We start from the raw sequence: 57,671 nt of genomic DNA, 5'->3' as shown, positions 1-57,671 counted from the left end.
CTCCCAGGAGTGGCCGTCGAGGGGGAAGCCGTGGATGAGGACGACCGGCTGCCCGGTGCCGTGGTCCTCGTAGTAGAGCTCGACGGCGGTGCTGTTCTCCTGGCCAACGGTGATGTACGGCATGGCTGTTCTTCCTCGCTTCGGGTGGGCTGGTCCGCGCGTCGTGGTGCCGCGCGATGCCGTCACGCTATGGCGGGGCAGGTGCCGCCGGTTGTCACGCGACGCCCCGGGCCTTGCCCGTGGGCGCAGGGTCCGGTGACCGGGGCGGGCCGGCCGCGTCGGTCCCGGCCTGCGCCAGGACCAGCCGGGTCAGGCGGACCCGGGAGTTCACCGAGAGCTTGCGGAAGATCGACGTCAGATGGGTGTTGACCGTGTGCGCGGACACGACGAGGGCGGCGGCGGCCGACCGGTTGGTGTGCCCGGCGGCGACGAGTCGGGCGACCTTGCGTTCGGTGGCCGTGAGCGCGTCCCACCCCTGGACGGGGCGGGGACGGGCCGGGCGTCGGCCGGAGCCCGTCATGGCGCGGTCCAGTTCCGCCCGGACCCGGTCGGCCTCGGAGCCGGCGCCCGCCCGGGCGTACGCCTCGTAGGCGCTCGTCAGCGCGGGGACCGCGGCGGGGTCTCCCGCGCTCGACAGTGCGCGGCCGAGGTCGGCGCGGGCCGCCGCGAGGGGCAGGGGCCGGGGCCCGGCGAGGAGGATCCGGACGGACCGCTCCAGGAGGCCGTGGTCGGCGTTCACCAGGGCCGCCGTGTGGGCCGCGGTCCCCTGCGCGGTCGGCACGGCGGGGTTGTCGGAGGCGTAGTCGGCCGCCTGGGTCGCGAGGTCCACGGCCAGTGCCCGGTCGCGGGCGCGCAGGGCGATCCGCACGGCCTCGACGAAGTGGGAGCGCAGGAGCCGCCAGCGGACGAAGGGGTGGTCCCGCTGGGCGGACCGCACCCGTTCGGCCGCCGTCGTGTGGTCGCCGTCGGCGTCGGCGAGGAGGGCCTCCAGGTACTGGTGAGCGGCGTGGTTGCCGGTGTTCGGCCGGCCGGCCACCGCCGCCCGGACCACCTCGGCGTGCTCCTCCGCGGCTTCGCGGTCGCCGCGCAGCAGGGCCAGCCGGCCCCGGTTCACCCGCACGTTGACCAGGTTGGCGGGCACCTGGATGTCCGCTTCCAGCCGCTCGACGGTGACGAGGTCGGCCTCCGCGTCGTCGAGCCGCCCGAGCCCCAGGTTCAGGCTCGCCTGGGCCCACATCAGCATCGCCGGCCGCACGGGGTCGGCGCCCGCCGTCCGCAGCAGGTGCCGGGCGGTGTCGAAATCGTCCAGGTGGACGCGTGCGACCACCTCCTCGGGCAGGAACGCCGCGTCGAACGCGCTGAGCGCCGTGTGGTGGTCGACGGCGGACGCGCACTCGCCCGCGTTGAGGGCGATCTCGCCGAGGCCCCACAGGGCGATGACGCGGGCCTCCCGGTCCTGCGCGCACTCCGCCTCGGCGACCGCCCGCTCCCCGGTCCTGCGGGCGGTGCCGAGGTCGCGGCCGCGGGACTGCGCGAGCGCGAGGCGCGCGGTCAGCCGGGCGCGGACCGCCGGGTCGGTGACGACGCCCAGGGCCGCCGTCGAGCGGCGGGTCAGCTCGTGGATCTCGTCGAGGTGCCACAGGGTGTCCCCGAGGACCGACTGCAGACGGGCGAAGACGTCGAAGGGGGGCTGCCGGGCCAGGAGGACGTCGCCGATCCCGCGGGCCCGGGTGTACCGGCCCGCGCGGGTGAGGGCGGTGATGGCCCGTTCGCCCGCGCCGAACACCGCGGGGTCGTGCGGCGGCACCAGTTCCATGGCGCGCACCGACAGGTCGGCGGCGAGGTCGGGCATGACGGTGGCCACGTCCGAGGCGGCCCGGCCGAGCAGTCGGACCGCCTCCTCGTCGCCGGGTTCCGCGCTCTTGAGCAGGTGCGGGACGGCGTCGGTCGAGGTCCGGCCCGCCGCGACGAGCCGACTCGCCGCCTCCCGGTGCAGTGCTCGCCGCGCGGAGGGCGCGAGGTCGGCGTAGACCGCCTGACGGAGCAGGTCGTGGCGGAACACGAGGCGCTCGCCGTCGTCCTCGACGAGCCCGGCGGCGATCGCCTCCCGCAGTTCACCGAGGAGGCCCGCGGCGGGCCTGCCGCACAGGGCCGCGGCGTCGGCGAGGTGGAAGGCGCGTCCCAGGACCGAGCCGATCCGCAGGAACTGCAGGGTGCCCGGCCGGAGCGCGGACAGCTTGCCGCGGACCCCGAGCACCAGCCGCTCCGGCAGGCCGGCCCCGTCCGCGCCCGACGCGGCGACGCCCGCCAGCAGCTCCGCCGCGAGGAACGGATTGCCGCCGGCCCCGTCGAGCAGCTCGGTGACGTGCTCGGGCGCGGTCCCACCGAGTGCGTCGCGCGCCAGCTCGGCGAGGGCGGCACCGGACAGTGGCCGCAGCGGAAGCGTCGTCGTCCGGGGTACGTCCCCGCGCAGGTCCGGGTTCTCCCGGCCCGCGAGCAGCCACAGGACCGGGGAGGCCAGCAGCCGGGCCGGCATGACGTTCAGCGCGAACCGGCTCAGCGGATCGGTCCACTGGACGTCGTCGATCGCGATCAGGGTGGGCGCGCCCGCGGAGCGCTCCTCGATCAGCTGGGCCAGCCGTTCGACCAGCCAGATGCGCTGGTCGTGGTGGCCGGCCAGGTGCGCGAAGTCCTCCGCGGCCAGCAGCGGCGGGTCGCCGTGCAGCAGGCCCGAGGCCAGTGAGGCCAGCGGTGCCAGCTCGTGGAGCTCCTCGGCGCGGCCCCGGCTGACGACGAACCCGCGGGCCCGTGCGATCGAGACGGTCTCCTCCAGCAGGACGGTCTTCCCGATCCCCGGCTCACCCAGGAGCAGGGCCGTCCCGCCGCCCTCGCCGTCGCGCACCGCCTCGACCATGGCACGGAGCCGCTCCAGCTCGGCCTCCCGGCCGCGCAGGCCCGGCCGGCTCAGCCGCGCGCCCGCGGCCTCCTCCTTCTCCGTCATCCCTTGACGGACCCCGCGAGCAGCCCCCGGGCGAAGTGCCGCTGGAGGCAGAGGAACACCAGCAACGGGAGGAACGCCGACACGAACGCCCCGGCGGTGAGCCGCTGCCACTCGTTGCCGCGCGTTCCGGCCATGGCCGCCAGCGTGACCGTCACCGGAGCGGTCCCGGCCGCCCCGCCGGACAGCGTCATCGCGACCAGCAGGTCGTTCCACACCCGGACGAACTGGACCACCGCGAAGGTCACCAGGGCGGGGCGGCTCAGCGGCAGGACGATCCGGAGCAGCAGCGTGGCGTGCGACGCGCCGTCGACCCGGGCCGCTTCGACCAGGTCCCGGGGCAGCCCCGCCATGGAGTTGTGGAGGAGGAACACGGCGAACGGCAGCGCGAAGACGGTGTGGGCGAACCAGAGGTGGTCGAACCGGGCCGTTCCGGCGGCGTTCCAGGCGGGCAGGAACAGCCATCCCCGGGAGAAGAGCCGCAGCAGGGGGACGAGCGCCATCTGGAGGGGCACGATCTGCAGCGCGAAGACGCCGACGAGCAGCGCGTCGCGGCCCCTGAAGTCGATCCACGCCAGGGCGTACGCGGCGAGGAACGCCAGGACGAGCGGGAACAGCACCGAGGGCAGCGTGATGACGAGAGAGTTGACCAGGTGGCCGGCGAGCTGCCCCGACGCGTTGCCGGTGCCGAACAGCACCTCGCGGTAGTTGTCGAGGGTGACGTGGGGCGAGCCGAGCAGCGTCCACCAGCCGGTCGTCTTGATCTCGTCCTCCGGTCGGAACGAGGACAGGAACAGGCCGAGCGTCGGCGTGGTCCACAGGACCGCGATCACCACGGCGGTCAGTGAGAGCAGGCGGGAGGAGAGCCGCTCCCGGACGCCCCTCACCCCGCCCTCCGCCGCGCGCGGACCTGGTGCGCCACGACGGGGGCGACGAGGAGGAAGAGCAGCACCGCGAGAGCCGCGCCGCGGCCGGTCCGGCCGTAGCGGAAGGACTGCTCGACCATCTCGTGGGCGATGACACCCGTGCCGAACTGCCCGGCGGTCATGGTCTTGACGATGTCGAACGCCTTGAAGGTACCGACCACCTCGGTGAGGACGACGACGAGCAGCGCGGGCCTGATCGACGGCACGGTGACGTGCCGGAAGACCTGCCACGACGACGCGCCGTCCAGCCGCGCCGCCTCGACGATCTCGCCGGGCACCGCCGTGATCGCTCCCGCCAGCAGGACGGCCGCGAAGCCCGCCTGCGTCCAGACCATCGCCACGACGAGGAACAGGACGTTCCAGGGGGAGTCCACGAGCCACTGCCTCGGCGCGCCGCCGAACGCCACGACGAGTTCGTTCAGGAGCCCGATCTGCTCCGCCCCCGCCGGCCGGTAGGCGTAGACGAACCGCCAGACCAGTCCCGCGCCGACGAACGAGACCGCCGTCGGCAGCAGGACCAGGGACAGGGCGAGCGCCCGCAGCCGCGAGCGCACGACGGCCGCGGCGTAGAGCAGCCCGGTCCCCGTCACCAGCAGCGGCACGAGCACCACCCACACCAGGGTGTTGCGGAGCGCGGTCAGCGCCTCGGGGTCGGTGAACATCCACACGTAGTTGTCGAGCCCGACCCAGGTGTCCCCTTCGTCGTCCATGAACGACAGGCCCAGGGTGCGCAGTCCGGGCAGCAGGAGGCCGACGGTGAGCAGCGTCAGCGCGGGGGCCAGCAGCAGGCAGGCGGCGCCGCGCCCGCGCACCGGTCCCCGGTGCAGTGCCAGCAGGAGCAGGCCGACCACGGCCGAGAACGCGCCGACGCCCTGGAGGAGGTGGAGCAGCTTGGGCTGCTGGGCGGCGACGTCGAACGGCATCAACGGTCCGGCCAGGACCGTTCGACGGCCGCCGCCACCGATTCGGTGTCCTTGCCGGTGATCCAGTCCACGGCTCCCTTCCAGAAGGTGCCCGCACCGACCGCCGCGGGCATCAGGTCGGAACCGTCGAACCTGAACTGGGTCCGGGGGTCCTGCAGCAGCTGGATCGAGAGCCTGTCGATCGGTCCGGCGGCGTCGGCCGGGTCCACGCCCTTGTTCGCCGAGACGAAGGGGCCCTTCTTCATCCGGGTGTCGGCGAAGTCGGCGCTCGCCAGGTACTCCCGGAAGGCCCGGACCTCGGGCCGGTCGGTGAAGGCGGCGGTGAACACGCCTCCGCCCACCACGGGCCGGCCGGACGCCTCCGTCCCCGGCAGGAGGAAGGCGAACACGTCCTCGTCCGGCCCGATCCGGGTGCCCTTCGGCCAGTGCTCGGCGTAGAACGACGCCTGGCGGTGCATCGCGCAGTCGCCGGAGAGGATCGGCCGGCCGCCGTCCTGGTAGGCGATCGAGGCCATCGAGCGGGCCGGCCCGAAGCCGCCGTTGGTGTAGCGGTCGTTCTTGAGGACGGACCCCACCGTGTCCATCGCCCGGACCACTCGCGGGTCGTTGAACGGGATCCGGTGGGAGACCCACTGGTCGTAGACGTCCGGCCCCTGCTGGCGGAGCAGGACGTCCTCGATCCAGTCCGTCACGGGCCAGCCGGTCGCCTCACCGGACTCGAGGCCCACGCACCACGGCCTGACGCCCGAGGCGGCGACCTTCTCCGTCAGCTCCATCAGCTCGGCCCAGGTGCGGGGGACGGTCAGTCCCCGGTCCCGGAAGAACTTCGGCGAGTACCAGACGAACGACTTCACGTTGGCGACCAGGGGAGTGCCGTAGAGGGTGCCGTCCACGGTCGCGTAGCTGTTCCAGTCCGCCGACCAGCCCTGCTCCGCCAGCGACACCAGCTCCGCGCTCGCGGGTCGGAGCCTCCCCTTGCGCGCGAAACGCTCCAGGAGTCCGGGCTGGGCGAAGAACGCCACGTCGGGGGCCTGGCCGCCCTCGACCCGGAGTTGGATCCGGGCCTCGAACTCCCCGTCCCCCTCGTACTGGACGTCGATGCCGGTGCACGCGGCGAAGTCCGCCCAGGCCGCTTCGAACAGGTCCGCCTCCCGGTCCCGGCTGGACGCGTAGACGGTGACCTGGGTCGCGGGGTGCCGGCCGTACCGTGCGTACGGCCCGCAGTCCCTGGCCTCGTCACGTGGAGAACCGCCGGGAGGGGCAACACATGCGGCGGCCGTGACGACGATGGCGACGATGGCGGTGACGGCGAGCGCGAGCCTCGCGCCGAACCTCATGGTTGTGCTTCCTCCGTTCGCCCGCCGAATGTCCTCGGGGGCGGACCGAAGCTATCAGCGTTCGAACAAAATCAACCAATCGTTCGAGGTCAGGGGCCTGTGCGGCGGTGCCGAGCCCACACCGGGGGGGTGGGCTCGGCACGGGGCACCGGTGGCGGGAGGGTCAGCCGGCGACGGACCGGGCCGCGTCCTGGATCAGCTCCACCACGGCCTCGGGCCGGGCGAGCATCACCAGGTGCGAGGAGTCGACCTCGACGGTGGTCATGCCGGCCCGGTCGTAGCCGTAGCGCTCCACGTCGGGGTTGATGGTCCGGTCCGAGGCGGCGACGAGGCCCCACGACGGCTTGCTCCGCCACGCCGCGACCGGGGCCGCCTCCGCGAAGGCCCGCGCGGCCAGCGGGCGCTGGGAGACGGCGAGCACCGCGGCGAGCGCGGGGTCGACGTCGGCGGCGAACAGGGCCGGGAACCGCTCGGCATCCACCGAGACGTCGGTGCCGGCCTCGGCCGCTCCGACCGCGGGGAACGGCGTGAAGACGAGCGCCTCGGCGAGGCCGGAGTCGGGGAAGCGCCCCTGCAGCTCGCCGAGGCTCTCACCCTCCTCCAGCGCGTAGCCCGCCAGGTAGACGAGCGCCCGGACGTTCTCCTCCACGCCGGCGAGGGTGATGACGGCGCCGCCGTAGGAGTGGCCGACCAGGATCACCGGGCCGTCGACGGCACGGATCACCGAGGCGATGTACGCGGCGTCCTCCACCAGGCCGCGGTTGGGCACGGCGGGAGCCACTGCCTTCAGGCCCGCGGCGGTCAGCTCCGGGATGACGCGAGCGAAGCTGGAGGCGTCGGCGAAAGCACCGTGGACCAGCACGACGGTGGGTCCGGCGGATCGGGACATGGGGGAACTCCTGTTCAATCGTTGCTACTTGTGCGGCCGCGGTGTTCACCGGTGCCGGGGGTTCAGAGCGTCCGGCGCACGCCGGCCTGGCGCTCCAGGTTGCGGAGCTGGACCGCGAGGCCGCCCTCGACGGCGGTGTGCGCCGGACCGCTGCGGCCGATGGGCAGGACCTCTTCGCTGCGCATGTCCTCCAGCATCAGGGCGAAGGCCGTGTACATCGCGACGAGCGCCACCACGAGGCCGAGGGCGCCGGACGTGCGGGTGAGCCACTCGGCGCCGGTGAGACCCGACAGGCCGGTGGTGGCCCAGCGGGGCAGCGAGACCAGCAGGACGAGCCACAGCGCGCGCTTGGGCCGGGTCACGGCGGTCATCAGCGCCCCGAAGCACAGGAGCGCGATGTTGAAGACGCCCAGCACGCGCAGACCGTCGGGCGAGCCGCTGAACATGACGAGCCCGTAGGCCAGCCAGCTGCCGGCGAAGACGCCCATCAGCGTCGCCGCGATCACGTCCCGGGCGCCGAACGCCAGAATGCTCACCAGGAACTGCAGCGCGAAGGCCGGCAGGACGCACAGGGCGACGGCGCCGCGGGCCCCGCTCTCGAAGATCCCGAGCTGCATGCACCCCGTCATCACGGAGGCGATCGCCACCGTGAAGAAGCCCAGCGGCATGGGCGAGGCGATGGGGCGGAGGTTGATCCGGGTCATCGACCGGAGGTCGGGTTCGAAGCGGCGTCCCGAGGGAGCGGCCGGCCGACCGGCCGCTCCGCCGACCACGGCGTCCTCGTGCGTGTCCGCCATCAGCCCTGCACCAGCGGGGTGTCCACGAGGTGCTCGGCCAGGAACCACACCTGCGTCTCGCCGGTACGGACGACCTCGGAGACGAGCAGGTCGGTGCTGCCCTCGTCGCCCTCGGCCGAGATCCGGGCGGCGGCGTCCCGCGCGTCGATCAGGATCCGCTCGTGCGCGTCGAGGAGCCTCGACAGCATGACGGGGACCTTCTCCACGCCGTTCGGCGGTCGCGGAACGGCCGTCAGTTCCGCGACGTGGCGCGGGTCCGAGACCGCGACGCCGCCGAGGCTCTGGATCCGCTCGGCCAGCGCGTCCACGATGGCCAGTTGGGCCTCCGCGTGCTTGTCCAGCATCAGGTGGAGCGAGTAGAAGGTCGCTCCGCGCATGAGCCAGTGGTGCTTCTTGTAGAGCGAGTACAGGATCTGCGTGTCGGCGAGTACGCGGTTCAGCCGCTGGCAGGCGTACCTGCGGGTGTCGTGGCCGAGGCCGATCGGCAGCTGCTTCAGCGTGCCGAACGCCTGGGTCTCGCCGCCCTTCTGGTGCAGCAGCGGCTGACCGCCGCCGGGTGAGGGTGCGGCGGTGGATGAGGTGGTGGGCGAGGTGGTCGCGGTTTCCATCGGGTGGCTCCTGGGGTGAGAAGTGGGAGGGCCCGGCCGCCCGCGCGGGGGTCGCGGGCGGCCGGACCCGGTCTGTCGCGGCTCGTGCTCAGTGGCCGCCGGAGGCGGCGGTCCGCGGCGCCGCCGGGGCCGGGCGGTGCAGTACGAGCCGGGTGAGCAGCCCGCTGCCGAGGCCGGCCGCGAACGCGAGGCCGGCCCACCAGAGCGGGTACGGGGTGAGGCCGAGGGCCGCGTCGACGGACCACGCGCCGGGTCCGGTCGCGGCGAGGGCGGTGGCGGCGCCGATGAGGACGAGGGGGTACTCGTACCCGTCGTTCTGCACCCAGAGCCCGTGGGGCCGTTTCACGGTGAGGGCGACCGTCATGACCCCGACGACGCCGGTCGCGGCGAGCGGGGTCAGGGCGCCGGCGGCGAGCAGCAGACCGGATCCGATCTGGCCGCCGCCCGCCGCCAGGGCGGTGAGCGCTCCGCCGCGGAAGCCGTCGGCGCGGAACTCCTCCGTGCCGCCCGCGAGGCCCCTGCCGCCGAGGTGTGAGCTGATCTTCTGCACCCCGTGGCCGGCGACGAGCAGGCCGACCAGCAGACGCAGGATCAGAAGGCCGGTGTCCAAGGCGGTCAGCCCGCCGCGTGCGCGCCGATGACGCTCTGCGCGTACACGACCCCGAGGCCGTACGCGCCGGCGTGGGCCTTGACGATCTCCATGACGGCGCCGTACGTCTCCTGGCGCGCCCAGTCGCGCTGCAGCTCGAGGAGCACCTGCACCCAGGTCACCGGCACCGCGCCGGCGGCGATCATCCGCTGCAGCGCGTGCTCGTGGGCGGCCGGGCTGACGCCGCCGGAGGCGTCCGAGACCACGTACACCTCGTACCCCTGCTCCAGCGCGGACAGCGCGGGCAGCACCAGGCAGACCTCGGTCCACAGGCCGGCGAGGATGATCTTCTTGCGCCCGGTCGCCTTGACGGCGGCCACCAGGGCCTCGTCCTCCCAGGCGTTCATGCTGGTCCGGTCGATGATCCCGTGCTCGGGGAACACCTCGGCGAGCTGCGGCAGCAGCGGCCCGGAGAAGGACTCGGCGGCCACCGTGGTCAGGACGGCCGGGACGTCGAAGGCCCGAGCCGCCTTGGCGAGGCCCACGGTGCTGTTGATGATCGCGGCGCGGTCACCACTGCCGGTGCCGAAGAACATCTGCGGCTGGTGGTCCACGAAGAGCATGACCGCGTTGTCGGGCGTGAGGAGGTCTGAGCTCGGGGCAGCCTGGACCTTGGTGATGTCGAACACGAGGGATCCTCTCGAAGCATTCGGTGGAGCGCCCACCGCGTGAGCGGCTTCGGCACACCCCGAAACTACGGTCGGATCGACCGGTCGGTTTTTCCACCTGCGCCCAGGAGTTGGCGCGCCAGCGCACTACCCGTCGGGCGCGCGGCGAAGCGGCGTCCGCCCCGGTCGCCCACGCCGGTGGAGTCGGGCGGTGGTGTCGGGCGGTGGTGTCAGGTGGTGGTGTCAGGCGGGGGCGTCGGTGGGGGAGAGGACGCGCTGCGCGGTGACCTCGCGGCCGACGAGCTTCTCGGCGAGGAGGCTGAGACTGCCGTCCCCGTTGTTCCGGGCGTGGGTGCGCAGCAGCAGGTCGGCCTGGTCCATGGTCAGGTCGCCGCTCTCCGCGAGGATGCCCTTGGCCCGTTCGATGAGGGAGCGGGTCCGCAGGGTGTGGGCGACCCCTTCCCTGGCCCGCGAGGCGGCGCTGCCGGCGCCGTGCTGGACGAGGGCGATCACGGCGAGGTCCGCGAGGGTCTGGGCCCGGAGCAGGTCGGCCTCCGGCGAATCGCCGACCTCGGTGTCGAACAGGTTGAGCGCGCCCACCACGGTGCTGCCGACGCGCAGCGGCAGGGCCCGGGCGGAGGCGTAGCCCGCCCGGCGCGCGGCCGGGGCGAAGCGCGGCCACCGCTCGTCCGCGGTGGTGAGGTCGACTCCCGTGACGGCCCGGCCGGTCCGCACGCAGTCCACGCAGGGGCCCTCGCCCAGGCTGGTCTGGAAGGACTCCAGCCGGCGGACGGCGTCGCCGGAGTAGGCGATGTCGCGGAGGGAGCCGTCGGCGTCCACCACGACGATGCCCGCCCCGTCGGCCGAGCACAGGGTGACGCAGTACTCCGTCACCCGGGTCAGGATCTCGGCGAGGTCGAAGTCGGTGACCAGTGACTCGGTGAGGCCCGCGAACGCCTCGGTCTGCCGCCTCTCGGGTTCCATGGCCACCTCCGCTTTCCCTGCCAACGCTACGCCCCTTCTACGGCTGTCGGTCATTGTCCGTCCGGTCGTCGGTGAACCGCAGGCGCCGGGCCACGACCTCGTGCGCGAGGGTCCCGACGGACGCGCCCTCCGCGAAGGCCCTGGCCCGCAGCCTGGCCAGCGCCGTCTCGGCCGGGACGGCGAGCTGCACCATGATCATGCCGACGGCCTGGTCCACCTCGACGCCGTCCGGTCCCGGCGTCTCGAGCCACGGGGGGAGGCCGGGAGCGGCCTCGAAGGCGGCGAGCAGGGCGAGGGCGCTGGTGTCGACCGCGACCTGGACGGCGTCCAGGTCCTCCCGCCGGAACGGTTCGTCGTGGTCGCGGTGGAGGCTGAGGACGCCGAACGGGCTGCCGTGGAGCCGTAGCGGGGAGGCCAGGATCGTGGCGATGCGGGGCGGGGAGTTCGGCAGGGTGGAGCTGAGGACGGGCCAGCGGTCGCCGCCCGGCCCCGGCAGGTCGTAGGCCAGTACCGGTACACCCGTGCGAAGGGCCTCGACGGAGGGGCCCTCGCCCAGGGTGAACTGGAGCTCCTCCGCGGAGGCGGCCGCGCTGTCGCTGGCGAACAGGGCGTGCGGCGGGGCGTCGCCGTCACCGGTCAGCGCGATGACGGCGCCCGTGACGGACAGGGCCTGCACGCAGGCGGCGCACAGGCGCTCCGGAAGGGGCGTGCCGTCCTCGCGGGCGACGGCGTCCGCCAGGATCCGGCCCGCACGGGCCCGCTCACTCATGCCACCACCCTGATCGCGTGCTCCCGTCCCGCGCCCGGGACGGATCGGCTGCCGCTGTCCGGTACCGAGGGTACGAGGATCCCACGCGGATGGCGCGCACCCCCGGTCCGGCCGCGTCGGCACCGCCGAGCCCCGGACCGCCGGGCCCCGGACCGGCGGGGCCCGGGAGGCGGGGCGGTCCGCGGGTTCAGCAGGATCCCGTGCCGGCCACGGCCATGTGCAGCCGGACGGTGGTGCCGTCCCACGGGGTGGAGCTGATCTGGACGGTGTCGCAGACCTGCTGGACCAGCCAGAGCCCCCGCCCGCCCGGTCGGGCGTGTGCCGGTCTGACCCGCCCCGCCAACGGGTCCGTCAGGTGTCCGCTGTCGTGGAAGTCGCATACGAGGGTGCCGTCCTCCGCCCAGGTCCGTACGGTGCCGGAGCCCCCGCCGTGCTGGAGGCTGTTGGTCGCGACCTCGCCGGCCGCGAGCGTCAGGTCGAGGGTCCGGGCGGCGTCGAGGCCGTGGCGCCGCGCGAGGCCGGCGACCAGGGTCCGCACCGACCCCAGGTCGCCGGGGCCGAAGGACAGGATCTCGTGGGCGGCCGGGGGACCGGTCAGCCGGTCGGCCTGGTAGGGACCGTCGACGAAGGCCCCGTTCGGGCCGTGCTGCCCCGCGGTGATCAGCAGCGGGTGGCAGCGCCTGGCCGACACCAGCGCTTCCGGGTCGACCGAACCCGTGTCGTAGGGGCAGAGCAGCCACCAGGCGGGCGAGCTGCGGGCGAAGGCGAGGTTGAGGAGCCGCTCGTGGTGCCGCAGCTCCGTGCTCTGGGCGGCGGTGCGTCCGGTCCAGCGGGACTCGCCGACGGCCCGGACCGGTCGGCCGCCGCGCGCGGCGGCGGTGATCCGCTCCCGCCAGGCCGGGATGAGCCGGGCCGGATTGCCGTCGAGGGCGTCGCTGTCGAGGAACGACACGCTCGCGGCGGCGGGCCCCGTCAGCTCGGCCCGCAGCAGCCTGCTCTTGCGCTCGTCCACCGCGACGAGGACGGTCTCCCGCTCGGCGAGCGCACCCTCGATGAAGGACATCGTCCCGTTCAGGAACTCGGAGTCCCCTGCGTAGGGATGGAGGCTGTGCCGGAACCCCGACGGGGGTCCCCCGGCTGCCGGTCCTGGGTCGACGTCCCTCATGTCACTGCCTCCGCCCCGTGGCGACCGGTGCCGCGATGTCGGCGGGGGCGAGGAGTCCGTCGAGCAGGTCGCGGGCCGTCCGGGTCCGGCTCCGCCCGCTGCGCCGGCAGCGGTCCCGCAGCAGGTCGCCGGCCTCGTCCGGGGTGACGCCCGAAGCCTCGGCGAGCATGCCCTTCGCCCGCTCGACCGCCGCGCGCGCGGAGAGCCGCGCGGCGACGACCCGGCCGTCCACGCCGAAGGGGTCCCGCACGGCCGTGCCCGCCGCGCGCGCCGCCCGCGGGCCGGTCGCCGTCGTCCGCGCGCCGCGGAGCCGCAGGAGCTGCGAGTGGCTGCTCGCCGGCGAGCGCCCGCGCCGGAGCGGGGCGTGCGGTGCGTGCGGGGCGTGCGGTGCGTGCGGGGCGTGCGGTGCGTGCGGGGCGTGCGGTGCGTGCGGGGCGTGCGGTGCGTGCGGGTCGTGGCGGGCGTGGCGGGCCGGGAGCAGGAGGTCGAGGGTGCCGGTCAGGTCCAGCAGGCGGAGCACCGCCCGGCTGCACCCGCTCACCACGACGGCCCGTCCGGCGGCACCGGCCCGACGGCGGAGTTCGAGCAGCACGTTGAGGCAGGCGCAGTCGCAGAAGGAGATCCCGGACAGGTCGAGGGCCAGCGAGTGATCGGTGGCGCGAAGCGCCGACAGCAGCGCCCGGCGCAGTTCCGGCGCGCTGTCGAGGTCGACGGCGCCGCGCACCGCGACCCGGGCGCCCTCGGGCCCGACGTGCCGCTCCACGACGAGCTGCCGCGGGTCCGTGCCGGAGCCGGAGGACGCGCCACCTCGTACTCGCGCTCCCATGGCTGCCCCTTTGAGCCACTGATGTCCCTTACATCATGGTTCGCCGTCTTTTCCCAGTCAACGTCCCGGAGCGGGCCCCGGACCGCCCCGGTACGCCGGCCGCGTTTGGGCCGACCCGGTCCGGGCAAGCGCGCAGCGGCGGCGGTTGCCGGGCATCCGCCCGGGGGCCGCTCCGGAGCCCTTGGCGCGTGGTGCCGCTACGGCCCCCCGGGGGCTCGCGGCTCGGCGGCACCGGGTGGGTGGTGTGGCCGAGGCCCGGTGCGGGCCCCGTTCCCGTGGCCCCCCGACCCGGGAGCCGGGACCCGCACCCGCCGGCGGCGGGTCCGCCTCGTGGATGAAGAGTCCGCCGCGGAGTTGACGCCCCCCGCCGGGCGCGATCCTCCCCCGGCCGGCCCGGCGAGCCGGGCGGGGGAGCGGAACGCCGCGGGCGCGCGGTGGCACGACACGACGTGCCGCCGCACCGCTGTCGGCCACCCTCCGCACGCGCGGCGGTACGGTGTGTGGCTGTCCGGGTCCGGAAGGAGGAGGAGTCGACATGCCCCTGGTGAACCTCGCGGCCCTTCAGGAGCTGGTCGCCGAACTCGACCAGCTCCCGGTCGGCGACCCCGGGACGCCGCACCGGACCGAGGCGATCCACTACGCCCTCGGCGTCTACACCGGCACGTCCGAGCCCGCCGAAGCCGTCCGCCGGGCCCGCGACCTGCTGCGGGCGGCCCCGCCGCCGGCCACGCCGCCCGGGCCCGCCGCCCCACCCGCCCCGCTGCCCCGCAGCACCCCCCTCGACGACGTCCTCGCCGACCTGGCCGCCACCGTCCCCGCCACCTTCACGCCGCAGCGGACCCTGGACGACGTCCTCCGCCTCACCACCGTCCTGGTCCCCTCCTGCGCGGCCGCCGGGGTGACCCGCTGGCGTCCCGACGGCACCGCCCTGGTCCTGGCCTCGACGTCACCCGCCCACGGCCTGCTCGACCGCCTCCAGATCGGCACCGGCCGGGGACCGGTCGTCGACGCCCGCGCCACGGTCGACGGCACCGCCACCGCCGCCTTCGGGCCCGCCGCCCCCAGCACCCCCGTCATCGCCGCGGCCGGCCGGTACGGGATCCGCAGCGCCGTCGCCGTCGTGCTCGCGTCCGGCTTCGACCACCACACCACCCTCAGCCTGTACCTGCGCACCCCCCACACGCCGGGCCCCACCGTGCGCCGCCTGGCCGCCGTCCACGCCGCGCACGCCCGCATCGCCCTGGACCACGCCGACCTCGCCCGCGCCGTCGCCCACCTCCTGGACCGCCGCCGCCGGACCGGCCGGGCCGTCGGCATCCTCATGGAACGCCACGGCCTCACGCCGCTGGCCGCCCTCGACCTGCTCGTCCGGGGCGCCCGGCAGCTCGACACCGACCTGCCCACCCTCGTCGCCCACCTGCTGGACTCCACGGAACGCGTCCCGCCGACCGGCCCCTGACACCGGCCGGACGCATCACCCCCCGCCTCACCCGACCCGGCAGACCGGAGGACAGGCCATGACCCGCAACGGCACCGGCCGCGACGAGACACCCGCCGAACGGGCCGACCGGCTGTGGAACGAGATGCTCCAGGAGGTCCGCGTCTGCCAGACCGGCGCGCAGATCCTGTTCGGCTTCCTCCTGTCCGTCGTCTTCATGCCCCGCTTCACCACACTGCCCGACTTCGACCGGCACCTGTACGTCGCCACCGTCGTCCTCGGCGCCGTCGCCACCGGGACCCTCATCGCCCCTGTCGCGTTCCACCGGCTGCTGGCCGGACGGGGCATGAAACCCGAGCTCATCCGCGTCGCCGGACATCTCATCACCGCCGGCCTGGTCCTGCTCGCCCTCACCATCACCGGCGCCCTGCTGCTCCTGCTGCGCACCGCGCTGCAGACGTCGGCGGTGGCCTGGCTCCTCAGCGGCGCCGTCCTGGCGTGGTTCGTGGGGTGCTGGCTGGTACTGCCGCACGCGGTGCTGCGCCACGGTGAGCGGCAACGGCGACGCTGACCGGGAGACCGCCCGGGCCGGGCCCGGGCGGAAGCCGGGTGTTTCAGTCTCCGCGTGCCGGTCAGGCGCAGGGGGAGCGCAGTGGTGACGGAGGGAGGGTGAGCGCCACCGTGGCCGGGCCCCGGCCGTACGCCGCATCCACATCGAGGGATTCCCCATGACCAGTCTGCAAGGCATGACCGTCGCGCTGCTCGTCGCCCCCGAGGGCGTCGAACAGGTCGAACTGACCGAACCCCGCCAGGCCGTGCTCGAGGCCGGCGGCGCGGCGCCGCTGCTGTCCACCCGTGAAGGCCGGATCCAGGCCTTCGACCACCTCGACCGGGCCGACACCTTCGCCGTGGACGGGGTGGTCGCCGACGTCGCCCCGGGGGACTACGACGCCCTGATCCTTCCGGGCGGGGTGGCCAACCCCGACGCCCTGCGTCTGGACTCCGCCGCCGTCGACTTCGTCCGGTCGTTCTTCGACCGGGGGAAGCCCGTCGCGGCGATCTGCCACGCCCCCTGGACCCTGATCGAGGCCGACGTCGTGCGTGGACGCAGTCTGACCTCCTGGCCCAGCCTGCGCACCGACCTCGTCAACGCGGGGGCGCGGTGGACCGACGAGCGGGTCGTCGTCTGCCGGGACGGCGACAGCGTCCTGGTGACCAGCCGCAAGCCGGACGACCTGCCCGCGTTCGACGAAGCCCTGGTCACGGTCTTCGCCGCCTCGTGACCGCCGCCCCCGCCGCGGGGAGCACCGCGCCCGGCCCGCCGCGGCGGGTGCTGCTGACGGGCTGGTACAGCTTTCTGCACGGTGAGGCCACCGCCGGCGACGTGCTGGCCGGCGAGGCCGTCGAAGCGGCCCTCCGGAAGGCGTCGATCCGCTACGACGTCGCCTGGTCGCCCCGGTTCCGGCCGGCCGCCCTGAGCCTGGACCGCGTCGACCCGTCCCGCTACAGCCACCTCGTCTTCGCCTGCGGCCCGGTCCACTCGTGCCCGCCCGGCCCCGGTCTGCCCGCGCCGCTCGCCGAACTCCACCACCGGTTCGCGCACTGCCGCCGGATCGCCGTCGGGGTCTCCGTACCCGACCCCGCCGACCGGGCCGTCACCGGTTTCCACACCCTCCTGGCGAGGGACGCCCCGCTGCTGCCGCCGGTGCCGGACCTCGCGCTCGCCGCGCCGCGCCCGGCCGAGGTCCCCGTGCTGGCGGTACTGCTGACCCAGGGGCAGCGGGAGTACGGGGACCGGCGCCGGCACGACCTGGTGACCGGGGCCGTCGTCGAGTGGCTGCGCGGGGTCGGCGCCGCCCGCCTGCCGCTGGACACCCGCCTGGACGCCGACGACTGGCGGATGTGCTCCACCCCCGCACAGCTGAGGGCTCTGCTGAGCCGGGCCGACGCCCTGGTCACCACCCGGCTGCACGGTCTCGTCCTCGGGCTCGAGGCCGGGGTGCCCGTCCTGGCCGTGGACCCCGTGGCCGGGGGCGCGAAGGTGAGCGCCCAGGCGCGGGTCCTCGGCTGGCCCGCCCTGCTGCCGGCCGAGCGCGCCGGCCCCGAGGAGTTGGCCGGACTGCTGCGCTGGTGCCTGTCCGCCGCCGGACGGGACACCGCCCGAAGGTTTCCGGCCGGGGGCGACAGCGCCCTGCTGGGCGCGCTGGTGACGGAGCTGACCGCCGGCCCCGGTCGGGCGGATCCGTGACGGGGGCCGACCGCCGTTCCTCCGGATGGAGCACCCGTCCGCCGCCGTCGGTCGTCGGGGTCACGCCCCGGCGCCGCCGGCTCCGGATCGCCCGGAGAACCCGCCGCCGTGGCCGGGACGACCGGGCCGGGGGCGCGGCGCGCGGTGCGGGGCCGGGGGCGGGACGCGCCGCGGGCCGAGTGGCGGGGCGGCCCGAGCTTGCCAAAGCTGGTTGAGGAGTGGCGACACCGTAGGTCCGCGACGACCGGGAGGACATCCATGGAGAGCTTGCCGACCGACCACCTGCACGCCGTCGTGACGGGAGGAGCCGGCTTCGTGGGCTCCCACCTGTGCACGGAACTCGTCCGGCTCGGCCATGCCGTCACCTGCGTCGACGACTTCTGCACCGGTTCGCCGGACAACGTGCGCCACCTGGCCGGCCGTCCCGGTTTCGAACTCCGGGAGGCGGACGTCGCCGACCGGCTGGACATCGACCGGCCCGTGGACCTCGTCCTGCACCTCGCCTCGCCCGCCTCGCCCGCCGACTACCTCCGGCTCCCGGTCCACACCCTCGACGCCGGCAGCCTGGGTACCCGCAACGCGCTGGCACTGGCCCAGCGGCACGGCGCGAGGTTCCTGCTCACCTCCACCTCGGAGGTCTACGGCGACCCGCTGCAGCACCCGCAGAGCGAGACCTACTGGGGCAACGTCAACCCGGTGGGGCCGAGGAGCGTCTACGACGAGGCGAAGCGGTTCGCCGAGGCGCTGACCACGGCCGAGGCCGCCGCCGAGGGGGTGGACACCGCGATCGTCCGCCTGTTCAACACCTACGGGCCCCGGATGAGGTCCCACGACGGGCGGGCGGTGCCGACGTTCATCCGCCAGGCGCTGGCCGGCGAGCCCCTGACGGTGACCGGTGACGGCAGCCAGACCCGCTCCCTGACGTATGTGAGCGACACCGTGGACGGCATCCTGGCCATGGCCTTCTCCGAGCTGTCCGGTCCGGTGAACCTCGGCAACGACACCGAGTTCACCATGCTGGAACTGGCCCGGCTCGTCATCGAGCTCACCGGTTCCGCGTCGACGGTGGAGTTCATCGCACGCCCCACCGACGACCCCGCGGTCAGGTGCCCCGACATCACCCTGGCGCGCGGCAAGCTCCGCTGGGAACCGCTGGTGCCGGCCCGCGAGGGGCTGGCCCGCACCATCGACTGGTTCCGCGAGCACCCCGGGGCCTGAGCAGCCGGGGGCCTGCGTACCCCGGGGCCTGCGTACCCCGGAGCCCTGAGCAGCCCTCCCGACCCGACCCACTCCCTGACGTGCGGGATCCGCCGCCGATCCGGAAGGCCGTCACGACCATGCGCATTCTCGGCATCAACGCCCTCTTCCACGACCCCGCCGCCGCCCTCGTCATCGACGGGCGGACGGTCGCCGCAGCGGAGGAGGAACGCTTCAGCCGCCGTAAACACGGCAAGCGCCCGCTGCCGTTCTCCGCCTGGGAGCTGCCCGAACAGGCCGCCCGCTGGTGCCTGGAGCACGCGGGCATCCGCCCGGAGGAACTCGACCTGGTGGGCTACTCCTTCGATCCGGCGCTCGCCCGGCCCGCCGAGCAGCTGGGACTGGACGACCCCTGGGACCACCTCAGGCTCACCTACGCCCGCGAGGCCCCGAACTTCCTCGCCGAGGCGCTGCCCGGGCTGGACCCCGCCAAGGTCAGGTTCGTCCCGCACCACGTCGCGCACGCCGCGTCCGCCGCCTTCGCGGCCGACGGGGACAACGACCCCTCCTCGGTCCTGGTGCTCGACGGCCGGGGCGAGGCGACGTCGCACCTGGCCGCCCGCCGGGTCGGCCCGCGGCTGGAACAGCTCGCGGCCCAGGAACTCCCGCACTCGATGGGCCTGGTGTACGAGGAGCTGACCCAGCACCTCGGGTTCCTCCGCTCCTCGGACGAGTACAAGGTGATGGCGATGGCCTCCTACGGGTCGCCGACGTCGGTGGCGGAGCTGCGCCGGCACGTCTACTCCACCGGCGACGGCGGGTTCCACGCGGCCGGCGTGCCGTGGGCCGCGTTCGCACCGGCCCTGCGGCCCGGCCAGGAGTGGACCCCGGCCCACGCCGACCTCGCGTGCTCCGCGCAGCGGGTGCTCGAGGAGGTACTGCTGGACCTGGCGCGCTGGCTGCACGGACGGACCCACGACCGCCTGCTGACACTGGCGGGCGGGGTGGCGCTGAACTGCGTGGCGAACTCCCGGATCGCGGCCGAGGGCCCGTTCGACCGGGTCTGGGTGCAACCGGCCGCGGGGGACGCGGGCACCGCGCTGGGCGCCGCGCTGCACCTGGCGGCCTCGGCCGGGGAGGAGCCGGAACCGATGGCCGGCGCCGACCTCGGCCGGGGCTGGGCCGACCACGAGCTGGAGGCCTGGCTGCGCGGCGCCGCCGTCCCCTACGAACGGTCCGAGGACATCGCCGCGGAGGTGGCCGGGGAACTGGCCGCGGACGGTATCGTCGCGTGGTTCCAGGGCCGGTCCGAGTTCGGCCCGCGCGCGCTCGGCCACCGCTCGCTGCTCGCCCACCCCGGCCGGGCCGGGAACCTCGAACGGCTGAACGACGTCAAGGGGCGGGAGCAGTTCCGGCCCGTCGCGCCGATGGTCCTCGCCGACCGGGCGCCGAAGATCTTCAGCGGTCGGCACCCGAGCCCCTACATGCTGTTCGTCCACGAGGTCGCACCCGAGTGGCGGGACCGGATCCCCGCCGTGGTCCACGTGGACGGCACCGCCCGGATCCAGAGCGTCGATCCCGTGGACGACCCGCTGACGGCACGGATGCTGGAGCGGTTCGAGCTGCTCACCGGCCTCCCCGTGGTGGTCAACACCAGCCTCAACACGGCCGGACGCCCGATGGTGGACGACGTCAGGGACGCCCTGGAGTGCTTCGGCTCCGCGCCGATCGACCTGCTCGCCCTCGGACCGTTCGTCGTCCGCCGGAGGAGCCTGTTCGCCGGGCCGGACCGGTCGGAGGCGCGGGCATGACGAACGGCACCGGTCCCTCCTACGCGGTGGTCGTCCCCACGCTCGGCCGGCCGAGCCTCTCCGTCACCCTCGCCGCACTCGCCGGCGCCCGCGGTCCGGCACCGGAGCGGGTGGTGCTGGTGGACGACCGGCCGCTGACCGACTGCGGGCCGCTGGACGTCGAGATCCCGCCCTCCCTCCGGGACCGGACCTCGGTGGTGGCCGGCTGCGGGAACGGCCCGGCGGCCGCCCGCAACACCGGCTGGCGCGGCGTCGAACAGGAATGGATCGCCTTCCTGGACGACGACACGGTGCCGGGACCGACCTGGTCGGCCGACCTGGCCGCCGACCTCGCCGCCTGCGGGCGGCGCACCGGCGGGAGCCAGGGCACCATCGTGGTCCCGCTGCCCGCCGACCGGCGGCCGACCGACTGGGAACGGTCGACGGCCGGGCTCTCCCGATCGCTGTGGATCACCGCGGACATGGCGTACCGCCGCGCCGCCCTGGAGCAGGTCGGCGGCTTCGACGAGCGCTTCCGCAGGGCGTTCCGCGAGGACGCCGACCTGGCGCTGCGCGTCCTCGACGCCGGTTGGAACCTCACCCAGGGCGCACGCACCACCCTGCACCCCGTCCGGCCGGCCGACCGCTGGGTGTCCCTGCGCCAGCAGGCCGGGAACGCGGACGACGTCCTGATGAACCGGCTGCACGGCCGGCGCTGGTGGCACCGGGCCGGGGCGGCCCGCGGCCGGCTGCCGCGGCACCTGGCGATCACCGGCTGCCTGGTCGGCGCCGCCGCCGCCGGACTGGCCCGCCGCCCCCGCGCCTCCCTGGCGCTGGCGGGGCTGTGGCTCGCGGGCACCGGGGAGTTCGCGCTGGCCAGGATCGCTCCCGGGCCGCGGCTCACGGACGAAGTCACGACGATGCTGCTCACCAGCGCCGCGATCCCGCCCGCCGCCGGCTACCACTGGGCCGCGGGCCGCCTGCGGCACCGCCGGGTGGCGCCCTGGCGGCCCGCGCCGGACGCCGGGCCCCGGTCCGCGCACCCGACCGACGGCGGACGGCCGGTTCCGGCCCACCTCTGAGCCCCGCGGGGCTCAGCCGAGGAGAGAACCCACCATGACCCTTCCCGCAGACTCCACCGCACCGGCCGGGCCCGCGCCCGACCGCACGGCCGTGAACGGCCTGCTGCCATGGATCCGTGCGGCCGGGCCCGCGGGCGCCGCGGAGCGTCCGCGGGCGCGGCGCGCGGCCGTGCTCTTCGACCGCGACGGCACGCTCGTCCACGACGTGCCGTACAACGGCGACCCCGCTGCCGTGCGCCCGGTGACCGGCGCGGCCGACGCCGTCGCGGCCCTGCGGTCGGCCGGGATCCTGGTGGGTGTCGTGAGCAACCAGTCCGGGGTGGCGCGCGGACTGCTCACCCGGGGGCAGGTCGACGCGGTGAACCGGCGGATCGAGGCACTGCTCGGGCCGATGGACGTCTGGGCCGTCTGCCCGCACGGCCCCGAGGACGGCTGCGGCTGCCGCAAGCCGGCGCCCGGCCTGGTCCTGGCCGCCTGCCGGGTCCTGGCCGTGCCGCCCCGGCGGGCCGTCGTCATCGGGGACATCGGGTCCGACGGCGCCGCGGCCGAGGCCGCCGGGGCGTTCCCCGTCCTGGTGCCCAACCCCGCCACCCGCGCCGAGGAGACGGCCGCGGCGAGGACCGTCGCGAGCGACCTCGCCGCGGCCGTCCGGGCGGCGCTGGGCCACCTCCTTCCCGCCGGGCGGCCGGCGTGACCAGGACCCTCGTCGTGCGCCTCGACAGCGCCGGCGACGTCCTGCTCGCCGGGCCCGCGGTGCGGGCCGTCGCGGCCTCCTCCACCCATGTGGCCCTGCTCTGCGGGCCCCAGGGCGCCGCGGCGGCCGAACTCCTGCCCGGGGTCGACCGGACCGTCGTCTGGGAAGCGCCCTGGGTCGGTTTCGACCCGCCGCCGCTGGCCGCCGAGGACGTCCGGGCGGTCGTGGCGCGCCTCGCCCGGCAGCGCTTCGACCACGCCGTCGTGCTCACGTCCTTCCACCAGAGCCCGCTGCCCACGGCCCTGCTGCTCCGGCTGGCGGGCGTGGGCGCCGTCGCCGCCGACTGCGAGGACTACCCGGGCTCGCTGCTCGACCTGCGCCACCGGCGCGCGCCCGGCCGGCACGAGGCCGAGGCGGCCCTCGACCTGGCCCTGGCCGCGGGATTCCCGCTGCCCCCGCACGACGACGGCCGGCTGCGGGTACTGCCACCGCCCGACCTGCGGCACCTGACCGGTCCCGACCCGTACGTGGTCGTCCATCCCGGCGCGGCCGTTCCCGCCCGCGCCGCCGGCCCCGCGGTGCTCGCGGCCGCCGTGCGGGCCCTGACGGCGTCCGGACGACGGGTGGTCGTCACCGGCGGCCCGGCGGAGCAGGAGCTGACCGCCGAGGTCGCGGGGGCGCACGCCCTGGACCTCGGCGGCCGTACCGACCTCAGGGCCCTCTCGGCGGTCCTGGCCGGGGCCGACGCCGTGGTCGCGGGCAACACCGGTCCGGCCCATCTGGCCGCCGCCGTCGGCACCCCCGTCGTGAGCCTGTTCGCGCCGGTCGTGCCGTTCGAGCGGTGGCGGCCGTTCGGCGTGCCGCACCTGCTGCTGGGCCGGCAGGACGCGCCGTGCGCCGCGAGCCGGGCCAGGGTCTGCCCGGTCGAGGGCCACCCCTGCCTGGACACCCTGACCGGCGACCAGATCGCGGCGGCCGTGGACCGGCTGACGAGCGGAGCGGCGCCGGGCCCGGGCGGGCAGTTCCCGCCCGCCCGGCCGAGCACCGGGAAGCCGAGTACCAGGAAGCCGAGCACCAGGAAGGTGAGCTCATGAACATCCTGCTGTGGCACGTGCACGGCTCCTGGACGACCGCGTTCGTCCAGGGTCCCCACACCTACACGGTGCCGGTCCTGCCCGAGCGCGGACCGGACGGACTCGGGCGCGCCGTGACCTTCGACTGGCCGGCAAGCGTGGTCGAACGGACCCCGCGGGAACTCCGGTCCGCCGAGATCGACCTGGTGGTGCTCCAGCGGCCGCACGAGGCCGAACTCGTCACCCGGTGGCTGGGCCGCCGACCGGGGCGGGACCTACCCGCGGTGTACCTGGAGCACAACAGTCCGCACGGCGACGTCCCGGACACCCGCCATCCGATGGCGGACCGGGACGACCTGGTCATCGTCCACGTCACCGACTTCAACCGGCTGTTCTGGGACTGCGGGCACACCCGCTGCGAGGTGATCGAGCACGGCATCGTCGACCCCGGCCACCAGTACACCGGCGCGCTGGCGAGATCGGCCGTGGTGGTCAACGACCCGGTCCGCCGCGGCCGGACGACCGGCACCGACCTGCTGCCGCTCTTCGCCCGGCAGGGCCCCCTGGACGTCTTCGGCATGCGTACCGCCGGGCTCGCCGCCCACCTCGGCCTGTCCGAGGACCGCTGCCGGGTCGCCGACCTCCCCCAGGCCCGGCTGCACGCCGAGCTCGCACGGCGCCGCCTCTACCTGCACCCGGTGCGCTGGACCTCGCTCGGACTCTCCCTGCTGGAGGCCATGCACCTGGGCCTGCCGGTGGTCGCCCTGGCCACCACCGAGGTGGCCCGGGCGGTCCCGCCCGGCGCGGGCGTGGTCTCCACCAGCACCACCGAGCTGGCCGACGCCGTCCGCCACTACCTCACGGACGCCGGGGCCGCCGAGGCCGACGGCGCGCGCGCCCGCCGGGCGGCCCTCGGCCGCTACGGACTGAAACGGTTCCTGGCCGACTGGGACCGCCTGATCGACGAGGTGGCACGATGACCGGACCCCTGACCGTCTCCCTGGTGTCCGAACACGCCAGCCCGCTCGCCGTGCTCGGCGGCGTGGACGCGGGGGGCCAGAACGTCCACGTCGCCGCCCTCGCCGCCGCCCTGGCCGACCGGGGCCACCGGGTGGTCGTCCACACCCGGCGCGACTGCGCCGGACCGGCCGAGGAGGTCGTGATGCGCCCGGGCGTCGTCGTCCACCACGTTCCGGCCGGACCGCCCCGCCCCGTCCCCAAGGACCGACTGCTGCCCTACATGGCCGAGTTCGGCGACCAGCTGGCCCGCTACTGGAGCCGCCACCGGCCCGACCTCGTGCACTCGCACTTCTGGATGTCGGGTCTGGCCGCCCTGCGGGGAGCCCGGCACCTGGGCATACCGGTCGCCCACACCTATCACGCCCTGGGCACGGTCAAACGCCGGCACCAGGGCCACGAGGACACCAGCCCCGCCCAGCGGATCGCGCTGGAGGCCCACCTCGGCCGCACGGCCGCCCGGGTGATCGCCACCTGCAGCGACGAGGTGGCCGAACTCCTCGCGATGGGCGTCCCCGCCGACCGCATCAGGATCGTGCCGTGCGGCGTCGACCCGGAGCGGTTCGGCCCCCAGGGGGACGCGGCACCGCGCTCGGCACCGCACCGGCTGCTCATGGTCGGACGGCTCGTGGCACGCAAGGGCGGTGCCACCGCGCTGGAGGCGCTCGCCCGGCTGCCCGACACCGAGCTGGTGATCGCCGGCGGCCCCCCGGCCGACCGGCTGGACACCGAGCCGGAGTGCCGGCGGCTGCGCGCGCTGGCCGCCGACCACGGCGTGGCCGACCGGCTGGTCCTGCTGGGCGGTGTGCCCAGTACCCGGATGCCGGCCCTGCTGCGCAGCGCCGACCTCGTGGTCTGCCCCGCGCACTACGAGCCGTTCGGCATCGTCCCGCTGGAGGCGATGGCGTGCGGGGTGCCGGTGGTCGCCACCGCCGTCGGCGGACACCTCGACACGGTGGCCGACGGCCGGACGGGCCTGCTGGTGCCCGCCGGGTCCGGTCCGGCGCTGGCCGCCGCGGTCGCCCGGCTGCTCGGCGACCAGGGGCTGCGCCGTGACTTCGGGGCGGCGGGACGCCGCCGCGTCCTCGCCTTCTACGGCTGGGACCGGGTCGCGGCGAGTACCGAGAAGATCTACCAGGAGACGGTGCGCCCCTTCACCGCGGCCCTCCCGCTGCGGACTCGCACCGGAGCACCGGCAGGAGGTCCCCGATGAGCGCTCACTCCCACGACTCGGCCCACGACCTCGCGGAGGCCGCACGGCACTGCGCGGCGCTGGAGGAGGCACTGCGGGTGCTGCGCGGCCGGCAGCTGCCGCTGCTCACCAGCTGGGGCCAGGCGCTGGCCGGCCTGCTGCCGGCCGGCGGGCGCCTGCTCGTCGCGGGCAACGGCGGCAGTGCCGCCCAGGCCCAGCACCTGACCGCCGAACTCGTCGGCCGCTACCGCGTCGAGCGCCCCGCGTTCTCCGCACTCGCCCTGCACGCCGAGACGTCCGCGCTGACCGCGATCGGCAACGACTACGGCTTCGAGGAGGTGTACGCCCGCCAGGTGGCCGCGCACGGCCGGCCCGGCGACGTCCTGATCCTGATGTCGACCTCGGGGCGGAGCACCAACCTGCTCCGGGCCGCCGACGCCGGCCGGAGGGCGGGTCTCGGGGTGTGGGCGATGACGGGCCCGGCGCCCAACCCGCTGGCGGGCCGCGCCGACGAGACGCTCGCCGTCGCCGCCGGGACGACCGCCACCGTCCAGGAGGTCCACCTGACCGCCCTCCACCTGGTCTGTGAGGCGTTCGACGCGGCCCTGGCCCGCCGCACCGGCGGGCACGCGCTGAAGGACGCCCGGCCGGCGGGCGGGATCGCGTGAACGGGCCGTTCGTGGTGGTCGGCGACAGCCTGCTCGACATCGACGTCGACGGCACGGCCACCCGGCTCGCCCCCGACGCGCCGGTCCCGGTCGTCGACGTCGAGTCGGAGCGCAGCCGGCCCGGGGGCGCCGCTCTCGCCGCCGTCCTGGCGGCGCGCACCGGACAGGAGGTGGTCCTGCTCACGGCGCTGGGCCGGGGAGAGGCGGCGGCCGAGTTGCGGCGGACCCTGGCGGGCCGGGTCAGGCTGGCCGAGATCCCGCTGGAGGGCGACATCCCGGTCAAGACCCGGATCCTGGTGGACGACCGGCCCCTGGTGCGGATCGACCGGGGCGGTGGGCGCCCCGGCGCCCCCGACGGCGCCGCCCGCCGGGTGCTCGGCTCCGCCGGAGCCGTGCTGGTGTCCGACTACGGCCGGGGCGTGGCGGACGTGCTCGGGCCGCTGCTCGGAGCGGCCGCCCGGCGCTGCCCGCTGGTGTGGGACCCGCACCCGCGCGGCGGTCCACCCGTCCCCGGCGCACGGCTGGTGACGCCCAACGCCGCCGAGGCGCGGGCCATGGCAGCCGCCCTCGACGCCGGGTCCGGCACGGGGGACCGCCTCGCCGACCACACCCGGCGGTCCGCGCTCCTGGCACGCCACTGGCAGGCCGCGGCGGTGGTGGTCACCCTGGGTGCGCGCGGCGCCCTGCTGAGCCGCGGCACCGACAGTCCGATCCTGCTTCCCGCGCCCTACCGGGCGGGCGGCGATCCGTGCGGAGCCGGCGACTGCTTCGCGGCGTGCGCCGGCGTGGCCCTGGCCCGGGGCGCGATCACCGAGGAGGCGGTGCACAGCGGGGTGGTCGCCGCGGCGGACTTCGTCGCCTCGGGCGGCGCCGGTGCGGTCGCCCGTCCGCAGCCGGACGGCCGGGCCGCGACCCGGCGGCAGAACGGCCGGCCCGCGACCCGGCAGCCGGCGCGGGCGGCGGAACTGGCCGCCGCCGTCCGCGCCCGGGGCGGGACGGTGGTCGCCACCGGCGGCTGCTTCGACCTGCTGCACGCCGGACACGTGGGCCTGCTGGAGTCGGCGGCCCGGCTGGGCGACTGCCTGGTGGTCTGCCTGAACTCCGACGACTCCGTCCGCCGGCTCAAGGGCCCCGGCCGGCCCCTCAACCCGGTCACCGACCGGGCCAGCGTGCTGACGGGCCTCGGCTGCGTCGACGCCGTCGCCGTCTTCGAGGAGGACACGCCGCACGCCGTCCTGCGCGCCCTTCGACCGCACGTCTGGGTGAAGGGCGGCGACTACACGGTGGACGCCCTGCCGGAGACCGAGGTCCTGGCCGAATGGGGCGGTCACGCCCTCGTCCTGCCCTATCTGAGCGGCAGGTCCACGACCGCCCTGGCGGAGCGGGCAGCCGCCGCCGGGTCCGGCGGACCGGCATCCGCGGGGGCGAGCGCGTGAGCGCGGCCGACGGCCGGTCGCGGCTGCTCGTGCTGCGCGCCCTGGGCCTCGGCGACCTGCTCACCGGGATCCCGGCCCTGCGGGCACTGCGCCGCCACTTCCCCGGCCACGAGCTGGTCCTGGCGGCGCCCGGCCGGCTGGCCCCGGCGGCGGCGGCCACCGGCTGCGTCGACCGGCTGCTGGCCACCGGTGCCACCGGGCGCCGGGTGCCGGGCGAACTGCGCTGGGACGGGCCCGCGCCGGTGCTGGCGGTCGACCTGCACGGCTGCGGCGAGGAGAGCCTGCGGCCCCTGCGGGCGCTGCGGCCCCGGCGGCTCATCGGCTACGCCGCGACGGAGGCCGGCGGCGCCGGGTGGCGCGCGGACGAGCACGAACGGGACCGCTGGTGCCGACTGCTGCGGTCCCACGGCATCCCCGCCGACGCCACCGACCTGCTGATCCGGCGTCCGGCGGCCCGTTCCCCCGCTCCCGGAGCGGTGGTGCTGCACCCGGGCGCGGACGCGGGTGCCCGCCGCTGGCCGGCCGACCGCTTCGCCGCGGTGGCACGCGCACTGCGCCGCACCGGCCGGCCGGTGGTCGTCACCGCCGGTGCGGGAGAGGCGGGACTCGCCCAGGAGGTGGCCGCCCTCGCCGGCCTGCCGCCGGGCTCGGTCGTCGGCGGGACCGCCGACGTACCGTTCGAGACCCTGGCGGCGCTGGTCGCGGGGGCGAGCGCCGTGGTCGCCGGCGACACCGGACTCTCGCATCTCGCCACCGCCCTCGGCACCGCCTCGGTCACGCTCTTCGGCCCGGTGTCGCCCCGGCTCTGGGGGCCTCCGGCCGACGCCCGCCACCGGATCCTGTGGCGGCCGGACCGGCCCGAGGACGACCGGCCCGGTGACGCGCACGGCGAGGCCCCCGACCCGCGGCTGCTGCGGATCGGCCCGGAGGACGTGCTGTCCGAACTCCGGGCCCTGCCCAGCCTGTGCGACGGAAGGAGGTGACGGCAGCCGATGGAGAACCCGTCCGCCGCCGCACCCCGGATCGGCGTCGTGGTCATCACGCGCAACCGCCGGGAACGCCTGCTGCACACCCTCGACCGGCTCCGGAGCCTGCCCGAGGCCCCGCCCGTGCTCGTCCTGGACAACGCCTCCGCCGACGGCACGGCCGCCGCCGTACGCGACCGCCACCCCTGGGCGGCCGTGCGCGTCCTGCGCCGCAACCGGGGCGCGGTGGCCAGGAACCTCGGCGTCGAGGCGCTCGGCACCCCCTACGTCGCCTTCAGCGACGACGACTCGTGGTGGCGGCCGGGGGCGCTGTCCCTGGCCGCCGGGCTGTTCGACCGGCACCAGCGGCTCGGTCTGCTCGCGGCAGCCACCCTCGTCGGGCCCGGCGGCCGGGCCGACCCCATCGACGACCGGCTCGCCACCTCACCGCTCGGGATGGCCCCCGACCTGCCGGGCCCTTCCGTGCTGGGCTTCCTCGCCTGCGCGAGCATCGTCCGCCGGACCGCGTTCCTCCAGGTGGGAGGGTTCCACCCGGTGCTGCACTTCGGCGGGGAGGAGTGCCTGCTGGCCCTCGACCTGGCCGCGGCGGGCTGGGGAGTCGCCCACTGCCCCCAGGTCGTCGCCCACCACCACCCCGATCCCGGCCCCCGGCCCGGCCGGCTCGTGCGCGTGCGCCGCAACGAACTGCTCACCTGCTGGCTGCGGCGGCCCTGGTCCCACGTCGCCCGGCAGAGCGCCTGCCTGGTGCGGGAGGCCGCCGGGGACCGGCAGGCCGCCCGCGCACTGGCCGGCGCGCTCCCCAGGATCCCCGCCGCGCTCGCACTGCGCAGACCCCTACCCCCGGAGCTGGAGCGGTCCGTGGTCCGGCTGGAGGAGGCCGGCGCGGCCGACCGGGAGGCCCGGTGACCGACCAGCGCATCGCCGTCGGCGTCATCACCCACAACCGCCGCGACGAGCTCCTCGACACCCTCGACCGGCTCACCCGCCTGCCCGAGGCCCCGCCCGTCGTCGTCGTGGACAACGCCTCCGCCGACGGAACGGCGGCCGCCGTACGGCTGCGGCATCCCGGGGTCCGCCTGCTCACCCCCGGCCGCAACCTCGGCGCCTGCGGCCGCAACCTCGTGGCCCGCGAGCTGGAATGCCCCTACCTGGCCTTCAGCGACGACGACACCTGGTGGGAGCCCGGCTCGCTGCGCGCCGCCGCCGACCTGCTGGACGCCCATCCGGACGTCGCCACCGTCACCGCCCGGATCGTGGTCGAGCACCCGGCCGAGCCGGACCGGCCGCCGACGGAGGATCCCATCGTGGCCGAACTGCGCGATTCCCCCGTGCCCGCCCCGCCGGGCCTGCCAGGACCCGCCCTCGGTTCGTTCCTGGCCGGAGCCACCGTCGTCAGGCTCTCGGCCTTCCGGGCGGCGGGCGGCTTCTCGCCGCGGCTCTGGCTGGGAGGCGAGGAGGAACTCCTCGCCCACGACCTCGCCTCGAAGGGCTGGTGGCTCGTCTACGCCGCCGACCTCACCGTCCACCACCGGCCGTCACCGCTGCGCGACCCGACGCTCCGGCGCCGCCACGGGATCCGGAACACCCTGTGGACGACCTGGCTCCGGCGTCATCCCGCCACCGTCGTGCGGCGCACCGCCCACCTGGTGCGCACGGTCCCGCGCGACGCCGTCTCCGTCCGCGCCTTCGCCGAAGCCGCCGGCGGCCTGCCCTGGGTGCTGCGGGAGCGCCGACGGGTGCCGGACCGGGTCGAACACGCGTTGCGGTTGCTGGAGGAGCCCCAGCGGTCGTCGACGGCGCGCCGCTACGTGGGCTGAGCGGGTGCGGCACACCGGGCGGCTCACGGCTCACGGCTCGCCGCTCACGGCTTACCGCTCACCGCCCGCCGCTCAGAGGAAGAGGATCTCGCGCGAGCCCAGCCGGGTGGCGCCCACCGACGCGCCGCTCTCGCGACCGGAGGCCGGGTCCGCGACCCCGCCGGCACACAGGGCGCGGCGCTTCAGACGCTCCGCCCCGGGCGGCAGCGACACCCGCGAGGCGCGCTGCCAGGGCTCCCCGCAGTCCCGCGAGGCGCAGTGACCGGGCACCCAGTACTCCACGAGCGGCGGTCTCAGTCTCAGCGAACACGCCAGCAGGGCCGCCCACCGCGCCGACCCGACGGCGGTCCCGCGGTCCCCGCACCAGGGCGCGGCACAGAGGTCGGCCCCTTTCACCAGTAACGAGAGGTGGCGGACACCTTCGTCGCAGCGCGTCCCCTCCAGCCATTCCAGCTCCGCCTGCGGAGCGCCCAGGGAGGCCAGCGCTTCGCGGGACACGGCCGCGCGCGAGGCCGGCCCGCCGCCGGACACCACGACGCGCAGCCGCACCCCGGACGCCGCCAGCATCGCCATGCACCCGCCGAAGCCGACGACCGCGGCGTCGAAGGGGACGGCGACGACCACGGCGTCCCGCACCCCCTCGGGTACTCCGGCCACCGGCCGGCCCGCGGACAGTCCGTCCACTCGTACAGCCTGTTCCATGGGCTGCCGTCCTTCCGGAGGAGGGGAAACGGGGCGCCGGGCCGAAAGGCTCGCGGTGGCCGTGCCGCCGACGTGCTCCGCGCGGCCGGACCCGGACCGGACGGACGTCCGTCCGCTCCTCCGACCAGCGTTCACGATTCCCCCGCGGACCGCACGCCGGGGCCACCGCGCCCGGTGGCGGGAGCGCCCGGCCGCGCCGAACCGGTCGCCGAGCGTGACTCCGGGCCGGACCGGAACGGCCGTCCGGCGCGGTGTGAGGGACGCCACCGGCGGGCGACGCCGCTGGTCAGACCGGTGGGACGGCTCCCGCCGCGGCGGTGTGACGTGAAAGGCCGTCCGAGCCGTTTGAGATCCCGCCGCGACCGGTCAGGATGGACGGCGCCGCTCCCCGCCCGGGCGTCCGAACCGCCCCGGTTCCCGTACGGCGATCATCTGCGCGGAGCCCCTCCCCGTCCCCACCCGATCCAGATGTGAGACGTGCTGCCCACCGAAACGCCGCCGGCGACCCCGACCGGCCTCCTTCCCGTCCAACGGCACAAACCGGACCGTCCTGCTTCGAGTCCCGCCGTCCTCCCCCCGGCCGTCCCCGCTGTCGCGGCTGCCCCGTCGGGATCGCGCGCCCCGTCGGGATCGCGCGTCCCGTCCGGATCGCGCGCCCCGTGGCGTTCGCTGCGCCACCGGAGCATGCGCTGGTGGTCGCTGGCGAACCTGGTCTCGAACGCGGGCGCCTGGATGCAGCTGACCGTCCAGAACCTCCTGGTCCTCCAGCTGACCGGCTCGGCCGCCGTCACCGGTCTGTCGCTCGCCCTCCAGGTCGCCCCCGGCCTGCTGCTCGGACTCGTGGGCGGCGCCGCGGTCGACCGCTGGCCGCGCAAGCTCACGGCCACCGTCAGCCAGGCGGTGCTGGCCGCGATCGCCTTCGCCACGGCGGCCCTGGTGGCGTTCGGGGCGCTCAGCGTTCCCGCCCTGATGGTGCTGGCGGTCCTCACCGGGCTCGTCGCCACGGTCGAAGGACCGGCCTGCGCCCTCCTGGGCAACGACCTCGTGCCGCCGGAGGACGTCCCCTCGGCGATCTCGGTCGGCTCGGTCGTGCACAGCGTCGGACGGCTGGCCGGTACCGCCTCGGCCGGTGTCGTCGTCGCCCTGTTCGGGATGGGGAGCGCCTACGTGGTCAACGGGATCTCCTTCGTCCTGGTGGCGGCGGTCATCCCGTTCCTGCGGCCGGCCGCAGGTGTGGCCGCGGCCGCGGCCGCGGCCGACGCGCCACGGCCGCCGTCCGGTGGGCAGGGGGTCCGGGACGGCGTCGCCTTCTTCTGCGGTCGGCGCCGCCTGGTCGCGCTGGCCTGCCTGACCGGACTGGGCTCGATCCTGGGCCGCAACTACGGCCTCACCCTCGCCGCGCTGGTCAGCGGAGCCCTGCACGGCGGAGCGCGGGAGTACGGGGTGATCGCCACCGTGCTGGCCGTCGGCGGGATCACCGGGGCGGTGCTGGCCGGACGGCTGCGCAGCCCGTCCGTGCGGCTGGTGGCCGCCCTGACGGCGGCCGGCGGACTCCTCCAGTGCTTCGCGGCGCTCTCGCCCACCCTCCTGTTCCTCGCCCTGCTGGTCGTCCCGATGGCCGTCCTGGAGTCACTGAGCGACACCGCGGTCTCGACGATCCTCCAGACCGACCCCCCGGCCCATCTGCGCGGACGGGTGCTGGGCGCCTGGCGCAGCGTCAGTACGGTCTGGGGCCTCGCCGGACCGCTCGTGCTCGGGGTGTCCATCCAGGGGCTGGGCGCGCGGGGCGCGCTGCTGTCCGGAGGGCTGGTGGTCGGCGGGGCGGTGGGCGGAGCCACCGCGATGCGGCGCCGGTCGGCCGGTCCGGTCGCGGCCGTGGAGCAGGTCTCCGTCGCGGCCTGAGGCCGGCCCGCCTCCCGGACGCCGGTCCGCTTCCCGGGACGCCGGTCCTCGGCGGCTCACCGCCGGACGGACGCGGACCTCCCGCCGCGGACGTCCTCGGCGGCCCGGTCGAACGGTGGGCCGCTCAGCGCCTCCCGGTAGACCAGTTCGGTGAGGACGGCGGCCCGGTTCCAGGCGGCCCGGTGCCAGGTGTGCCGGGCCGGGGTCCGCGGCCGGCGCGGCTCCGCGCGGTCCCCGTCGGGCGGGACGATCCGGATCCGCTCCTCGGGGACGCCCATGGCCCGCAGGCCGTCGAGTTCGTCCCGGCAGGTCGACAGAACGCGGTCGGCCTGCTGCCCGACCGCGGTCTCGATGGCGATCCGGCCCGACACGCTGATGCCTCCACCATCCCGGTGACCCCCGGCCGCCGCGCCGGCGAGTGCGTGGAAGGTCTGCACCAGCGGGATGCCCAGGTAGTGGGCGCCGGGCAGGCCGACCAGCCCGGAGGTCCAGAAGTGCGCGTGCGCCACCGTCGGCGGGTGGTGGATCCAGTAGTCGGCGAGCTGTTCACCGAAGGCCGCCATGTGGCGCAGCACCTTCTCCTCGGAGGCGCCGCGGGCCGGGCCCCCGCCCACGTGGTGCACCAGGACGCCCGGGCAGAGCGGAACGTGTTCGCCGAGGCCGGTGTCCTCCCGCCGGGTGTGCACGGTGACCTGGTGGCCGCGGCGGGCGAGGGCCCGCGACAGTGCCGCGACGTGGACGCCCAAGGGGTCGGCGCCGACGCCGCCCGGCGGTGCGAGGGGGCTGGCGCTCTCGGACACCAGCGCGATCCGCAACGGTCTCATCGCTGCCTCACCTCCCCGATCAGTCTGGCCCAGCCGTCCGGAGCGCGCTAAGGGAGCGCGCTGAGGGAGCGCGCTGAGGGAGCTGGCGACCGGCCCGGCCGTCAGAAGTCTGTTAGGGAACCGTAAAAGTCGGATAAAGTTCGGGGCGGAGTGCCGGGAAGCCTGGTCGGCGAACAAGGGACACATCTCTTCTTCGCCAGGAGGCCCACGTGGTGCTCATCGCTGTTTTCGGGGCCGTGCCGCCCGTCGCGGCCCCCGCCGCCGTCTCCCCGGAGTCCCGCGACGCCTTCGAACCGCCCGGCGACGCGCCCGCCGAGCCGCTCGGCGACGCGCCCGCCGAGCCGCTCGGCGCGACCACCGCCCCGCACCCGCCGCACCGACTCCTGGGGATCGCGTGAGCAACTGGCAAGCCTGGGCGGCGCTGGCGGTCTTCGCCGCCGCCTACGTCCTGATCATCACCGAGTGGGTCCACCGGGTCGCGGCGGCCCTGGGCGGCGCCGCCCTGATGCTCGCCGTCCGCGCCACCGACGACGAGTCGGCGTTCTTCTCCACCGAGTCCGGCATCGACTGGAACGTCATCTTCCTGCTCATGGGAATGATGATGATCGTCGGTGTCCTGAGGCGCACCGGCCTGTTCGAGTACCTGGCCATCTGGTCGGTGAAGCGCGCCCGCGCCAGGCCCTTCCGCGTGATGGCGATGCTCGTGGTGATCACCGCCTCCGCGTCCGCGCTGCTGGACAACGTCACCACCGTGCTGCTGGTCGCCCCGGTCACCCTGCTGGTCTGCGAACGCCTGCGGCTCAGGCCGGCGCCGTTCCTGATCGCGGAGGTCCTCGCCTCGAACATCGGCGGGACGGCGACCCTGGTCGGCGACCCGCCGAACATCATCATCGCCAGCCGCGGCGGCCTCGACTTCAACGACTTCCTCGTCCACCTCGCCCCGCTCGCGATCGTCCTGACCGGTGTGCTGCTGGTGATGTGCCGGATCATGTTCCGCGCCCACTTCGGCTACGACGAGGACCGCGCCGTCGAGGTGATGGCCCTGGACGAACGCGAGGCGATCCACGACCACCGCCTCCTCGCCCAAGGGCTCGTCGTCCTCGGCCTGGTGATCGCCGGATTCGTCCTGCATCCCGTCGTCCACTACGCGCCGTCGGTCGTCGCGCTCCTCGGCGCCGGCCTGCTCGTCGCCGTCTCGAGGATCGAGGTCAAGGACGTCCTCGGCGAGGTCGAGTGGCCCACCCTCGCGTTCTTCGCCGGCCTGTTCATCATGGTCGGCGCCCTGATCGAGACCGGTGTCGTCGAGACCGTCTCCAGGGCCCTCGCGGACGCCACCGGAGGCAATCCGCTCGGCGCCGTCCTGGTCCTGCTCGTCGCCTCCGGGGTGCTGTCCGCGGTGGTCGACAACATCCCGTACGTCGCCACCATGGCCCCCATCACCGCCGCCCTGGTCCACACCGTCGGCGAGCCCTACGGCCACGTCCTGTGGTGGGCGCTCGCCCTCGGCGCCGACCTCGGCGGCAACGCCACCGCCATCGGCGCCTCCGCCAACGTCGTCGTCCTCGGCATCGCGGAGCGCAACCGCACCCCCATCAGCTTCTGGACCTTCACCCGCTACGGCGCTCCCGTCGCCGCCGTCACGATCGCCGTCTCCGCCCTCTACCTGTGGCTGCGCTACTTCGCCCTCGCGTGACGGCGGGCCGTCGGCCGGCGCCCGGGGCGCGCCCGGATCACCCGGATCACCCGGATCGCGCGGATCGCGCGGATCACCCGGATCGCGCGGCTCAAGGGGCCGGCTCCTCCGCGCGGCGGGTGAGGCGGCCGGTGGACTCCAGCCGGGACAGGCGTGCGTGTTCGCGTTCCGCCCAGCGTCGGACCCGGTCGGGCTCCAGCGCGGTGCCGTGGCCGACGTGGAGTGCGGTGGGGCCGAGGGCGAGCATCGCGCGCAGGCTGGCGAGGTTCTGCCGGGGGTCGTCGTGGAAGGGCGGGTTGGCGGGCTTGCCGGGGATCAGGCCCATGAAGGAGTTGGCGATCAGGTCGCCGGCGACGAGGTCGCCGTCGTCGGTGAGGACGGAGACGGATCCGGCGGTGTGGCCGGGGGTGGGAATGATGCGGCCGGCGATCCCGAAGTCCTCCAGGCTCGTCTCCCCGCTGATCAGCAGGCCGGGTTCGAAGGGTTCGGCCCGGGCGTGCAGCTTGCTGTTGCGGTCCATCAGGCGGCCCATCGGGCCGGTGGGCAGGTACGGTTCGCGGACCCGGCCGGTGCGGTACGGCCCGAGGTCGGCGATGTGGCCGGCGACGGGCGCGCCGGTGAGGCGGTGCAGTTCGGCGGCGGAGCCGAAGTGGTCGATGTGGCCGTGGGTGAGGACGATCAGCGAGACGTCGGAGGGGTCGACGCCGTGCGCGGCGACCTGGTCGTGGATCCTGCGTCCGCTGCCGGGAGTCCCGGCGTCGACGATGACGGGCCGTCGGCCGAGCAGCAGGTAGGCGTTGACGGCGTGCCGGCCCAGGACCGGGATCGGGACGACCTTCGTGCGGGGCATGGGGGGCTCCAGGGTGCGGGAAACGGGCATGGCTGGGGACCGCCGGTCGCGGCGGCGGTGAGTGGCGGTGGGTGGCGTCCGGCGGCGGTGGCGTCCGGTGTCCGGTGTCCGGCGGGCGCGGGCGGTCAGAAGCGGCGGCGGTACTCGGCCGGTGTGGTGCCCAGGCGTCGCTGGAAGGAGCGGTGCAGTGTGTCCACCGAGCCGAGGCCGCTGGCGGCGGCGATCTCCGGGAGGCCGAGGCGGCTCTCCTCCAGCAGTCGGCGGGCGGCCTCCAGCCGGGCGGACTCCACATAGGCGGCCGGGGTGGTGGCGGTGCGCCGGCGGAACAGCCGGGAGAAGTGGCGCACGCTCAGGTGCAGTCGCGCGGCGAGGGCCTCGGCCGAGAGGTCCTCGGTCAGGTGCTCGGCGATCCACACCCGCAGGTCGTCGATCCGGTCGCCGCCGGCGCCCTGGACGGAGAGCGGCACGCTGAACTGGCTCTGGCCGCCGGAGCGTTTGACGTACATGACCATCATCCGGGCGGTGGCCAGGGCGAGTGCGTGGCCGTGGTCCTCGGCGACCATCGCGAGCGCCATGTCCATCCCCGAGGTGACGCCGGCGCAGGTCCACACGCTCCCGGAGCGGACGAAGATCGGATCGGCGTCGACCATGATCTCCGGGTGCTCGGCCGCCAGGCGGGCCGCGGTGAGCCAGTGGGTCGTGGCGGGCCGGCCGTCGAGCAGTCCCGCCGCGGCCAGCAGGTGGGCGCCCGCGCAGATCGACCCGACCCGGCCGGCCCCGGGGGCCGCCGTGCGGAGCCACTCGGTGACCGTCCGGTCGATCACCGGCTCCACCGCGTCGCCGGCCAGGGTGATCGCGCCCGCCACGAGCAGGGTGTCCACCCGGCCGTCCACCGCGGCGAGGGCGAGGTCGGCCATCAGGCGCACACCGCTGGAGCTGGCGACCGGTTCGCCGTCGGCGGTCGCGACCTGTACGACGTAGCCGGGCCGTTCGGGTCCGGCGACCCGGGTGGCGACCGAGAACACCTCCGCGGGTCCGGTGACATCGAGGAGTTCGACGCCGGGGAAGGCGGCGACGACGACTCGGTGGGGCGACTGGGGCATGACCCGATCATGGTGCCCGGCCCGTGGTGGCCGCAATGACGAGGTCGTCGCAGATCCGGCCATCGGAAAGGCCGCCGGCCGGCCGTTGGCTGCCGGCGGCCTCTCCGATGGCCGCGGGGGAGTACCGGGGTTCAGCGGCGGCCCAGCACCTCGGCCAGGCGGCTCACCCCGTCCTCGCCGTGACCGAGGGCGATGGTCCGGCGGACCAGGCCCTCGGCGGCGCGCATCACCCCGGACTCGATGCCGTGCGACTCCGCGGTGTGCACGACGTGGGCCATCGTGGAGACCCCCGAGGTGAGCGGGTTGATCGCGCCCGAGTAGCTGCCGCTGTCGAAGTCCTCGGCGAACTCCGTGAACAGCGGGGGCAGGATCGCACCGATCCCCCGGGCGAACGGCGCCAGCTCCCGCCCGCTGATCCCCTCCGCCCCGGCCAGCGCCAGCGCGTGCACGTACCCGGCCATCGCTGTCCAGAAGATGTCCAGCAGCGCGATGTCGAAGCCGGCCGCCCGGCCGATCTCCTCGCCGAGGTGGGTGTGGGTGCCGCCGAGCGCCGCCAGCACCGGCGCGTACCGCTCGTAGAGGTCGGCCGGCCCGCTGTGGAGGAAAACGGCCTCCGCCGTGCCGATGCTCGGCGCCGGCGTCATGATCGCCCCGTCCAGGTACCCGACGCCGTGCTCCGCCGCCCACGCGGCCGTGGACCGGGCCCGGTCCGGCGAGTCCGCGGTCAGGTTGACCACCGCCCGGCCCCGCAGCGCGGCCCCGACCTCCTCGCGGCGCAGTACGGCGTCCGCGGCGTCGTAGTTCACCACGCAGACGACCGTCAGCTCACTCGCGGCCACGGCCTCCTCGGCCGTGGCCGCGCTCACCGCGCCCTGGGTGACCAGCGCGGTCTCCCGCCCCGGGGTGCGGTTCCAGACCGTGGTGCGGACACCGGCGTCCACGAAGGCACCGGCCAGCGCGCGCCCCATCGGCCCGAGGCCGAGCACGGTGACGGTGGGCGGGGTGTGGTTGGTGGGCATACTTCATCTCCTGTAGACATGGTGGTGGACAACGACTGACCCGGGGGGAAGAGATGACGCGCAGTCAGGCCGCGGACCCGAACGTGTGCGGGGTGACCGCCGCCATCGCCGTGATCGACGGCAAGTGGAAGACGTCCCTGCTCTGGCTGCTGGAGGCCGGCCCGCAGCGCCCCGCCGAGATCCGCCGACGCCTCCCCGGCCTCAGCGAGAAGGTCCTCACCCAGGCCCTGCGCGAGATGGAGTCCGACGGCCTGGTGCACCGCGAGGTGTACGACGTCCTTCCGCTGAAGACGGTCTACTCCCTGACCGACTTCGGCCGCCGGCTCTCCGACGCCCTCGGCCCGGTCTCGGACCTGGGCCACGAGCGCCTCGACCGCATGACGGCCGCACAGGCCACTCCGTCGGCCTCCTGACCCGCCGCGCCTTCTCCTTCCGTCCCTTCCCGCTGCCAAGTCTCGTCGCCCCGCCCGCCCCTGCCCAGTACCCACAAAAAGGTGGCCACCGAACCGACCCGGCCGCTCCGTGGCCGCGAACGGCGTTCTCGTCATGGCCGTGGCCGGGAAAGGCCGGTCGATATGAGTGCGAACTACGTGGTGGTGTACAACACCGGGGAACAGCGGCCCGGTTGGCGTGCCGATGCCGACACCGGGGCTCGCCGTAGGTGCCGGGACCGGCACGCGGGCGTGACCGCTGCGGGAACGTCCGACGGTGGCCCGGTAGGTCTGCCGCGATCACCGATCAGGAACGAGGGACCGTGAACGTCGACTCCGAACCCACCCCGGCGGTCGCCACCGCCCGGCCGGTCAGCGTCTGGCGGCAGCGCGACTTCCGGGCCATGTGGTCGGCTCATACCGTCAGCCAGTTCGGCACTCAGATCACGTTCTTCGTCATCCCCGTGCTCGCGCTGACGACCCTCTCGGCGTCGACGGGCCAACTCGGCCTCATATCGGCGATGGAGACCTTGCCGTTCCTCCTGGTCGGGCTTCCGGCGGGTGCGCTGCTCGACCGGTGGGACCGTCGGCGTGTGATGGTGACGGCCGATATCGGGCGGGCCGCGGCCATCGGGCTGCTGCCGGCCGGCCACTTCGCCGGGCTGTTGAGCGTTCCCCTGCTCTGCGCGGTCGGATTCGCCATCGGGCTGTTCACGGTGTTCTTCGACATCGCGGATCAGGCCTTCCTGCCGACCGTCGTGTCCCGGGAGCAGACCCCGGACGGCAACAGCAGGCTGGAGTTCTCCCGCTCGGCCGCGGAACTGGCCGGCCCCAGCCTCGGCGGCCTGCTCCTGCAGTCGGTCACCGCCCCGCTGATCCTGGTGGTCAACGCGGTGAGTTATCTGGTCTCCGCGTTCCTGCTGGGCCTCGTCCGGCCGCCTCGCGCCGAGGCGCCGGAACCTCGGGCGAAGACCGGGATGCGTACGCAGATCGCCGAGGGCCTGCGGTTCGTCTTCCGCCATCGGACGCTGCGGTCCCTGGCCCTCGCGACCGGGACGAGCAATCTTGTGGGACTGGGCGGTGCGCTGGGGGTCGTGCTGACCGCCTTCGCCCTGCGCGACCTCGGGCTCTCTCCAGGAGAACTCGGCCTTGCCCTGACCGTGGGCAACTGCGGTGCGCTGCTGGGCGCCGTGCTCGGCGGTCGGATCGTCGAACTCGCCGGTCTCGGCAGGGTCCTGATCGCGGCCAAGTCGATGTCGGGCATCGCCGTCGTGGTCCTGACGACGGCGGCGCCGACCCGCGCCGTTCCCACCCTGATCGTGGCTACCGGCATCATGGCGTGCGGCATCACGGTCTACAACATCGCACAGGTCAGCCTCCGCCAGGCCGTCACGCCCACCGGCATGCTGGCCCGGATGAATGCCTCCGTCCGGTTCGCCGTCTGGGGCACCCTGCCGGTCGGCGCGATGGCCGGAGGCTACCTGGCCTCCGCCATCGGGACCCGCCGCACCCTGTGGCTGATCGCCGGTATCGGGCTCCTCTCCTGCCTGCCGTTGGTTCTGACCAGGGACGTCCGGGTGCTGCGCGCCTTCCCGGCGCAGCCGTCCGAATGACGGGGAGTCCTCCCGTCCGGAGTTCCACCGTTGCGGTCAGCCGGCGTTCGCGTAGGCGTGGTCCAGGGCGAGTGCGGTGTGGTGCAGGTCCTCGTGCTCGACCACTTCGTCCAGGATCACGGTGGTCACACCGAGCGCGATGTAGCGCCGGAGCATCGCGCCGACGTCGGCGTAGGTGCCGACCAGGTACGGGCAGAAGGTGCGGTAGGCGCGGAACGGGTAGAGCCAGTAGACGCCGTTCGGCTGGTGGGAGCGGAGGGCGTCGCGGGAGAGCTTCAGGTGCCAGTGGGACTCGATCCGGCCGACGGCCCACTCGTGGAGCTTCTCGCCGGAGGCGTCCGAGGGGAAGCGCTCGTTGGCGGTCCGCCAGGCCTCGGCGGCGTCGTCGCGGGCGATGACGCCGAGGCGTATGCCGCAGCCGGCGAGCGGCTTGTCGCCCTGGTAGGTGTCGATCTGGTGGGGGTAGCACAGCCGGCCGACGTCGAGCACCCGGGCGGCGTCGCGGCAGTCGTCGGAGGCCCCGGACACGAAGAGGCCAGGTGCCAGGGCGGGGTCGGCCGGCGGGCTGAGGGTGGCGGCGTCCAGGGCGTAGTACTTCCCGGTGTACGTCACCGCCGTCGGGGCCGCCGTCAGCTGCCTGACGACCTCGCCGTACTCGACCAGCCGGTCGTAGCGCTCCCGGTGCCCCAGCTCGCACCCCAGTTCGCTCAGGTGCTTGGAGAACCCGCCGGTGACCAGGTTCAGGTCGACCTGTCGCCCGTGGAGGAACGCCAGGGTGCTGATCGTCTTGGCGACCGCGAACGGGTGGGTGTCCAGGGGGTTGACGGCGACCAGGGGGACGAACCGCTCGGTGTTGTCGACGGCGATCTGCGCCGCCGCCCAGGCGTCGACGAGGGTGTTGTCGGTGTAGATCAGTGCGCCTCGGAAGCCCGCCCCCTCCGTCCAGCGGGCCACGTCGACGACCCGGCGGCGGTACTCCTGCGGTGTTCGGTCGTGCCAGGAGGGCATCGTGGTGTAGACGGTCAGCACGGTTGGTGTCCTCTCTTCGACGGTCGGGGGTTCAGGGCCGCGTGATCGCGGCGTGCTCGGCGACGAGCTTCGCCACGACGGCGCGGTCGGTCTTGCCGTTGGGGTTGAGCGGCAGGGACTCCACGTGCAGGAACACGTTCGGCACCAGGTGGACCGGCAGGCTCGCGGCGAGGGCGCGGCGGAGGTCGGCCTCGCGGGCGGGTTCGCCGGTGTAGCAGGCCATCAGCTCGGTGGTGTCGCCCTGCCGCACCGGCACCACGACGGCCTCCCGGATGCCGGGACGGCGGCGCAGCAGCGTCTCGAACTCGCCGAGCTCGACCCGGTAGCCGCGGATCTTGACCTGGTTGTCGAGGCGGCCGAGGTGGACGAGCGTGCCGTCGTCCTCGGTGCGGACCCGGTCGCCGGTCCGGTAGTAGTGCTCCTCGCCCGGCGCACCGCCGTCCGGGCCGGGGAAGCCGGGCAGGCCGAGGAAGCGGTTGGTGTTGTCGCGCGGGTCCAGGTAGCCGTCGAAGCGCTGCGGACCCCGGACGCACAGCTCGCCGCTGTCGGTGACGGTGTGCTCCAGGCCCGGGAAGAGGGTTCCGACCGGCACCGTGTCGTTCACCGTCTCCGGCCAGTCCCCGCGCTCCGCCGGGAGCCGGAACTCCGTGCACGCCAGGGTCAGTTCGGTCGGACCGTAGATGTTCGTCAGGACCGACGCGGGGGCGAACGCGTGCCACTCCTCGGCCTGCGCGTAGGTGAACTGCTCGCCGCAGAACACGCTGTGGCGCAGCCCGGTGCCCCGCCCGTCGGGCAGCCCGCCGAGCCCGGCGGCGGCCGAGACCGCGGACGGCACCGAGAACCAGTGCGTGAGCCGCCGGTCGATGACGTAGTCGACGGGGCTCAGCAGTTCTGCCGCGTCGGGCACGACCAGCGTCGCACCGCCGGCCCAGGTGACGAAGAGGTCGTACACCGAGAGGTCGAAGGTCAGGTCGAAGGTGTGCGAGGTGCGGCAGCCAGGACCGACCTCGAAGCGGGGGACGGCGTGCTCCAGGAAGGCCAGGACGTTGCGGTGCCGGATCGGCACGCCCTTGGGGCGCCCGGTGGAGCCGGAGGTGAACAGCAGGTAGGCGATGTCGTCGGGGCCGGCGGACGGCGCCGGCAGCGAACCGTCAGGGCGGGCGGCCAGGAGTTCCTGGTCGGTGAGCCCCAGCACCGGCCGGGCCGGGCGGGTGCCGGCGGGGCAGTGCTCGAGCCACTGCTGCCCGGCCGCGTCGGCGATGACCACATCGACGTCGGCCAGCTCGCAGATGGCGCTGTTGCGCCGCGGCGGGTACTTGAGGTTCAGCGGCACGACCTGCGCGCCCAGGCGCTGCGCCGCGAGGTAGCCGCCGTAGGCGACGCCGCTGCGCGCGGCCAGCAGGGCCACCGAGCGGACCCGGCCGTGTTCGGCGGTGAGGCGCTCGGCCAGGGCCTCGGCCGCGCGCTCCAGTTCGGCGTAGCCGATCGACGACGCGGACAGTTCGACGGCGGGCAGCTCGGGGTGGCGCCGAGCGGTGGCGGCGAAGACGTCGTGGAGGGTGTGGAGGGTGCTGGTGCGGTCTTCCATGTCGGCCTTCCGGGTCGGGGAGTGGAGGCGGTCTCAGGCTTCGTAGGCGAGGAGCAGCCGCGCGATGCCGGACAGGCGGCCGTCGTTCGCGGCGTCGCGGGCGGTGAACCACGCGGCCTGCCCGGCCGCGGTCGGGCGGTCGAACAGCATGCTCGGGGGGACGGTCAGGCGGAAGGCCTCCGTCAGCTGCGAGGCGACCTTCAGCGCGGTGACCGATTCGGCGCCGAGGGCGAACAGGTCGGTGTGGACGCCGATGGTGTCGCGGGCCAGGGCGTCGGCCCAGAGCTCGACCAGCAGCTCCGCGAACGGCGAGGCGGAGGCGTCGGCGGAGGGTGAGGGCGGGGCGTCGGCGGAGGGTGAGGGCGGGGCGGCTGCGGCCCCGGCCGGGCCGCGCTCCCGGAGCACGGCCTCGTACGCGGCGTCGAGATCCTGCGGCAGCGGCCGCCCGGCCAGCGTGAGCCGGTCGGCCTTGCCGCTGGGGGTCAGCGGCAGGGCGGTGACGGCGACGCAGGCGAACGGCACCATGTACCCGGGCAGGGTCCGCGCCAGCTCGGCGCGCAGCGTCCGCGGCGGGACGTCGTGGCCCTCGGTGAGGCGGTAGTAGGCGATGAGCTGCTTCTCCGTCGCCCCGTCCCGCACGACGACGACGGCGTCGGCCAGCCCCTGCTGGGCCAGGACCTGCGCCTCGACCTCGCCGAGTTCGACCCGGAAGCCGCGGACCTTGATCTGCCCGTCCCGGCGGCCGAAGTAGTGGATCCGGCCGTCCGGCAGCCGGGTTCCGAAGTCGCCGGTCCGGTAGATCCGGTCCGGGGCCGCCGCGGCGCCGGCCGGCTCGCGGACCACGAAGCGTTCGGCGGTCAGCTCGGGCCGGCCCAGGTAGCCGTCGGCCAGCGGCACGCCGGAGACGCAGATCTCGCCGGGCACGCCGTCCGGGAGGGGTTGCAGCCGGGCGTCGAGGATCTCCACCACCGCGCGGTCGATCGGATGTCCGATCGCGGGAAGCTCCGGCCAGTCGGCCGGGTCGGCGGGCAGGCGCTCGGCCGTGACGACATGGGTCTCCGAGGGGCCGTACTGGTTCTCCAGCGAGGCGCCGGTGTGCCGGAAGAACTCGCGCACCAGGGGGCTGACGAGCAGTTGCTCGCCCGCCGTGATGACCTCGCGCAGGGCCGAGGGGTAGCGGCCGAGGCGCGAGGACGCCTCGGCGAGCTGCTGGAGGGCGACGAAGGGCAGCACCAGCCGGTGCACGCTCCGCTCGCTCAGCCAGTCGACCAGCCGGTCCGGGTCGCGGCGGACGTCGTCGGTGATCAGCACCAGGGTGCCGCCCGTTCCCCAGGTGGCGAACATCTCCTGGAAGGCGCCGTCGAAGCTGAACGCCGCGAACTGGAGGGTGTTCCAGCCGGGGCCGGCCTCCGAGTGCCGGGACTGCCAGTCCAGCAGGGCCGCCAGCGGCCGGTGCGGCATGGCGACGCCCTTGGGCACACCGGTGGAGCCGGAGGTGTAGATGACGTAGCAGAGGTCCGCGGTGGTGCTCGCGGTGCGCGGGACCACCGGCCCGGCCGGGGATGCCGGGGCGTCGACCGGCATCCCGTACAGGTCGATCACGCGGACGCCCTCGGGAACGGTGAGGTCGCCGTCGATCCCGGCCGGGCCGATCAGGACCTCGGCGCCGCTGTCGGCGAGCATGTGGTCGAGGCGCTCGCGGGGGTAGGCCGAGTCGAGCGGCACATAGCCGGCGCCGCTCTTGAGGATCGCCAGCAGGGCGACGATCAGCTCGGGGCAGCGCGGTCCGGAGAGCGCGACGACCCGGGCGGTGCCGATCCGGTCGGCGCACCGGTCGGCGGCGGCCCGCAGCTCCGCGTAGGTCAGCTCGCCGCCGTCCCAGCGCAGCGCCGGGGCGTCGGGGTGCCGGGCGGCGGTGCGGTCGAACAGCTCGTGCGCGGTGATGTCCCACGCGTCGGCCTCGGGCGAGGCGTCGGCGTCGGCGCCCGCAGGGACGGGGGCCGACGGGGTCCGCGACGGAACCAGGGGCAGCAGGCCGATCGGCGTCCGCGGGTCGCGGACCGCCGCGCGCAGCAGCTCCAGGTAGCCCGCGACGACGCGTTCGGCCGTGTCCGGCCCGTGGCGCAGGCCGTCGTACGTCAGCGAGCCGCGGCGGGCGTCCTCCGGGTCGACGGCGAACACGAGGTCCAGCGGGAGGTCCCCGCTGCCGAGCAGGACCGCCGCCCGGCAGCGGTCCGCGACGGCGGTGCCGTCCGGCTCGCCGATCGCGAACTCCCCGCCGGCCACGTGCCGCAGCTCTCCGGCGGCGCCCGAGGCGAGGTCCGCGAACGCGGCGTCCGGGTCGACCCGGCCCCGCAGTGGCGCCCACGAGCCGTTGGCTCCGGCGCCGACCACGACCTCCTCGACCCCGGTGTTCTCCCAGGGCGAGGCGACCCGGTACAGCAGCGCCCGCAGCCCGGCGGCCAGGGTGGCGAGTACCGGGACGCCCTGCTCCCGGGCGGTGGCCGCGAGGCCGTCGGCGAGGTCGGCCGGGATCTCGAACACCAGCCTCTGACGCGGCTGTTCGAGCGGCGGGACCGGCACGCTCCGGTCGGCGGGCCAGCCGGTGGCGGGCGGTGCGTCCCGGAGCCGGTCGAGCAGCGCGGCGCGCGCGGTGGCGGAGGCCGGCGCCGCCGCCGGGTCGACCGGCGTGGTCCTCGACGCGGTGGTCCTCGACGGAGTGGTCCTCGACGGTGTGGCGCTCGACGGTGTGGCGGTCATCGGGTCCCGTTCCCTTCGTTGTCGCGGCCGGCGGTGGCGCGTCGCGACCTCGCCAGCAGGGCGCTCCGCGCTCCGGACCCGGCCGGTCGGGCCGTGGCGGTCGGGTTGGCCGCCGCGGCCGGGGCCGCGGCCCGGGGGGTGTCCTCGGAGAGCGCGGTGGCCAGGTCGTGCACGGTCGGATGGGTGAAGAGCAGCAGGGCGGCGACGGGCCGCTCCAGTACCTGCGTCAACCGGGTCCTGGCCCGGGCCAGCAGCAGCGAGTCGCCGCCGATCTCGAAGAAGTTGTCGTGGGTGCCGACGGCGTCGAGGCCGAGCAGGTCGCACCAGACCGCCGCGATCTCCCGTTCCAGCCGCGACACCGGGGCGACCCGGGCCGCACCGGCGTTCCGGTCGCGCGGCGGCTCCGGCAGCCTCAGGTGGTCGATCTTGCCGTTGCTGTTGAGCGGGAGCTCGGCCAGCGGCACGATCACCGCGGGAATCATGAACTCCGGCAGGAACTCCGCCAGTCGGCGGCGCAGCGCGGACGGGTCCAGTTCGGCGGCGGTGAGCGGCGCGGCGGGCGAGACGTAGGCGACCAGGCGCAGCGGCCCGGGCCCGGGATCGCTGCGGCGCGCCGTGACGACGCCGCGGCCGACGCCGGGGAGCCGTTCCAGCCGGGCTTCGATCTCGGGCAGCTCGATCCGGTGGCCGCGGACCTTCACCTGCCGGTCGATCCGGCCCAGGTAGTCCAGGGTGCCGTCGGGCAGCCGGCGCACCAGGTCACCGGTGCGGTAGAGGCGTGCGCCGGGCCTGGAGGTGAACGGGTCGGGCAGGAACCGCTGCTCCGTCAGTTCGGGGCGGCGCAGGTAGCCCAGCCCCACCCCGATGCCGCCCACGAACAGCTCGCCGGGTACGCCGACCGGTACGGGGTGCAGCCGCTCGTCCAGGACGTGCGCGGTGGTGCCGGCGACGGAGGTGCCGATGGTCGGCCGGCGTTCGCCGTCCAGGCGGACGTGGGTGCACCAGATGGTGATCTCGGTGGGGCCGTAGATGTTGACGAGCCGGCGGTTCGGCGCCCACAGCGGACCCAGCTCCGGCGGGAACGCCTCGCCGCCGACCAGGATGGTGCGCAGTCCCGGCACGTCCTCCGGCCGCGTCACCGCGAGCGCCGACGGCGGCAGGAACGCCATCGTCACGTCGTAGCGGCGGACGGTCTCGGCCAGGTCGGAGCCGGGCAGCATGCGGTCGCGGGGCACGACGCACAGCCGTCCGCCGTGCGCGAGCGCGAGCGTGAAGTCCAGGACGGAGCCGTCGAAGCTCGGCGAGGAGAACTGGATCACCGTGTCCGGTGCGTCCGGGTCGATGAACTCCAGCTCGGCGTGGGCGGAGTTGACCACGCCGCGGTGGTGCAGCACGACGCCCTTGGGCCGGCCGGTGGAGCCGGAGGTGAAGACGATGTAGGCCGGGTCAGCCGGCCCGGTGCTGCGGGCGGGGCGGATGTCGGGGTACTGGTCCAGCGGGTCGTCGGGACCGCCCAGTCGGACCACCGGCAGCCGGTCGGTGCCGGGCGGGTCGGTCCGGCCGGTCCGGGTGATCAGGGCCTTGATCCCGGTGTCCTCGATCATCAGGGCCAGCCGTTCGGCCGGATAGGCGGTGTCCAGCGGCACGTAGGCCGCCCCGGCCTTGAGTACGCCGAGGAAGGCGACCGGCAGGTCCTGGCAGCGGTCGAGCGCGACGCCCACGGCGGTGCCGGGGCCGACCCCGATCGCGGCGAGGTGGTGGGCGAGCCGGTTGGCCCGCGCTTCGAGTGCGGCGTAGCTGAGTTCGCCCTCGGCGCCGACGACGGCGAGCCGCTCGGGCTCCTGGTCCGCCCAGCGCTCGAACAGGGCCGGGACGTCCGCGGCCAGCGGCTCGGGCAGGCCGGTGTCGTTCCAGCGGTCCAGCTGGGCGAGTTCGCCTGCGGTCATCAGGTCCAGGTCGGCGACGGCCGTGTCCGGTGCGGCCAGCGCCGCCCGGAGCAGGGTGCCCAGATGGCCGAGGAAGCGGCTCACGGTGTCCGCGCCGTAGAGGCCGGTGTTGAATTCGGCGGTGCCGCGGTAGCCGCCGCCGGCCCCCGCCCCGGCGTGTTCCAGGATGACGGACAGGTCCTGGATCGCGCCGCCGCCGTGCACGGGCAGCGGGGTGAGGTCCGCGCCGGGCAGGCCGAGGGCGGTCTCGACGTCCTGGAGGACGAACAGCAGCTGCACGACGGGGTCGTGGCTGGGGTCCCGGTCCGGGCGCAGCAGCGTCACGAGGTCCTCGAACGGGAAGTCCTGGTGCTCCTGCGCCTGGCTGATGGTGCGGTGGGCGGCGCGCGCCAGGTCGAGGAAGGTGGTGTCCGCGCCGACGCGCAGGCGCAGCGGCACCAGGTTGACGAAGCAGCCGACGGTCCTGGCGAACTCCGGACGGACGCGGTTGGCGACGGGCGAGCCGATGATCATGTCGTCGCGGCCGGTGTGCCGGTGGACGACCGAGGCGAACGCGGCCAGCAGGGTCGCGTAGGCGGTGACGCCGTGCCGCCGGGTGAACTCGGTGACCCGCTCCTCGACCTCCGCGGGCCAGGCGAAGGCCACCTCGGCCCCGTCGGGCCGGCGCTGCGCGGGCCGGGTCCGGTCGGTGGGGAGGTCCAGGAGGGTGGGGGCGCCCTCGAGTTCGCCGCGCCAGTAGTCGGCGAGCCGCTCGCGGCGGGCGCCGGTCAGCCGCTCGGACTGCCAGGCGGCGAAGTCCAGGAACTGGACCTCGGGCGCCGGCGTGGTGGCGGGGCGGTTCCCGGCGCGGGCCGTGTAGGCCTCCGCCAGTTCGGCGAACAGCAGCTCCAGGCTCCAGCCGTCGCAGACGATGTGGTGCACGGTCAGCACGAGGGCGGCCGACGGGGTGCCGGGCGCGATCAGGCGGGCCCGCAGCAGCGGGCCGGCGGACAGGTCGAAGGGCGTCCGGGCCTCGGCGTCGACCCGCTCGGCGGCCCAGGCCGCGAGGGCGCCGGGGGCGTCCGGGGCGCCGGTGGCGGCGTCCTCCGGCCGTTCGACGGCGAGGCCCACGGTGAGGGCGGGCAGCACCCGCTGCCGGGGCTGTTCGTCGTGGACGTCGATGACGGTGCGCAGGGCCTCGTGGCGGGCGACCAGGTCGCCCAGCGCCGCTTCGAGGGTGGCGGCGTCGAGTTCGCCGCCGATCCGGAAGGCGTAGGACAGGTTGTAGACGGCGTTGTCGGGATACAGCTGCGACAGGAGCCACATCCGCCGCTGGGTCGCCGACAGCGGCGCGCCCGCCTCCGTGCGCCGGACCACCGCGACGGGCGCGTCCGTGCCCGGCCCGTCCGTGCCGGGCGCGTCGGCGCGCCCGGCGGTGGCGGCGGCCCAGCCGTCGAGGAACGCGGACAGCAGGGCGACGGTCGGATGGTCGAACAGGGCCCGGGCGGTGATCGGCAGGCCGAACTCGGAGGCCAGGAGGGAAGCGGCCCGGACCGCGCTGAGCGAGTGGCCGCCCACGGCGAAGAAGTCGTCGTCGACGCCGGGCGGCGCCTGCTCCAGGACGGTGCGCCAGGCCGCGGCGACGCGCAGCTGGGTGGGGCCGGACGGCTGCCGGCGGGGGGAGTCGGCGCGGCTCCGGGCCGCGGCCGGGCGGTCGTCGGGCGCGCTGCCCCGGCCGCCGGCCGAGGCGGCGGCGGCCCTGGCGGCCTCGGCGGCGTCGGCGAGTTCGGCGGGCCAGGGCGCGGCGGCCGTCGGGCTGTCGGGGGAGGAGGTCAGGGCCTCGAGCAGGCCGACGAATCCGGCCGCGACGGCGGCGGCGGTGCCGGCGTCCAGCACCGCCGTCCGGTAGCGCAGGTAGCCCCGCATGCCCGTGGGCAGGTCCGCGAGCTGCAGTTCGACGTCGTACAGCGAGCGGCGGGGGAGCGGCTCGGTCGCCTCGACCAGCAGGGGGCCGGCGGCGGTCGGCGGGTCCAGCGGCTGGATGCCGCCGAGCAGCACCTGGAACAGCGGGTGCACCTCGGGCCGGCGGGCCGGGGCGAGCCGCTCGACCACGCGGCGGAACGGGATGTCGGCATCGTCGAAGGCCGACAGCGACGCCTCGCGGGCCACCCGCAGGGCATCGCGCCAGGTCACGGCGGAGGACAGCCGGACCCGCAGCGCGGCCTGATTGGCGAGGAAGCCGGCGGTGTCGCGGGAGTCGGCGTCGCGGCGGCCGACGACGGTGCCGACGACCGCGTCCCCGTGGCCCGAGGTGCGCTGCAGCAGGACGGACAGCGCGGTGAGCCAGACCATGAACGGGGTGGCGCGCTCCGCCGCCGCGACCGCGCGGACGGCTTCGGCCAGGCGGGCCGGCACCTCGACCGGGAGCACCGCCGCGGCGTAGGGGTCGCCCTGGACGGGGCGCCCGAAGGACGGCCAGCGGTCGGCGGCGGCCGGCAGGCCGGCCAGCTCGGCGACGCGGAGGTCCAGTCGCCGGGCCGTGTCGGGCCCGTCGGCGGCGGCGCGGTTCCGGTCGGCCGCCGCGGCCAGGGCCGGCGGCGGCGTCGGCAGGTCCTCGCCGCGCAGCGCCGCCACCAGGTCGCCGTGGAACAGCTGGAACGTCCGGCCGTCGGCGACGATGTGGTGCACGACGACCAGCAGCCGGTGCCGGTGTCCGGCCACCCGGGCGAGGGTGAAGCGGGCCAACGGGCCGTGCTCCAGGTCGAACGGCCGGTGGGTCTCGCGGTCGGCGAGCGCCTCCCAGCGCTGCTCGGCCCCGGGCCCGGCCGTGGTGCCGGTCGGGTCCGCACCGGGCTCGGTCAGGTCGACCTGGTCGAGCGTCCCGGTGAATGCGGGTTCGACCACCATGACCGGCGTGCCGCCGGGCCCGGCCGGGAAGCGGGCGCGCAGCGCCTCGTGGCGGCGGCCGAGTGCCCGGACGGCGTTCGCCGCGGTGTCGGGGTCGAGCGGCCCGGTCAGGTCGACGACCAGGGCGAGCTGGTGCACCCGGGCCTCGGGCGTGGTCAGGTCGAACAGCCAGATGTCCTCCTGTCCGGCGTCCGGCCGCTCGGTCCGCGTCGCCGCCGCCGGGGCGGCTTCGAGCGGAGCGAGTCCGGCCTCCTGGTGGACGCGCCGGAGGCTCTCGGCGGAGAACCGGCCGGCGCGGGCGCCCGGCCGAGTGGGCATCTCGGTCATGAGGTGATCACGGCTCCCATCTCAGAGGTCTCGGCGCGCAGGAGGACGTCCAGGGGCGCGCCGTCGGGCGACTCCGTGCTGCCGCCCGCCGCGGGCGAACGGAGGAAGTCGATGGCCGCGTGGTTGCGGCCGGTGTCGCGGTAGCCGAGGACGATCCGGTCGGTCCCCATGGCCCGCGCGTGCGCGGCGATCTCCCGCATCGCCTGGATTTCGACCCCCTTGCCCATGGCCGGGCAGGAGATGACGAACGCCTCGACGACGCAGTCCGAGCCGTCCTTGGCCAGCGCCAGCACGACGCTGGGGCCGAGGTCGCCGAGGCGGTCCCGGACCCGTCCGAGCCGCAGGACCCGGTCGCCGTCGGCGGCTGCCGCGTCCACCTCGGCGGGCGCCATCGGAACTCCGAGGGTGAACTCCTTGGAGGCCACGAGCATGTCGTTGATCTTGGCGAGGTCGGCGCCCCGGGGCGGCCGGAAGTCGGTCTCGACCCCGAGCCCGGCGATGAAGGAGGCCAGCGACAGAGCGCCGGCGGGCTGCTCGGCGGCTCCGTCCCCGCCGCCGGGGCCGCCGGGGCCGACGGGGCCGCCTTGTCGAGGTGTCCGGGCCGGCGCGCCGGGCACCGGCAGGCGGTCGAAGACGCCGGCGGCGGCCAGTAGCGAAGGCCAGGCCGCGGCCTCGGTGCCCAGGTCCACCGTCTCGGCGGGGCCGCCGCGGGCCGGCCGCACGGTGACGGTCAGCCGGTCCTCCCGGCGCCGGAGCAGGGCGATGTCCCGTGCGGCCAGCCCGAGTCCGGCGGCGAGACCACGCACCTGGGTGTCGAGTCCGCGGTCGTCGAACCGCCAGTCCGACAGCAGGGCCGGAACCGCCGGATCGGCGGCGACGAGCTCCCGCCACGCCGTGACCGCGTCCGGACCGCCGAGCGCGTGCGAGGGCACTCCGGCGGCGGACAGCCAGCGCAGGACACCGCCCAGGCCGTCGACGTCGTCGGCGTCGACGAGGCCGCCGAGGTCCAGCGCCGCGGCGTGGCAGGTGTCGCCCGCCCGCAGCCGCAGGACGTGGGCGATCCGCGCCCCGAGGTGGTGGAAGACCTCCTCGCGGTAGGGGACCTTCGCGTACTGGTACAGCGCCGGATGGTGCGCCCGGCCGGTGCCGAGCGAACGCAGCACCGCTTCGAGGTCCACCAGGTGGACGTTCGGCCGGTCGGCCAGCGCGGCGCGCACGGTCTCGCGGGCGGCCGCGGCGGACGCGGTGCGGCCGTCGGACCAGCAGTCGCCCGCGACGCCCAGCGGATCGGCCGCCGGCAGCCCGGGGAGCACCACGACCAGCGTGGCACCCCAGCGGGCCGCGGCCTCGTACGCGACCTCGGCGACGGCCGGCAGCCCGGTGGCCCAGGCGCCGTCCTCCAGTTCCTCCAGGCGCTGCGCGACCACCAGCACGTCCAGGCCCGCCCGGGCCGAGCCGCTGTCCGGGTCGAGGCACTCCTGGACGATCCGGTTGTACGGCGCGACGTGGAAGGCCGGGCGGCCGTACGCCCCGCCGAGCGCCGTGCCGAGATAGGGCACCAGCGGGTCGGCCGTGTAGCTGGCCATGATCCCGACGCGCGGTCCGCCGGGCGGTTCGGTGCGCTCGGCCGCCTGGTGGGCGGCCCGCAGCGCACGCAGGTCGGCCGGGGCGTCGATGAGGGGCAAAGGCATGATCGTCCTTCCGTCGGCGCCCGGACCCGGCCGGATGCCGGTGGTCTCCAGGGCCTGCTTGACCTCGGCGAGGGAACGGACCGCCGTCAGGGAGTGGGGCAACGGTGGCCGCGGGAGGCCGTGGGGGCGGCGCGCGTCGGCGTCGGTACGGGGCGGGTGGCGGTCACGGGGCCGCCCCCGGGACTCCCTTGGACGCCAGGAGACCGCGCAGCGCGGCGATGCTGGTGTGGCCCTTGATCTCCCGGCTGCTGAAGGCCACCTCGAAGTGCTCCTCCAGCACGACCACGACCTCGACGTGCTTCAGGCTCGTCCAGGCGGCGTGGGTGCCGGGCCCGGAGTCCTCGGACAGTTCGGCCTCCGGCACCCCCAGGACCTCGGCGACCAGGCCGGTCAGCTGGTCGGTCGACTGCTCGACGGCGCCCATCAGCGGGCCGCCCGTCGGGTGCGCGGGGCCGGGACCGGGGACGCGGTGTCGGTGCCGGTGTCGGGGCACGTGGGCCGGGAGGACATGGTCGGATCCACCTTTCACAGGGCTCGGGATGTCACAGGGCTCGGACGGCGGAGCGGCAGGGACGGTCGCCGTCACCGGGCGAGGGCGCGGAACCGGTCGGCGATGCGCTCGCCGAGGGCCTGCACGGTCGCGGCGTCGTGGATGCTGCGCCGGTAGTAGATCTGCAGGACCAGCGCGCCGTCGACGATGGCCGGCATCAGGTCGAGCAGGTAGGGCCAGGTGCAGGCGCCGTCCTGGCACGGGCCGACCGGGTCGGGGCAGTGCCCGAACAGGGTGGTGTGTGCGGAGGTCTGCTCGAAGCCGGACTCGCCCATGTAGTTGAAGGTGAACCGGGGCTGCTCGCCCCCCGCCAGCGCGGCCCGCAGGTCGGGGTCGGCGTGCTGGTGGACCAGCACCGCGTAGCCGAGGCCGGCGTCGGGGACGACCGACAGCTGACGGTGCACCGACTGCACCAGGGCGATGCCCTCGGTGTCGCCGACGTCGATGCCGATCGGGAAGTAGATCTGGAACCAGCCCACCGTCCGGACCAGGTCGAGGTCGGGGAAGCGTTGCGGCCGCCCGTGCCCGGCGACCGCGAACCGGCAGGAGTCGGCGCCGGTCCACTCGGCCAGGACCGCGGCCGAGGCCGCGAAGACGGCGTCCGACAGGCTGGCCCGCGCCGCGACGGCGAGCCGCTGCACCGCGGCCGTCTCCTCGGCGCTCACCCGTACCTCGGCGGTCTCCATGTAGGCCATCTCCTGGGAGCCGCCCTGGTGGTCGACCGGTACGGCCGGCCTGCGGGCGCCCTCCGGGAAGGGGGCGACCTGCTCCAGCCAGAACGGCACCTCGGCGAGCAGTTCCTCGCCGGCCGCGTACTCGTCGATCCGGTCGGTCCAGTCGCGGAACGACGTGGTCTTCGGCGGCAGCAGCAGCGGCTGCCCGGCGACGGCCTGCTCGGTGAGGGTGGTGAGGTCCTCCAGCACGAGGCCCCGGGACATGCCGTCCACCACCAGGTGGTGGCACATGATCAGCAGCCGGTCCGGCTCGCCGTCGGTGTGCAGGTGCAGCACGCGCAGCGAAGGTCCGTGCTCCAGGTCGAGGCTGCCCTGCAGCGCGGTGGCCAGCTCCTCGGCCCGGGCGGCGCGCTCCCCGGCCGGGGTCGCGGTCAGGTCGACGCGCTCGAACGGCACCTCCATGCCGGTGGGCTCCGACCACTGCCGCCACTCGCCGTCCGCGCCGCGGGCGAAGCGCAGCCGGAGCGCGTCGTGGTGGTCCACCAGGACCCGCAGCGCGCGCTCCAGGTGGTCGGCGGTGACACCGTGACGGACCGTCAGATAGTACGGGTGGTTGTAGTAGTCGGGGTTGCCGGTGGTGCCGACCGGGTTGGTGAAGAACCACCGCTGGGCCGGGGCCAGGGCGACCGGTCCGACGACCGGTCCCTGGTCGGCGACGACGGCCGGGGCCGCGTCGGCCTCGGCCAGTTCGGCGACCGAGGCCGCCTCCAGGACGGCTCGCGGTGACAGGCTGATGCCGTGCCGGGCGGCCTGGGAGACGACCTGGATCGCGGTCATCGAGTCGCCGCCGAGCGCCAGGAAGTTGTCGGAGAGCCCGACCCGGTCGGTGCCGAGCAGCCGGGCGAGGATCTCGGCCAGCTGCCGTTCGCGGTCGGAGCGCGGCTCGACGTACTCGCCCCGGGAGACCCGCCAGCGGGCCCGGTCCACGGCCGCGTGGATGCCGGCCGCGTCCGACAGTTCGGCCAGGATGCGCAGTCCGGCGGCGGCTCCGACGCCCGGCGCGGCGGTTCCGGGGACGGTGCCGGCGGTTCCGGGGACGGTGCCGGCGGCGTCGGTGTCCCGCTCCACCGGGAACAGCGGCTCGTCGAGGGCCCACAGGTGGTCCAGGACCTGGCGCGCGCCGTCCGCGTCCGGCGGTACGGCGACCGCCAGGACGCCCGGGAAGCGGGAGTTGAGCCGCCCGCAGAGTCCGGCATCCGGGTCCAGTACGACGCAGTCGGCCGGGTCGACGGTGCCGGCGGTGACCGCCTCCGCGAACCGGGCCTCGAGGTCCCCGGCGGAGTCCCCGGCCGAGTTCCCGGTGGAGCCCGCGGTGGTGTCCCCAGTGGTGTCCCCGGCGAGCCACGAGGCGGAGTCCGGGTCGGGCAGCAGGTCCGGCCGGGCGGCGAGCGCCCGCCGTACGGCGGACCCGGCGCCGGTGAACACCAGCGCCCGGCCCTGGTCGGCCGCCCGCCGCAGCGCCCGGGCGACGAGCGCGGCGGACCCGTGGCCGTCGGCCCCGGTGCCGCCGTCCACGCGCAGCCCCAGCAGGCGCTCCGGGGCCACCACGAGGGTGCCGCGCGGTTCGGTGCTCAGGACGGCGCGGGCCAGGACCGTGGCCAGGACGGTGGTGAACTCCGGGGTGTACGGCATGTGCGCGAGCCGGTCGGCGTGCTCGTCGTCGCGCCGGTCCACCGGGTACCGGTCGGCGACGGGTCCGACGTCGAGCACGCGCACGTCGGCCATGGACGCGGCGAGCCGGGTCAGCCGTGCGGTCAGCCCGCGCCCCAGGGCGGCCCACGGTTCCGCCGACCAGCCGGGCGACGCCGGGCAGACGGCTATCAGGAGCGGCGTCCGGGACCAGGCGCGGTGGCTGAGCAGGGCGCCGTGCAGGTCGGCGAATGCCGTTTCGAGGTCGCGGACGACGGATTCGACGCGGGTCGGACCGTCGGCGCGGGTCGGACCGTCGGGGCGGGTCGGACCGTCGGTGCCCCCGGCGAGGGCCCGCGGGTCGTGGCCGAGGTGGCGGACCGAGTCCTCCCAGCGGAGCAGCACGGTGTTGACAGGGGCCCCGGCGGTGCCGAACGCGGCGTCCGGGTCGAGCAGTTGCTGTACGACCTGCGCGTACGGCGCGAAGGGGACCTTGGCCGGTTGGCCGAACAGGTCGAGCCAGAACCCGAGGGCCGGGCCGCCCGCCTCGGCGGTGAAGCTGGCCGCCACGGCGGTGCGGGGGGCGGCGGCGGAGCCGGACTCCGGCTCGGTGCCGGTGCCGGGCGCGATCTGCGGGATCCGGCAGTCCTCGGGGAAGGCGAGGTCGCCGCTGCGCGCCCCGGCGTCGTCGGCGATCGCCGACAGCATGGCGGCGTAGGCGTCCAGCAGCGCCGCGGCCCCGGCGGCCGTGTACAGCCCGGTCTGGTAGTCCAGCGTGATCAGCAGCTCGTCGCCCTCGGCGTCGATGCTGAACAGCAGCTCGAACTCGGTGCCGGCCCGGAGCCAGGTCAGCTGGGTCGGGGTGAAACCGTCGAAGGCGGGCAGGCTGTCGTCGCCGTCGACGAAGTTGAACAGGGTCTGGAACAGCGGCTGGCGGCCGGGGACGCGTGCGGCACGGACCGCCGAGACGATGTTCTCGAACGGCAGCCGCTGGACGGAGCGGGCGTCCAGGATCGCCTGATGGGTGGCCGCGACCCGGCCGGCGACGGTCAGTTCGCCGCTTCCGGCCAGCCGGATCGGCACCAGGTCGGCGAAGTCGCCCACGATGTCGGACAGTCCGGGGTACTCGCGGTTGGCGTTGAGGGTGCCGACCACGAACTCGTCGCGTCCGCCGGCGCGGGCGGCCAGCAGGTGGAAGGCGGTGAGCGCGAGGCTGAACAGCGGCACCTCCAGACGGCGTCCGGCGGCGCGCAGCCGGGCGGCCGGCCCGGCGTCGAGGCGCCGGGTCACCACGCCGCTGTCCGAACCGATCTCCCCGGTGTGCGGGAAGTCGGTCGGCAGCGAGGAGACCGCCGGGGCGTTCCGCAGGATCTCCCGCCAGCGGGCCTCGTGCTCGCGTCCGCCCGGGCCGGTCAGCCAGTCCTGCTGCCAGTGCGCGTAGTCGGCGAACTGCACGCGCAGCTCCGGCAGTTCCGGGCCGCCGCCCGAGCGGGCGGCGCGGTAGAGCTGGGCCAGGTCGCGCACGATGACGGCCCAGGACCGGTTGTCGGTGACCGCGTGGTGCATGGCCATCGACAGGTAGTGGGTGGTCGGGCCGGCCGCGAACAGCCGGAACCTGGTCAGCGGGCCCCGGTCGAGTTCGAAGGTCTCCTCGGCGGCGTCGCGCAGCAGGCGCTCGGCCTCGCCGGCCCGGTCGGGGCCGTCGGGGACGGTCACCGTCGCCGGGAACACCTCGCTGTCCCAGTCGGCCGCGTCGGCCACGATGCGCAGCACCGGCACGCCCTCGCCGCCCTCGACGATCGTCGTCCGCAGCGATTCGTGGCGCCGGACGAGGGCCGCGACGGCCGTGCGCAGCGCCGCCTCGTCGAGGTCGCCGTCGAGGCGCAGCGGGAAGGCGCTGTTGTGGAGGAGGCCGGCGCCGTGCACCTGGGCCAGGGTCCACAGCCGGCGCTGGGTGGAGGACGGTTCGAGCACCTGGTCGCGGGACACCGGCACCGGGCCGTCGTCGCGCACCCCGGGCGCCGCGGCGTCGACGAGGTGGGCGAGGTGGCCGAGGGTCGGGCCGCGGAACAGCTCGAACGGCTCCACCGAGCGGTCGAACTCGGCCTTGATGCGGGTCAGCAGCTCGATGGCGAGGAAGGAGTGGCCGCCGAGGGCGAAGAAGCTGTCGTCCAGGCCGACGCGGTCGATCTTGAGCGTCTGCTGCCACATCGCGGCCAGCCGGCGTTCGGTGTCCGTGACGGGCTCGCGGAATCCGCCCGCGCCCGGCACTCCGGT

Annotated in this window: 47 protein-coding genes (1 of these 47 running past the window's edge); 21 read left to right on the top strand and 26 right to left on the bottom strand. The window is 75.4% G+C overall.

All coding sequences use genetic code 11. The annotated features are described in order from the left end of the window. The 14 genes from SM793_RS24475 to SM793_RS24410 form a co-directional block, all read right to left on the bottom strand. Positions 1-123: the 5' end (the start) of an alpha/beta hydrolase gene (locus SM793_RS24475; RefSeq protein WP_320440443.1), read on the bottom strand. 714 nt of this gene lie to the left of the window's left edge; only the first 123 of its 837 coding nucleotides appear in the window; it begins with the start codon at positions 121-123; its stop codon lies beyond the left edge, outside the window. 91 nt (positions 124-214) lie between these two features. Continuing rightward, complete coding sequence (locus tag SM793_RS24470) at positions 215-3,001, bottom strand: ATP-binding protein (RefSeq protein ID WP_320440442.1); 2,787 nt, start codon at positions 2,999-3,001, stop codon at positions 215-217. Continuing rightward, positions 2,998-3,885, bottom strand: coding sequence for a carbohydrate ABC transporter permease (locus SM793_RS24465; protein WP_320440441.1), 888 nt, complete (start codon positions 3,883-3,885; stop codon positions 2,998-3,000). Before SM793_RS24465 ends, SM793_RS24470 begins: the two co-directional genes overlap by 4 nt. Further along, positions 3,882-4,847 carry a sugar ABC transporter permease gene (locus SM793_RS24460; RefSeq protein WP_320440440.1) on the bottom strand — a complete coding sequence of 322 codons (966 nt, stop codon included), beginning with the start codon at positions 4,845-4,847 and terminating at the stop codon, positions 3,882-3,884. The genes SM793_RS24465 and SM793_RS24460 overlap by 4 nt, the downstream gene beginning before the upstream one ends. After that, positions 4,847-6,184 (bottom strand): ABC transporter substrate-binding protein, encoded by a 1,338-nt coding sequence (locus SM793_RS24455; protein WP_320440439.1) that lies wholly within the window; start codon positions 6,182-6,184, stop codon positions 4,847-4,849. The genes SM793_RS24460 and SM793_RS24455 overlap by 1 nt, the downstream gene beginning before the upstream one ends. Before the next feature lie 163 nt (positions 6,185-6,347). Continuing rightward, entirely contained in the window at positions 6,348-7,073 is a 726-nt protein-coding gene (locus SM793_RS24450) for an alpha/beta hydrolase (RefSeq protein ID WP_320440438.1), read from the bottom strand. Between the two features lie 62 nt (positions 7,074-7,135). Continuing rightward, positions 7,136-7,870, bottom strand: coding sequence for an acetate uptake transporter family protein (locus SM793_RS24445; protein ID WP_320440437.1), 735 nt, complete (start codon positions 7,868-7,870; stop codon positions 7,136-7,138). Beyond that, positions 7,870-8,478: a DNA starvation/stationary phase protection protein gene (locus tag SM793_RS24440; RefSeq protein ID WP_320440436.1), complete on the bottom strand. Its 609-nt coding sequence runs from the start codon at positions 8,476-8,478 to the stop codon at positions 7,870-7,872. The genes SM793_RS24445 and SM793_RS24440 overlap by 1 nt, the downstream gene beginning before the upstream one ends. Before the next feature lie 88 nt (positions 8,479-8,566). After that, positions 8,567-9,088 (bottom strand): DoxX family protein, encoded by a 522-nt coding sequence (locus SM793_RS24435; RefSeq protein ID WP_320440435.1) that lies wholly within the window; start codon positions 9,086-9,088, stop codon positions 8,567-8,569. A gap of 5 nt (positions 9,089-9,093) precedes the next feature. Next, a complete protein-coding gene (locus SM793_RS24430; RefSeq protein ID WP_320440434.1) occupies positions 9,094-9,756 on the bottom strand; it encodes a hydrolase in 663 nt (220 codons plus the stop codon). A 222-nt stretch (positions 9,757-9,978) separates the two neighbouring features. Further along, positions 9,979-10,719 carry a GAF and ANTAR domain-containing protein gene (locus tag SM793_RS24425; protein WP_320440433.1) on the bottom strand — a complete coding sequence of 247 codons (741 nt, stop codon included), beginning with the start codon at positions 10,717-10,719 and terminating at the stop codon, positions 9,979-9,981. A 37-nt stretch (positions 10,720-10,756) separates the two neighbouring features. Then, a complete protein-coding gene (locus tag SM793_RS24420) occupies positions 10,757-11,488 on the bottom strand; it encodes a GAF and ANTAR domain-containing protein (RefSeq protein WP_320440432.1) in 732 nt (243 codons plus the stop codon). 187 nt (positions 11,489-11,675) lie between these two features. Continuing rightward, a complete protein-coding gene (locus SM793_RS24415; protein WP_320440431.1) occupies positions 11,676-12,653 on the bottom strand; it encodes a sensor histidine kinase in 978 nt (325 codons plus the stop codon). Position 12,654: 1 nt separating this feature from the next. After that, entirely contained in the window at positions 12,655-13,479 is an 825-nt protein-coding gene (locus SM793_RS24410) for an STAS domain-containing protein (protein ID WP_320440430.1), read from the bottom strand. Between the two features lie 535 nt (positions 13,480-14,014). On the opposite strand from SM793_RS24410, the gene SM793_RS24405 reads away from it, so the two are divergent. The 16 genes from SM793_RS24405 to SM793_RS24330 all read left to right on the top strand — a co-directional run bounded on the left by SM793_RS24405 (position 14,015) and on the right by SM793_RS24330 (position 30,117). Continuing rightward, positions 14,015-14,938 (top strand): ANTAR domain-containing protein, encoded by a 924-nt coding sequence (locus SM793_RS24405; RefSeq protein WP_320440429.1) that lies wholly within the window; start codon positions 14,015-14,017, stop codon positions 14,936-14,938. A 58-nt stretch (positions 14,939-14,996) separates the two neighbouring features. Beyond that, positions 14,997-15,488, top strand: coding sequence for a DUF6328 family protein (locus SM793_RS24400; protein ID WP_320440428.1), 492 nt, complete (start codon positions 14,997-14,999; stop codon positions 15,486-15,488). Between the two features lie 175 nt (positions 15,489-15,663). Continuing rightward, on the top strand, positions 15,664-16,200 hold the full coding sequence (locus SM793_RS24395; RefSeq protein ID WP_320440448.1) for a type 1 glutamine amidotransferase domain-containing protein: 537 nt from the start codon (positions 15,664-15,666) through the stop codon (positions 16,198-16,200). Beyond that, on the top strand, positions 16,197-17,165 hold the full coding sequence (locus SM793_RS24390; protein WP_320440427.1) for a polysaccharide pyruvyl transferase family protein: 969 nt from the start codon (positions 16,197-16,199) through the stop codon (positions 17,163-17,165). Before SM793_RS24395 ends, SM793_RS24390 begins: the two co-directional genes overlap by 4 nt. A 258-nt stretch (positions 17,166-17,423) precedes the next feature. Beyond that, positions 17,424-18,383: an NAD-dependent epimerase/dehydratase family protein gene (locus tag SM793_RS24385; protein ID WP_320440426.1), complete on the top strand. Its 960-nt coding sequence runs from the start codon at positions 17,424-17,426 to the stop codon at positions 18,381-18,383. Between the two features lie 119 nt (positions 18,384-18,502). Beyond that, entirely contained in the window at positions 18,503-20,173 is a 1,671-nt protein-coding gene (locus tag SM793_RS24380; protein WP_320440425.1) for a carbamoyltransferase, read from the top strand. Continuing rightward, positions 20,170-21,234 (top strand): glycosyltransferase family 2 protein, encoded by a 1,065-nt coding sequence (locus tag SM793_RS24375; protein ID WP_320440424.1) that lies wholly within the window; start codon positions 20,170-20,172, stop codon positions 21,232-21,234. Before SM793_RS24380 ends, SM793_RS24375 begins: the two co-directional genes overlap by 4 nt. 34 nt (positions 21,235-21,268) lie before the next feature. Continuing rightward, positions 21,269-21,928: an HAD-IIIA family hydrolase gene (locus SM793_RS24370; RefSeq protein ID WP_320440423.1), complete on the top strand. Its 660-nt coding sequence runs from the start codon at positions 21,269-21,271 to the stop codon at positions 21,926-21,928. Then, a complete protein-coding gene (locus tag SM793_RS24365) occupies positions 21,925-23,022 on the top strand; it encodes a glycosyltransferase family 9 protein (RefSeq protein ID WP_320440422.1) in 1,098 nt (365 codons plus the stop codon). Before SM793_RS24370 ends, SM793_RS24365 begins: the two co-directional genes overlap by 4 nt. After that, positions 23,019-23,981: a glycosyltransferase gene (locus tag SM793_RS24360; RefSeq protein ID WP_320440421.1), complete on the top strand. Its 963-nt coding sequence runs from the start codon at positions 23,019-23,021 to the stop codon at positions 23,979-23,981. The genes SM793_RS24365 and SM793_RS24360 overlap by 4 nt, the downstream gene beginning before the upstream one ends. Beyond that, entirely contained in the window at positions 23,978-25,231 is a 1,254-nt protein-coding gene (locus tag SM793_RS24355) for a glycosyltransferase (RefSeq protein WP_320440420.1), read from the top strand. The genes SM793_RS24360 and SM793_RS24355 overlap by 4 nt, the downstream gene beginning before the upstream one ends. Further along, positions 25,228-25,878, top strand: a complete 651-nt coding sequence (locus SM793_RS24350; RefSeq protein ID WP_320440419.1) for an SIS domain-containing protein — start codon at positions 25,228-25,230, stop codon at positions 25,876-25,878. Before SM793_RS24355 ends, SM793_RS24350 begins: the two co-directional genes overlap by 4 nt. Then, positions 25,875-27,314: a D-glycero-beta-D-manno-heptose 1-phosphate adenylyltransferase gene (gene rfaE2, locus SM793_RS24345; RefSeq protein ID WP_320440418.1), complete on the top strand. Its 1,440-nt coding sequence runs from the start codon at positions 25,875-25,877 to the stop codon at positions 27,312-27,314. Before SM793_RS24350 ends, rfaE2 begins: the two co-directional genes overlap by 4 nt. Next, on the top strand, positions 27,311-28,297 hold the full coding sequence (locus SM793_RS24340) for a glycosyltransferase family 9 protein (RefSeq protein ID WP_320440417.1): 987 nt from the start codon (positions 27,311-27,313) through the stop codon (positions 28,295-28,297). The genes rfaE2 and SM793_RS24340 overlap by 4 nt, the downstream gene beginning before the upstream one ends. 9 nt (positions 28,298-28,306) lie before the next feature. Next, positions 28,307-29,206, top strand: a complete 900-nt coding sequence (locus SM793_RS24335; RefSeq protein ID WP_320440416.1) for a glycosyltransferase family 2 protein — start codon at positions 28,307-28,309, stop codon at positions 29,204-29,206. After that, on the top strand, positions 29,203-30,117 hold the full coding sequence (locus tag SM793_RS24330) for a glycosyltransferase family 2 protein (RefSeq protein WP_320440415.1): 915 nt from the start codon (positions 29,203-29,205) through the stop codon (positions 30,115-30,117). Before SM793_RS24335 ends, SM793_RS24330 begins: the two co-directional genes overlap by 4 nt. Positions 30,118-30,189: 72 nt before the next feature. Here SM793_RS24330 and SM793_RS24325 read toward each other — a convergent pair whose 3' ends face one another. Next, the gene (locus tag SM793_RS24325; RefSeq protein ID WP_320440414.1) at positions 30,190-30,819 is read right to left on the bottom strand and encodes a hypothetical protein; all 630 of its coding nucleotides are present in this window, start codon (positions 30,817-30,819) and stop codon (positions 30,190-30,192) included. 684 nt (positions 30,820-31,503) lie between these two features. Here SM793_RS24325 and SM793_RS24320 point away from each other — a divergent pair. Then, positions 31,504-32,721 (top strand): MFS transporter, encoded by a 1,218-nt coding sequence (locus SM793_RS24320; RefSeq protein WP_413816025.1) that lies wholly within the window; start codon positions 31,504-31,506, stop codon positions 32,719-32,721. A 56-nt stretch (positions 32,722-32,777) separates the two neighbouring features. Here the strand turns inward: SM793_RS24320 and SM793_RS24315 are convergent, their stop codons facing one another. Then, positions 32,778-33,545 carry a glycosyltransferase gene (locus SM793_RS24315; RefSeq protein WP_320440413.1) on the bottom strand — a complete coding sequence of 256 codons (768 nt, stop codon included), beginning with the start codon at positions 33,543-33,545 and terminating at the stop codon, positions 32,778-32,780. Between the two features lie 212 nt (positions 33,546-33,757). Between SM793_RS24315 and SM793_RS24310 the strand changes: the two genes are divergently transcribed. Both SM793_RS24310 and SM793_RS24305 read left to right on the top strand, forming a co-directional pair. Beyond that, a complete protein-coding gene (locus SM793_RS24310) occupies positions 33,758-33,943 on the top strand; it encodes a hypothetical protein (protein WP_320440412.1) in 186 nt (61 codons plus the stop codon). Next, complete coding sequence (locus SM793_RS24305) at positions 33,940-35,238, top strand: ArsB/NhaD family transporter (protein WP_320440411.1); 1,299 nt, start codon at positions 33,940-33,942, stop codon at positions 35,236-35,238. The genes SM793_RS24310 and SM793_RS24305 overlap by 4 nt, the downstream gene beginning before the upstream one ends. A 91-nt stretch (positions 35,239-35,329) precedes the next feature. Here the strand turns inward: SM793_RS24305 and SM793_RS24300 are convergent, their stop codons facing one another. The 3 genes from SM793_RS24300 to SM793_RS24290 all read right to left on the bottom strand — a co-directional run bounded on the left by SM793_RS24300 (position 35,330) and on the right by SM793_RS24290 (position 38,210). Continuing rightward, positions 35,330-36,088: an MBL fold metallo-hydrolase gene (locus SM793_RS24300; RefSeq protein ID WP_320440410.1), complete on the bottom strand. Its 759-nt coding sequence runs from the start codon at positions 36,086-36,088 to the stop codon at positions 35,330-35,332. A gap of 125 nt (positions 36,089-36,213) precedes the next feature. Beyond that, a complete protein-coding gene (locus SM793_RS24295) occupies positions 36,214-37,191 on the bottom strand; it encodes a GlxA family transcriptional regulator (protein WP_320440409.1) in 978 nt (325 codons plus the stop codon). A gap of 131 nt (positions 37,192-37,322) precedes the next feature. Then, positions 37,323-38,210, bottom strand: coding sequence for an NAD(P)-dependent oxidoreductase (locus tag SM793_RS24290; protein ID WP_320440408.1), 888 nt, complete (start codon positions 38,208-38,210; stop codon positions 37,323-37,325). 53 nt (positions 38,211-38,263) lie between these two features. On the opposite strand from SM793_RS24290, the gene SM793_RS24285 reads away from it, so the two are divergent. Together SM793_RS24285 and SM793_RS24280 are read left to right on the top strand one after the other, a co-directional pair. Beyond that, entirely contained in the window at positions 38,264-38,623 is a 360-nt protein-coding gene (locus SM793_RS24285; RefSeq protein ID WP_320440407.1) for a helix-turn-helix domain-containing protein, read from the top strand. 341 nt (positions 38,624-38,964) lie between these two features. After that, positions 38,965-40,254, top strand: a complete 1,290-nt coding sequence (locus tag SM793_RS24280; protein ID WP_320440406.1) for an MFS transporter — start codon at positions 38,965-38,967, stop codon at positions 40,252-40,254. Positions 40,255-40,290: 36 nt separating this feature from the next. Here SM793_RS24280 and SM793_RS24275 read toward each other — a convergent pair whose 3' ends face one another. The 7 genes from SM793_RS24275 to SM793_RS24245 all read right to left on the bottom strand — a co-directional run. After that, complete coding sequence (locus SM793_RS24275; RefSeq protein ID WP_320440405.1) at positions 40,291-41,283, bottom strand: LLM class flavin-dependent oxidoreductase; 993 nt, start codon at positions 41,281-41,283, stop codon at positions 40,291-40,293. A 31-nt stretch (positions 41,284-41,314) separates the two neighbouring features. After that, positions 41,315-42,871: an AMP-binding protein gene (locus SM793_RS24270; RefSeq protein WP_320440404.1), complete on the bottom strand. Its 1,557-nt coding sequence runs from the start codon at positions 42,869-42,871 to the stop codon at positions 41,315-41,317. Positions 42,872-42,904: 33 nt separating this feature from the next. Further along, positions 42,905-45,631, bottom strand: a complete 2,727-nt coding sequence (locus SM793_RS24265; RefSeq protein ID WP_320440403.1) for an amino acid adenylation domain-containing protein — start codon at positions 45,629-45,631, stop codon at positions 42,905-42,907. Further along, a complete protein-coding gene (locus SM793_RS24260; protein ID WP_320440402.1) occupies positions 45,628-50,790 on the bottom strand; it encodes a non-ribosomal peptide synthetase in 5,163 nt (1,720 codons plus the stop codon). Before SM793_RS24260 ends, SM793_RS24265 begins: the two co-directional genes overlap by 4 nt. Continuing rightward, positions 50,787-52,481, bottom strand: coding sequence for a hypothetical protein (locus SM793_RS24255; RefSeq protein WP_320440401.1), 1,695 nt, complete (start codon positions 52,479-52,481; stop codon positions 50,787-50,789). The genes SM793_RS24260 and SM793_RS24255 overlap by 4 nt, the downstream gene beginning before the upstream one ends. Before the next feature lie 163 nt (positions 52,482-52,644). Beyond that, complete coding sequence (locus SM793_RS24250) at positions 52,645-52,905, bottom strand: phosphopantetheine-binding protein (RefSeq protein ID WP_320440400.1); 261 nt, start codon at positions 52,903-52,905, stop codon at positions 52,645-52,647. Between the two features lie 158 nt (positions 52,906-53,063). After that, positions 53,064-57,671, bottom strand: a 4,608-nt coding sequence (locus SM793_RS24245) for a condensation domain-containing protein (protein ID WP_320440399.1), incomplete at its 5' end; no start/stop codon positions are given.

Origin of the sequence: Kitasatospora purpeofusca, from assembly GCF_034043715.1 — a bacterium.
Taxonomy (GTDB): Bacteria; Actinomycetota; Actinomycetes; order Streptomycetales; family Streptomycetaceae; genus Kitasatospora; species Kitasatospora purpeofusca_A.
Note: the sequence above shows the minus strand (reverse complement) of the source record. Positions and strands in the feature narration are given on the sequence as shown.

Excerpts from the sequence above, each read along its gene's own strand:
- SM793_RS24385 (WP_320440426.1), top strand. The coding sequence starts at position 17,424 with ATGGAGAGCTTGCCGACCGACCACCTGCACGCCGTCGTGACGGGAGGA.
- SM793_RS24395 (WP_320440448.1), top strand. The coding sequence starts at position 15,664 with ATGACCGTCGCGCTGCTCGTCGCCCCCGAGGGCGTCGAACAGGTCGAA.
- SM793_RS24255 (WP_320440401.1), bottom strand. The coding sequence starts at position 52,481 with ATGCCTTTGCCCCTCATCGACGCCCCGGCCGACCTGCGTGCGCTGCGG.
- SM793_RS24355 (WP_320440420.1), top strand. The coding sequence starts at position 23,978 with ATGACCGGACCCCTGACCGTCTCCCTGGTGTCCGAACACGCCAGCCCG.
- SM793_RS24445 (WP_320440437.1), bottom strand. The coding sequence starts at position 7,870 with ATGGCGGACACGCACGAGGACGCCGTGGTCGGCGGAGCGGCCGGTCGG.
- SM793_RS24440 (WP_320440436.1), bottom strand. The coding sequence starts at position 8,478 with ATGGAAACCGCGACCACCTCGCCCACCACCTCATCCACCGCCGCACCC.
- SM793_RS24460 (WP_320440440.1), bottom strand. The coding sequence starts at position 4,847 with ATGCCGTTCGACGTCGCCGCCCAGCAGCCCAAGCTGCTCCACCTCCTC.
- SM793_RS24370 (WP_320440423.1), top strand. The coding sequence starts at position 21,269 with ATGACCCTTCCCGCAGACTCCACCGCACCGGCCGGGCCCGCGCCCGAC.
- SM793_RS24300 (WP_320440410.1), bottom strand. The coding sequence starts at position 36,088 with ATGCCCCGCACGAAGGTCGTCCCGATCCCGGTCCTGGGCCGGCACGCC.
- SM793_RS24250 (WP_320440400.1), bottom strand. The coding sequence starts at position 52,905 with ATGGGCGCCGTCGAGCAGTCGACCGACCAGCTGACCGGCCTGGTCGCC.
- SM793_RS24425 (WP_320440433.1), bottom strand. The coding sequence starts at position 10,719 with ATGGAACCCGAGAGGCGGCAGACCGAGGCGTTCGCGGGCCTCACCGAG.
- SM793_RS24285 (WP_320440407.1), top strand. The coding sequence starts at position 38,264 with ATGACGCGCAGTCAGGCCGCGGACCCGAACGTGTGCGGGGTGACCGCC.
- SM793_RS24455 (WP_320440439.1), bottom strand. The coding sequence starts at position 6,184 with ATGAGGTTCGGCGCGAGGCTCGCGCTCGCCGTCACCGCCATCGTCGCC.
- SM793_RS24360 (WP_320440421.1), top strand. The coding sequence starts at position 23,019 with ATGAACATCCTGCTGTGGCACGTGCACGGCTCCTGGACGACCGCGTTC.
- SM793_RS24295 (WP_320440409.1), bottom strand. The coding sequence starts at position 37,191 with ATGCCCCAGTCGCCCCACCGAGTCGTCGTCGCCGCCTTCCCCGGCGTC.
- SM793_RS24290 (WP_320440408.1), bottom strand. The coding sequence starts at position 38,210 with ATGCCCACCAACCACACCCCGCCCACCGTCACCGTGCTCGGCCTCGGG.
- SM793_RS24420 (WP_320440432.1), bottom strand. The coding sequence starts at position 11,488 with ATGAGTGAGCGGGCCCGTGCGGGCCGGATCCTGGCGGACGCCGTCGCC.
- SM793_RS24405 (WP_320440429.1), top strand. The coding sequence starts at position 14,015 with ATGCCCCTGGTGAACCTCGCGGCCCTTCAGGAGCTGGTCGCCGAACTC.
- SM793_RS24400 (WP_320440428.1), top strand. The coding sequence starts at position 14,997 with ATGACCCGCAACGGCACCGGCCGCGACGAGACACCCGCCGAACGGGCC.
- SM793_RS24335 (WP_320440416.1), top strand. The coding sequence starts at position 28,307 with ATGGAGAACCCGTCCGCCGCCGCACCCCGGATCGGCGTCGTGGTCATC.
- SM793_RS24265 (WP_320440403.1), bottom strand. The coding sequence starts at position 45,631 with ATGACCGCCACACCGTCGAGCGCCACACCGTCGAGGACCACTCCGTCG.
- SM793_RS24470 (WP_320440442.1), bottom strand. The coding sequence starts at position 3,001 with ATGACGGAGAAGGAGGAGGCCGCGGGCGCGCGGCTGAGCCGGCCGGGC.
- SM793_RS24380 (WP_320440425.1), top strand. The coding sequence starts at position 18,503 with ATGCGCATTCTCGGCATCAACGCCCTCTTCCACGACCCCGCCGCCGCC.
- SM793_RS24315 (WP_320440413.1), bottom strand. The coding sequence starts at position 33,545 with ATGAGACCGTTGCGGATCGCGCTGGTGTCCGAGAGCGCCAGCCCCCTC.
- SM793_RS24375 (WP_320440424.1), top strand. The coding sequence starts at position 20,170 with ATGACGAACGGCACCGGTCCCTCCTACGCGGTGGTCGTCCCCACGCTC.
- SM793_RS24450 (WP_320440438.1), bottom strand. The coding sequence starts at position 7,073 with ATGTCCCGATCCGCCGGACCCACCGTCGTGCTGGTCCACGGTGCTTTC.
- SM793_RS24410 (WP_320440430.1), bottom strand. The coding sequence starts at position 13,479 with ATGGGAGCGCGAGTACGAGGTGGCGCGTCCTCCGGCTCCGGCACGGAC.
- SM793_RS24270 (WP_320440404.1), bottom strand. The coding sequence starts at position 42,871 with ATGGAAGACCGCACCAGCACCCTCCACACCCTCCACGACGTCTTCGCC.
- SM793_RS24260 (WP_320440402.1), bottom strand. The coding sequence starts at position 50,790 with ATGACCGAGATGCCCACTCGGCCGGGCGCCCGCGCCGGCCGGTTCTCC.
- SM793_RS24325 (WP_320440414.1), bottom strand. The coding sequence starts at position 30,819 with ATGGAACAGGCTGTACGAGTGGACGGACTGTCCGCGGGCCGGCCGGTG.
- SM793_RS24320 (WP_413816025.1), top strand. The coding sequence starts at position 31,504 with ATGCGCTGGTGGTCGCTGGCGAACCTGGTCTCGAACGCGGGCGCCTGG.
- SM793_RS24350 (WP_320440419.1), top strand. The coding sequence starts at position 25,228 with ATGAGCGCTCACTCCCACGACTCGGCCCACGACCTCGCGGAGGCCGCA.
- SM793_RS24415 (WP_320440431.1), bottom strand. The coding sequence starts at position 12,653 with ATGAGGGACGTCGACCCAGGACCGGCAGCCGGGGGACCCCCGTCGGGG.